Here is a 57,181-nt window from a genome sequence, read left to right as displayed (position 1 = left end):
CTTTCTGGAATGATGCGGAGGGTGCGCCGTATACCTTTATGGATTTTCCGCTTGTGCCGAAGCTAACCTTCTATAGACGGGGACTGGACGAGATTGAGGCGGACACTCCATATGGTGCGTTACTATGCAGCTCACATTATGAGCGGCTGATCGAGGTGTCAGGGGAGGACTGCCCGGAGCTTACCGCCTACTTGAAGAACGAGGAGGACCGCCGGGCACGCATCCATCGTCTCCTGGAGAACAGCAAGCCGCTTGCAGAGGGCGAATTGTATTATGATGCGAGATTGCTGCAATTCTGCGATGACCTCTCTCTGTATCTGGGTCTTAGTGAGCCGGGAACCCCAAAATCGGAGGAGCATCCCTGGTTTCGTGACGGATTCTCGGGAAGTGAGGATTTCAGCTTCACCTCCGGACGCCTGATTACAGCGGAGTGGCAGGACAAGACTACGCTCCTGCTGGATCCTTTTCCATTCACAGAGAACGTCGAGGTGAGTTTCAAGCTGCGCCGGGTCTCCAAAAAGGATGTGGAGCGCAAAGGAATCGCCCTGGCCTTCAGCGGCACCCCCGAAGAAGAATGCCGGATTACTGTGGCCAGCAAGCCGGAATAGGCCGCATTTTTGACATGGAACCGGGAACAGGAGTGTTATGCCCATGGCATGGTGGATGTGGACCCTCAATATAGCTGTAATTGTTATGATCTCATGGTGGTTTTACCGGATGAAGCTGAGCCGGATGGGAAAAGGAGTGCTCTTGATCCCGATTCTGATCTATACGCTGATCTCCGCCGAAGATCTTCTGAACTGGATTGATCTTCGCGCGATTTTGCCCGGGGACCGGGGAATGCGTGCACTGATCCTATTGGTTGCCCTGGCATCCATGCTGTTCTATGTACTGTTTATTTTTCACGAAATCAAGGAATCCAACAGCAAAGAGGTCAGGATGCAGGAGACGCTCGTGCGTATCAGCATTGCAGCATTCACCTGCATTATTTTTTTCACTGTCGTATATACATCCATATATAAGCTGTTTGGACAGTCCTCCTTTGATGGCAATGGACTAGGCGAAGATTTGCTCAGCCAGCTGATTACCTTCCTCTACTTCAGTGTAGCCACTTTCACAACGGTCGGGTACGGAGACGTAGCCCCGGTGGACAATACCTCGCGCCTTGTGGTTGTCATGCAGATCAGCTTCAGCTTCATCACTGTAGCTTATGCGTTATCCATGCTGGGATTGTTCCGCAAGATTCTGGGTCCGGGATCGGAAGAGGAGATTGAGGCCGAGATCGATGTGAATATTGAAACAGAGGTTGAAGAAAAGGTAGAGGAAGCCAAGGAGGAGATTCAGGACGAAGACAGTGAGGAATCTTCCCATTCCAAGCCCTCTCATTAATCTTCGTTCCCGACAACTATCCTGCAAGAAAGGAGAACCTCTCTATGAATAATAAACCGTCTGGGGCTTCTCCGGGCCTTATGACAGCTACTGCAGAAGTCAGTCCCGGGCATAGTGCTCCGCCCCCACAGACAGGCGGTGGCCGCAAAATCACCCGCCGCCAGTTTCTCGCAAGGGGAGCGGCTACCGTAATTGGGGCAGGTCTGCTCACCAGCGGCTACGCCTGGCAGGGAGAGCCTAACTGGCTGGACATTACCCGGCTGGAATTGTCCTTTAAGAATCTTCCGTCCGCTTTTGCCGGCACGCGGCTGGTTCATTTCAGTGATGTACATTTGGGTTTTAACAAGGATGTGCATGATCTGAAGCGGCTGGCTGGACATATTAAGGAGGCCCAGCCCGACATCATCTGCTTCACTGGCGATATTGTGGACAGCTATGCCGAGGATCTGAAGGAGTCCGTACCGATTCTCGCAGAGCTGAGCGCACCGCTTGGCAAATATGCAATCCTGGGCAATCATGATTATAAGAATACAGAGCTGCTTACCCGCCTGCTGAACGACGCCGGATTCCGCGTGCTGCGGAATCAATCGTATCTGGTACAGCAGGGGGGAGCGGCCATCGCGGTTACTGGTATTGACGACATGCTGCATGGCAAGCCTGATCCCCAGGCTGCCCTGAAGGGTGTTCCTGAGGATATGTTCACGCTGCTCATGATGCATGAGCCGGATTATGCAGATACGGCAGAAGCATATCCTTTCCATCTCCAATTGTCCGGTCACAGTCATGGCGGGCAGATCCGCCTGCCCTTTCTGGGTGCGGCATACACGCCATACGGAGGCAACAAGTACATAAGCGGTTTGTATTATACGGAGAAGAAGCGAATGCCCGTGTATGTGAACAGAGGGTTTGGCGAAACCTATATGCCATTCCGGTTCATGTGCAGACCTGAACTCACCATTTTCACTCTGCGGCGCGCGTAGTACAAATAAGGTCCCGGCATAGAAAAGGAGAAGCCCATGAGCACTTTCGATACGGTATTATCCATGGCAAGGCAAGGCGAAAAAGTTGAACTAAGGACGATGCCATCCACCGATGCCGGGGTGCTCAGTTCGCTGCTAATGCATCCGGAAGTGAAGCCTCATATTCTGCTGCGCCATGGGGACGGTTCACCGCATACCTATCTGGAGAAGCTGGTGACCCGGATGCTGTATGCCTTTGACCCTTGCGCACTCCATGCCGGGATTTATGTCAGAGGACAGCAGGAACTGATTGGAACAGTTTCTCTGCAGAACTGGAACCGCCATGAGAGTAAGGCCGTGCTTGGATATATGCTGAATCCGTTATGGTGGGGGCAGGGACTCGCCACTGAAGCAGTCGGGCTGCTGCTGGATTACGCCATTCAGGAGCTGGGACTTCTGAAGATCGAGGGACGCTGCCGTGGCGACAACCTCAGATCGGAGCGTGTCATGATCAAGAACGGGTTAACCCTGGAGCGAATCCTCCCTATGCCGGGCAGCTCGGGGGATGTAATGAAAGTATTCACATTGTTACACAAATGAAATAATGCCGTTATGAAACTCTAACAGTGTCCGGTTAAACTAAGTACATGACCCCCTTTTGAAATATAAATGCTGTTGGGACCCGATGATTCGGGTCCATTTTTTTTGTGCGGATTCTCCTGGGAACCGTTATCGGGAATATAGAGCAGCTTGGCCGAGACTGGCGGCTTCCCGGGAAATTAGGATATGATGGACTTAATACAGCAGTTAATAGACCAGGAGGTTATCATCCTTTGAACGAAGTGATCCGAACATTAATGAATCACCGCTCCTTCCGGCAGTATTATGAGCAGCCCGTGGAGCCGGAGAAGCTAAAAACCATTATCGAAGCCGCCCAGGCAGCCCCGTCCTGGGTTCACGGTCAGCAGGTATCCATTATTGCCGTGCGGAGTGAAGAGCGCCGCAAACAGCTTGCGGTGCTGAGCGGAAATCAGAAGCATGTGGCGGAAGCGCCGGTATTTTTAGTGTTTTGCATGGATTTCTACCGGGCCAAAGTGGCAAGCGAGCTGGAAGGACAACCTTTCGAGGCCGCCAGGGACGTGGATGCGCTGCTTGTCGGCGCTACGGATGTGGGGATTGCCTTATCCAATGCCATTGCTGCAGCGGAGTCGCTGGGGCTGGGCATCATCCCGATTGGCGGAGTCCGCCGTCATACAGCAGAGGTGATAGAGCTTCTGCAATTGCCGGAATATGTATTCCCGATTGTCGGGCTGTGTGTCGGCTACCCTGCCGGGGAGCTGCCGAAGAAGCCAAGACTTCCCAGGGAAGCTGTTCTTCATGAGGAGCGGTACAATCCGGAGGTGAAGGGCCTGATTGAAGAATATAACCTGACCCACCGCATGTCCCTGCAGGCTCAGGGGTTGACGGAGAGGGACTGGAGCAGCACCATTGCCCACTTCTATACCCTTAATCCCCAGTATGGGGATGCGCAGCATACACTGAAGCAGCAGGGCTTCACCTGTGATAACCTGACAAAATAACAAAATGCACCATAGCCACTCACGGTAGACGACAGCAGTCGTCCATCATGTTCAAGGCTGGGTGCATTTTTGTGTAGCTATAGCATAACTGTACGCTGAACTATTGGAGCGGCACAGAGATTTTTGCCGTCTGCTTGAAGTATACCCAATGATCGAACCCGATTTCCTTAAGCCTGGCCACTACAGCTTCATGCTGATCGGCGACGCGGGAAGGCTTATGCGCATCGGAGCCAAAGGTAACTTCAACGCCGTAATGCAGTGCGCGCGCCAGGATATCATCCGAGGGGTACCACCCGCCGCACAGCTTGGTGCTTCCAGAGGTGTTGATCTCAATAGCGATGCCGCATTCCCCGATCACGCGCAGGCATTCATCGATTTCAGCAGTTGCGGGGATATCCGAGAACTGTGGGAAATTACCCTTCATAGCATCAATGTGACCGAGGATCTGGAACATCCCGCTGCGTGCAGAGGCGGTAATCAGCCGGTAATACTCAGCCTTGCTGGCAATCTTCCCTTTCTGGTCCAGCCCTTTCCAGCGGCCTTTATTGAAAATGCTCACCCCGCCCACATTGTGTACCGAGCCGATGATGTAATCAAACGGGTAAGCCGACAAGGTACGGCGGTACAGCTCTGCATGTTCCGGGAAGTAGTCCGATTCGATGCCTAGCAGAACATCAATGGTACCTGCGTATTCTTTTTGCAGGGCCAGTACTTCTTCTACATAATGGGCAAGTTCGGATTTGGCCATGGCAATATGGGGAAAAGCCTGCTCCGACGGACTACCGAAGTAAGGGGTATGGTCAGAAATACCGATCACTTCGAGCCCCGCAGCAATTCCGGCTTCAATATAATCCCTGATCGTTCCGTCAGCGTGGCCGCAGCGGAAATGATGGGTATGCAGGTCGAATTTCATGGTTAGAACATCTCCTTAGGCCAAAATTAGCGGAAGTAAGCTTTAGAAGTATAGTCTTCACTTCGCGGGGGGATTTTATCGGGTGTCCGGTGCCCCCGCTGAGTATTCGGAATACACTTCACTTTATAGGTTCATTCTGACCCGATGAATTGGGCTTCCGGCATCCCCTTGAGGTCGCTTAGAAACTGCCGCATGGCAGAATTGACGTATTTTCCTGATTTTGTAATCACGCCCACAGGATGAGTGACCTCAAGCTCAATAATCGGGACGATCTTAAGGGTGCCATTACGCACCTCAGCCGATACCGACTGCTTGGAAATTACCGCCGCGCCAAGATCCAGCTCCACCATCCGTTTGACTTCCTCACTGCTGGTCAGCTCCATGATAACCTGCGGCTGGATGCCATGCTTGGCGAACACATCATCCGCGAATCTCCGGCCGACTGTGTCCGGCGAGAGCAGGATGAGCGGGGTATTGCGCAGCGCTTCAATACCGGCTGTCTTGACCTGTGCGAGAGGATGACGGGGGGAAACCACTAATTCAAAGGTGTCATAGTAGAGTACAGAGGTAGTCATTCCCGGACTACGACCGATCAAGTAGCCGATACCGACATCGACCAGGCCGTTCTCCACATGCTGATAAATTTGTGATGAGGACATGGACGAAATTGAAGTTTTGATATGCGGGAACTGGTCCTGAAAATAAGAAAGGATTCGCGGCAGAATCTGAATGGCGATTGAGGTGGTCGTACCGAGTATAATATGCCCCTGGGGATTCTCTTCCAAATCTGCAAGGCGCTGCTTAAGCTCATCGACGATACTTACAATCTGTTCCGCGTGTGAGAGAAATACCTGTCCCCTGTCTGTCAGTGTTACCGGCTGGTTCCGGTCTACGAGCTGGGTTTTGAACTCTTCTTCAAGGCTTTTGATCTGCGCCGATACCGCCGGCTGGGTCAAATTGAGTAGTTCCCCCGCCTTACGGAAGCTCATGGTTTTGGAGATGGTAATCAGCGTCTCTAGCTGGCTGATATTCATGGACGTACCCCCTTTTGGCCTGATGATGGATGCCGCCTTTTGTGTATAGGATCATAAAAAAATGCTTTTCACAGGACTCGGGAGTCCTCTTATGGAGTAGGGTTATGAATATAGATGACGCTGCTTTTCTATATCTATCTTACGCCGGATGTCGGCATTTGATTAAATTATAGGAGATAACCTCCGGCAGGGCAATGTTGCCCGGAAAACTAACTTCATAATTCCTTCGACAAGACCATTAATTTTTGGTGAATAATACCGATATATGAAGTATAATAAATCATTATTACTTAGGACTTTTGGTACATGACTAAAGCCTGGTAGAGGGGGGACAGCACTTTCATGAAAGCAGAAGTAATCAATCCGTTTTTAGAATCTGCAAGAATTGTAATTGAACAGGTGATACAGGTCTCGCCATCCACTGGTAATCTGGGCATAAAGGACATTGAACTGATTGATAATCATATATGGATACAGGTGGGAATGACAGGTCAGTTGAGCGGGAATATTATTTTCGGGATCGCTGAACAGGTAGCACTCAAGATTGTGTCTGCCATGATGGGTGGGTATGTGATTACGGAAATGGACGAGATGGGCCAGAGTGCGATTTCGGAACTGGGCAACATGATCAGCGGTAACGCCAGCACCATTTTGTCGAATCAGGGGGTAGCCGTGGATATTACTCCGCCGAAGCTGATGAAGACAGATGGCATGTCGGTAATGCCGCGCAGAGCGCTGAGCATTCCGCTCCTGATGGAAGGCATCGGAGAGCTTGATATTCAGGTAATGATCTCTTAGTCGGACAATTGGAGCTGAACTAAATTCATGGTACTACAAGACAAGGTGGTTGTTATTACAGGAGCTTCGAGCGGGATTGGAGCGCTGACGGCCCAGATGCTTAGCAAGCGTGGGGCTGTACCTATCCTTCTGGCCCGTTCGGAGGACAAGCTGAAAGAAACTGCGGCCGGTATCCCGGGCGTTTTTGGACTGTATATCTGTGACGTGACCGATGAGGAGCAGGTAGTGAAGACCTTTGCGGACATCCTTAGCACATATGGCAGGATTGATGTTCTGCTGAATAATGCCGGCTATGGAAAATTCGCTTCATTTACCGAGATGGAGTCCCGCGAATTTGATGAGATGATGGATGTAAATTACATGGGCATCGTACGGTGTACCAAGGCTGTAGTCCCGCATATGCTGGAACGGGGAAGCGGACAGATTGTCAATGTGGCGTCGATGGCCGGCAAGATCGGCACGGCACGGTCCGTTGCTTATAGCGCAACCAAACACGCTGTGCTGGGCTTCACGAACGCACTGCGCCAGGAGTTGCGCCAGCAGGGGATCATCGTCTCGGCAGTCAATCCGGGACCGATTGCCACGGAGTTCTTCCGTACAGCTGACCCTTCCGGCAGCTATGAGAAAAGTGTCGCCCGGATTATGATGACACCGGAACATGTGGCCAAGAAGATGGTGAAGCTGATCGAGAAGGGAAAGGAAGAAATTGATCTTCCCGGCTTCGCGGCGTTGGGTATCCGCCTCTATGGTCTTTTTCCCCGTCTGGCGGACAAGCTTACCTACAATATGATGAACCGGAAATAATAACAATGGCTTTAGAATGATCAAACGGCCTTCCATTTGGTGGAGAGGCTTTTTTGGCATATAATGAACATATTATCTCAACGAAAAGGATGAATTACAATTATGAATAAAGCTTCTTTTGCGGCCATCGGGATCCAGGAAGACCTCGTTGCCCGATTGTCAGAATTCGGCATTCAAGATCCATCCCCTGTTCAGGAGCAGACCATTCCTCTGCTGCTGGAGGGAAGAGATGTGCTTGCCGCATCCCAGACAGGGACCGGTAAGACGCTGGCGTACCTCCTGCCGCTGCTCCAGGGAATTAATCCCGAGCAGAAAGGGATGCAGAAGCTGGTGCTGGCACCTACTCAGGAGCTGGCGATGCAGATTCTCCGCGAGGCGGAACGTTATGGGGCTCATCGCGGCATCAAGGTGATGGGTCTGATTGGAGGCGCAGCGATCAAGCGCCAGATTGATAAGCTGCGTGAGCATCCGCAACTTGTTGTGGGTACCCCCGGACGTATCCGGGAGCTGATTGGTCTGCGTAAGCTGAAGATGCATGAGGTGACCACGATTGTCATCGATGAAGCGGACCAGATGTTCCAGCTCAGCGGAGCAGGCGAGGTGGCGAAGATCGTCAGCAGCGCGCTGCGTACGCGTCAATTGGTCATGCTGTCAGCGACCATCGGGCCGGAGACGAAGGCGCTTGCAGCACGGGAGATGAAGAACCCGGCTGAAGTCGGTATTGATCCGGGTGTCATGACTGCGCAGAGCCTTGAGCATCACTACGTGGTGACCGAGGAGCGAAATAAGATAGATATGCTGCGCCGTGTGATCCGCCATTACAACCCGGAGCGGGCGATTGTGTTCGTCAATGCCACCGACGATATCGCTGAGGTGACTGCCAAGCTGAATCATCTGGGTCTGACGGCAGCCGCACTCTACGGCGATGCGGATAAGGTGACGCGCAGCAATGTGCTGGCCCGCTTCCGTGACGGCAAATTCCGTGTGCTGGTGGCCAGCGACGTGGCCGCCCGGGGCCTGGATATTGAGAATCTGACGCTGGTCGTCAGCTTCGATCCGGCCTTCGACTCGGAGCACTATGTGCACCGGGCCGGGCGCACGGGCCGCATGGGACGCCGCGGCCTGTCCGTAACGATCGTCACGGAGCAGCAGACGTTCATCATGCGCAAGTTCGCCAAGGAGCTGGACATCCAGCTGGAGGAGAAGGAAATGGTAGGCGGCAAGGTACGCGCCGCCGATGAGGCCCGCAGCGAGTACCGCGGCGGGACGGATTCGGGACGCCGCGAGGGCAGCAGCCCGCGCGCGGACGGATTTGCGGCGCGCAGCAGCAAGCCGCAGGTGCGGACTTCGGCAGCGGGAGGCCCGGCCTCCGCAGCCGGGGCACAAGCACCGCAGCCGGGTACGGCAGCGGGCTTCGAAGAGCGGCGCGATCAGCAGCGCCGCAGCCCGGGTACCGCCGCAGGGGCCCGGAGCGGCGCTCCTGCAAGCAAGGCGCGCAGCAGTGCAGAGCGCGAGAAGAACCGCAAGAATAAGGGAGCGCCAAAATGGCTCAAAGACAAAACCCCGAGAGGTGACGGTCAATGAATACTGCCCCCGTACTGCAAATTACGGGCTTAAGCGGAGGTTACAGCCTGAACAAGCCGGTGCTTCATGATATCGGCCTTCAGGTGCAGCCTGGAGAAATGGTCGGGCTGATTGGATTGAACGGAGCAGGTAAAAGCACGACTATGAAGCATATTCTGGGCCTGATGTCACCGCATAAAGGCGAGATCACCGTCCAGGGCAAGACCCGGAGCAGTGATCCGGAAGCCTATCATGGAGCGCTGTCTTTTGTACCGGAGTCGCCGCTGCTCTATGAGGAAATGACGGTCCGCGAGCATGTGGAATTTACCGCCAGGGCTTACGGTGTGGACCGCAACGATTATGAATCCCGCAGCAGCCAGCTGGCCGCACTCTTTAACATGGAGGACAAGATGGATACTCTGTCCTCGCATTTATCCAAGGGCATGAAGCAGAAGGTCATGATTATGTGCGCTTTCGTGGCGCGTCCGGCGCTGTATGTGATTGACGAGCCTTTTCTGGGACTGGATCCGCTGGGCATCCGTTCCCTGCTCGATTTCATGCTGGATCTGAAGAAATCCGGGGCTTCCATTCTGTTAAGCTCCCATATTCTCTCTACCATCGAGAATTACTGCGACCGCTTCATTGTCCTGCACCGCGGCCAGGTGATCGCGGAGGGCACGCTGGCGGAAATGACCGCGGCTGCCGGGCTGCAGGGATTGAATCTGGAGCAGCTGTTCTACGAATTGGTTCAAGGAGGGAAATGATATGGATTTGAAGGAGCTGCGCCGGCAGCGGCGCAGCCGGTTCACCGGGAGCCTGATTCCTTACATGGGTTATATCATTCAGAGCGGTGTAGCCATGCTGTTCCTGCTGGTGTTAATTATCTTCTCGGCCTGGTACACTTCACTACTCCGTGATATTCCGGCAGGCATTCCGATTCGCTGGATTATGCTGGTTCTCCTTCTTCCTGCGGTAGCACATAGCAGCTTCAGGACGTATCTGCAGAGTCCTGACACCATCTTTCTGCTGCCGCAGGGGCACCGGATGAAGGAATATTTCGCTCCAGCCTGGGTTGCCGGGAATGTCTGGAAGATTCTGCGGCTAGCCTTCGTGCTGATTACACTATGGCCTCTCTACATACGCACGGATGATTCTCATCAAATGCTGCTTGCCACACTTGTTGTCCTGATCCTGGTGAAGCTGCTGGCAAGCTTTGGCCTGTGGCGGGAGCTTACCATGCTGTCCCGTCCGGCTGCTCTTGGGTATAACCTGCTGCGCTGGGCAGTCTCCGGGCTGATGATTGCCGCATGGCTGTGGCAGCCCTCTCTGCGTGCACTGATCTTCATTGTGATTCTGGCCGCAGCCTATCTGGCGGCGCTGGCAGTTCCCGGACGGCACTCCGTTCCCTGGGAACGACTCATTGCCACCGAACGCAATCAGGGGGCGATAGCGCTGATGATTCTGGGCTGGTTCGTGGATGTGCCGGGACGGGAGCAGCGGGTCTATACCCGGCGTTACTTGTCCAAATGGGGCGGGGGCATCTCATGGCGGCGTAATACCGCCTACCGCTTCCTCCTGACCAAAAGCTTCGCCCGGGGCGACATCTTCGGCATTGTGCTGCGAATTGCAGTTCTGTCGCTGCTGCTGGTCTGGTGGAACCGGGGCAGCTACGTGGGCAGCGGCATTTATCTGTTCTTCCTGTTCATCATGGGCGTACAGTTGTCAGCACTGCGTAAGCTGCACAGTGAGTCGTTCTGGCTGACGGTCTATCCTCTGCCGGAGGGCAGCAAGGCAAGCAGTACGATTCAGTTCATTTTCCGCGCGCATTTGCTGCTCGCTGTGCTGACCGGTCTGCCATTCCTGACCGCGGTTGTAGAGCGTCCACTGCCTGTAATCGGCACCTTTCTTGCCGGTGCGCTGCTGGCCTATCTATTCAAGACCCGTGCTTCCCGCAAAACTGCGCAGGAGGACGACGACATCTAGAGAGAGTGAACTTGGGAGCTTGATGAGCGGTTTATTATTCCAAATGGAAAAAGGATCACTACATGAGCTCATTTGGCCCATGGAATATCTTATGTTGGAAAAATGATCACTAATTATGCTGAAAAAGGATATATTGGATGATTATATGTGAATTAGGTGGACGAAATCCCATTAAACCTTCTGAATCCAGGGTTACAGCCGATTTAGGTCTACTTATTCCACGTAACTTTAACTTCAACTTCAGCTCTAGCTTTAATTCTACCTTTAATTCCTAAGGGGCTTCATTGTTTTCGTCATGGCTTTCAAGTCTCCACTTCAAGCAGTATCATTCTATATCTGAAAAAGACGCCTGGGCAGGAGTACTGGCTCCGCTCAAGGCGTCTTTTTCTAAAATCATGAGGGATAAGACTATCTAGACGTACATCTGGAACTGAGAATTCCATCTTTACTTCCGCATGGAGCAGGGAATGGTGTGCAACGCGGGTAGGACGGGAGAGAGCCGGGGCTCCCTCCCGGGATGGTTATTCCCGGTTAGACAAAGAGTGAACGGCTGATGATGACCAGCAGGATAAAGAGAACCAGAATTGCACCAGTGCTTGTAAACCCAGGGTATCCATATCCGCCTCTAACTTCTTCGCTCATGTTCATTCCCCTTTCGCGTGTAAGTTGTTGTACTTGAGTACACCGTATTGTATGTGCGGAGGGAACAACGTGTATAGGCCAATGCCATAACCGCCTGCAAAAAAAGTCAGCCCCGGTACACCGGGGCTGACTTCTATGGTCAAAACTTGTTCAATCAGGCTTTTTCCAGATCGCGGATTCCGGAATAGACCATATCGAACAGATCCTCAAGCTGATCTTCTTCAATACAGGAGAAGGCCACGCGCAGATCGGTCTCACCCAGGGCAATCGTACCCAGGCCGTAGTTATGGATCAGGTGCAGACGCAGGGCGTCAGCGTGAACGGTATGCAGCTTCAGGCACATGAAGTATCCGGAGTTGAAAGGATAGTAGGTCCAGACCTCGTCGCCGTATTTGCCGCTGTCCAGCAGTGCCTTCACCTTGTTGGCACGGCCCTTCATGATCTGGAACTTCTCTTCCTTCTGCTCCGCAAATTCAGGCGACTTGAGCGCATCCAGTACAAAGGTCTGTGAAGGATGCGGCCCGCTAGAGATGGTGGCGCGGATAATCCCCATCGTCTTCTGTTCCAGGGCAGCGAGCACTTCCTTGCTGTCTGAAGCATAGGTGATGAAGCCGACGCGGAAGCCCCAGACAAACTCTTCTTTGGTCGCTCCGTCAATCTTCACAGCGAGTACACGCGGATGCAGATTGGCCAGACGGCCGAAGAGGGACTCCTTCAGTGAATCTTCGAAAAAGAGTCCGAAATAGGCGTCGTCGCTGACCACTACGACATTGATGCCTTCTTCTGCAGCGCGCAGAATAGAAGCCACGATCGCTTCGCCTTCCTTGATTCCCGGAGTATAGCCTGTAGGGTTATTCGGGAAGTTGAGCAGCACAATGGCTTTGCCGCGGTCCTTCTGGGCCAGCAGTGCATCCAGCAGCCCCGCGCTGTTGAAGCTCATATCTTCAGTGAAAAGCGGATAGGTAACGGTATCGCTGAGACGGCGCACGCCGAAGGTCAGCTCGTAATTCTCCCAGTTTTTGTCCGGATAGATGACAGCATCGCCTTGATCGGCGAATAGGTCGGCAACGATGCTGAGCCCGTGAGTCAGGGCATTGGTAACGATAGGGTTACCGAAGGACTTGCCTTCAAGCGACGGCGTCTCGCGAAGCATTTTCTCCCGCCATACGGTGCGCAGCTCCGGTTTGCCTGCTGGCGGAGCATAACCATACAAGTCCTTGGGGCTGTAAGCTGAGAGCTTATCCTGAATAACACCGAGGTGCATAGGTACACCTTTTTCAGTGGCAATACCAATGGTTGCATTGTATTTCTTGGCATGAGCAGCCGCTTCAGCGGATTGGCTCAGAATACCCTCTTTGGGATAATACAGCGCTTTGCCAAGATTGGAGAGCATATCGTATACATGTTCATTGCCTGCCTTGATGTTGTCATTCAATTGTCCAGCCAGTGGATTCATCGGTTTCATCCTTCCGGTATTCTTCTGGGATATACGTTAACATTGCCTAACATTATATCACCGTGATTCACCGCCGTCACTGATGAAAGAGGCAATTCCCATTACTTTTAAAATATTTGTGGCGGATCCTCCCAGACCTGAACCTCGATATAGCGCTCTGGCCCATGGGTTCCCCCGGCATTCCATTCCTGAGGCCAGCCGAATTGCGAAATGACTTCCCGGATCTCCGTAAGCAGGTATACCTGTCCCCGGTAAGGCTTACCGTCCAGAACTCTCATTGTGGGAAACAAATCGCCATACGTGAAGCTGATACAGCCAGGAGAAAAGCAGTCCAACGGAATCCTTAGCTCCATACCGCTAGGATACCATTCCAGCAGCCACGGACAGCTTCCAAAGGTCATATAGTGGGGCTGCTGGCGGACGGGGCGGCCTCCTTTGGCAATAAAAGCCTCCCGTGCCTTGTGCTCCAGGCTGCGCCGGATATCGAGATAATCCGCTGAGCGTTTGCTGGCAAATCCCTTGTTCTTCTGGCGTATGTCCGCAAGAACATGCTCCGCTTCCTCCGGTGCCAGGTCGGATAAATTCCGAAACGGTCCGGCAGATTTATCATAGTAGTGGTACAGATACTCCAAATTCCATCCCGCCAATCTACAGTGAAATATACAAATAGATACAGCTATATTCTACCACTCAGGAGTGGTAGGGGCAGTATTTTTCCATCATGGCGATGGTTTCGGCATCACGTGCCCCGTTTCTGTCCTGAAGCCCCTGAGTAACGGCATTTCGCGCATCTTCCTTCAGATTCTGGCCAAATTTGAATTTGGCGGTTACTTCTTCGGGAACGATCCGCACAACGGCAACACCCTTCAGAGCTGAGCGGTATCTGGGATCTTCGGCATCAATCGGGGCATAGCCTCCTTCCGGCTGGAGCTTTTGCATAAAAAGAGCGAGTACGGCTGCTTTTTCGGCGAGGTCTTCTACAAGCTCCGCTTGTCCATAAGCGGTTACGCTTTTGAAATAGGCGGTGGCAGGGCAGGCAAGCTCGGGATCGCTGAAATAGGAAGGAATGATGGCATATTCGTCGGCAACAGTGAAGCATACCCGCTGATTGTGGCGGATGCTCTTCATTTTGCCTCCGGCGTGACTGCCATGGAAATAGAAGTTTCCCTCCAGATAGACAAAGTTGAGCGGCGTTACGCGCGGCAGCCCCATCTCATCGCTGGTCCCCAGAAAACCAAAGCTCATTCCGTTTAGAAAACCGGCCAGCTCCTCTTCCTGCTCTACCTGAAATTCTTTTCTGCGCATATCGGCACATCCTTTTCTCAATAATGGCGGAGCCCTATGCTCCGAGGTAAACAGTTATCTTAGAATAGAAGAAGAATTGACAATAAAAAAGGACCGGTTTACATTAATTTTATTAGTCCACTTTGATGTGGAGAGGGTGGGAACATGAATTTTACGCTGCCTTATGACCAGTATCTGGCGGTGCACCACTACAAATATTTGGCCTTATACCACGCGCTCCGCGCGGCTATTCTTGGCGGGACTCTGCCGGGCGGAACCCGGCTGCCGTCTACCCGAAAGCTGGCGGAGCTGTACCAGATCTCACGCGGCTCGGCATCACAGGTGTACGACATGCTGCTGGCTGACGGCTACATCCGGACGGAGACCGGCCGGGGCACCTATGTAGCAAATGACAGTTTTAAACCCGTGGAGCGGGAGCGGGTGGAGGCGGATCAGGAAATTGAAGGTGCTGTAGCTGCGGCATCGGCTTTTGCTGGGTCAGAAGGTTCAAGGGATGCGGTTACGCGTGCATTTGCAGATGTGGGAGCAGCTTGTGATAAAACCGGGATACCGCTATCCAGTTGGGGACAACGCCTTATGGAGAGGAATGTTCTCATCTATGAACAGGAGGAAGGGAACTTCGTCAGCTTTCGCAGCCGGGGGATGCTCATGGAGCACTTTCCTTATGAGGAGTGGCGAAGCGCACTGAAATATGCTGGCGGCAAAAGCGGCGGGAGGATGGAAGGCTACTGCCCTCCCCAGGGCGAAGAAAGCCTGCGGCTGGCGATTGCCACCCATCTCCGGGTGACCCGGGGCATCCGGGCAGAGGCGGAGCAAATTGTCCTGTTCAACGGCTCGATGCAGGGTATCGTCCTTCTGACGCAGCTCTTGCTGGAGCCGGGAAGCCCCGCCGTTGCCGAGGACCCTGGATTTCACGGCATCCGCAGAGCAGTGGAAATCTCAGGCGGGAGGCTGCTGCTGGGTAAGGTGGACGGGAGCGGGTTGGTGCCGCAGGATTGGGCGGCCCGGTTGCTGTTCGTTACGCCAAGCCGACAGTTCCCCACCGGCGCTGTGCTGCCGCTCGACCGGCGGCGCCGTCTGCTGGAATGGGCGCGGCGGCAGGAAGCGCTAATTGTGGAAGACGATTACGACAGTGAATTCCGCTGGGGCGGGCGGCCCATAGAACCGCTGAAGGCACTCGACCGTGAAGAACGGGTCATCTACATGGGCTCATTCTCAAACAGCATGTTCTCCAGCCTGCGGTTGGGCTATGCCGTGCTCCCGCCCTTGCTGATCCGGCCAGTGACCGCCGCCAAGGCGCTGTATGAGCCGCTTCCGGGCGGCCAATTAGAGCAGCGTGCCTTGGCGCGCTTCATGCAGACCGGCGGCTACAGCCGCCATCTGCGGCGGATGACGCGCCTCTATGGCGAGCGTGCCCGGCTCCTCCGCTCGCTGCTGTCCGAGCGGCTCGATCTGCTCTTTGAACCGCTGCCCGGCGATGCGGGGCTGCATATCTACGCGCACTGGCGGCGCAGCAGAGCGGAATTCGCCGCCTTCCGGGCGGCGGCGCTTATGCGCGGCACGGACTTCCGGGACGCAGCGTTGTACCAGGCTGCACCGGGCGTTCCGGCGGCCTGCTTTTCTTTTGCCCATTTGGACAGTGCACAGCTCGAGAATGGGGTCAACCGTCTGCTGCTGGCCTGGGAGGATGTGCAAAATCGAAGGTGACAAGGTATTATGGGGAGTATGGAACGGTTAGGATGCTTTCGAAGCGAGTTTTGCTGCAAAGTAATCTCAAAGAAGTAGAATTCCGCAAAACTTAAGATAATGCTTCCGAAGCGAGTTTGTACGAAGCATATTCAGGAAGTAGAGCTCACAAACTTTTAGGAGGGAACATTATGCTGCATGCATCGCCGTCCTCTTTTGTGATCCTGCCGGCCCTGGCGAAGATTGTCTGCGAACCGGGCTGGAAATGGCAAAAAAGAGAGAAGCCGCTGCAAAATTATGATTTGTTCTATGTCTGGAGCGGGGAAGGCACGGTTGTGCGCAGAGGAGTCCCTTATCAGGTGGGGAAGGGGAGCTGCTTCCTGTTCCGTCCGGGGGATCACACCAGCGCGACACATAATCCGCAGAAGCCGCTTGTGCTTACATACATTCATTTTGATGTCGCTGAGAATGTGACAGATATTCCCGAGCCTTACCGTGAACTGTCCGAGACGGTGGAGTTCGAGCATTTGCTGGCGCGGTATGTCCGCCTGTTTCTCGTAAAGACCTTTGCGGCAGAGGAGGAAGGCCAACTGATTCTGAAGCAGCTGATGATCCATCTGCTCCGTGAGGATCAGGTGATGCCTGTGGAGCGTCATGTAAGCAACCAATTGGCGGAAGTCATTCATGAGGTAGCCAACTATGTCAGCCAGCATCCAGGAGCGGTGCACCGTGTGGAGGATCTGGCGGCGCGTGCCGGGCTGTCCCCACGTTATTTTTCGATCAAATTCAAGGAGATTACCGGCTCTTCTGTCCAGTCCTACGTGATCCGCACCCGGATTGAGCGGGCACAGCATCTTCTGCTGTATGCCGGAATGAACGTAACCGAGGTGGCGGATGCGTTGGGCTACCGCGATATTTTCTTTTTCAGCCGCCAGTTCAAGCAGCACACCGGCAAAAGTCCGTCCGAGATCCGCTGACCCTCCGTTTGGTTTCACTTTTTTCGGTCGGGGGAAGCAGAACTGTCCGCAACCGCTGGAGACATTGAAGAACAGCAGTGTGGCAGGTACGGTTCATTGGTTTTGACCATTTGTCCTGAAATGATAGCTTATCCAGATAAACGAAGGGAACCGGGCCGGAACAGGGCTTCCGGTCTTTTTGATTATATAGGAAATTATACTGTGGAAAAAACGGTGGATCACTCCGATTGAAAAGTGAAAGGGATAAACGTGAAGAAACAGGCCGGAGGAAACGAAATGAACTAAACGGGCCTAAGAGGAAATACCTATGATCTCGCCGTAAACGGGCTAGCGGTCAGAATGAGAGGTAGAAATACCTCTGATCTCGCCGTAAACGGGCTAGTGGGCAGAATGAGAAGTAGAAATACCTCTGATCTCACTGTAAACGGGCTAGCGGGCAGAATGAGAGGTAGAAATACCTCTGATTTGGAGCAATGCCGTTATCTGCTGCAATGAGATGCTGGATTCACCCGTTAGGGTGATTTTGTTCTTTTAGGAGGCTTGAAGGTTTGTGTGTATTAGGGCATCTGGGCCGGGGGATAAGGATAGAGAGCATTAGTCTTGAACAACCCGTTCAGGAGGCCTATGATGAGTATAGATAGAACGAGAAAGAAACTACAGGCCGGAGGAGAGAGAATATGTACGAAATCGTGTTGATACGCCATGGCGAGAGCGAGTACAACCGCCAGAATCTGTTCACAGGCTGGAGCGACCCCGATCTGACGGAGAAGGGGATAGAAGAGGCCAAAGCAGCCGGTAAGCTGCTGAAGGAGGCGGGCTATACTTTCGATCTGGCCTTTGCATCTGTGCTGAAACGTTCGATCAAAACACTGGGCTATGTCCTGGATGAGATGGACCTGTTGTGGATTCCCGTGCAGAAGTCCTGGAAGCTGAATGAGCGTCATTACGGCGCGCTGCAGGGACTGAGCAAGAGCGAAACTGCGGTAAAATACGGCGAAGAGCAGCTGCATATCTGGCGGCGCAGCCTGTCTGTCCGTCCTCCGATGCTGGAGCCGGATGATCCGCGTTATGCCCGGAACGATATCCGCTACAAGGAGGTCCGCCCCGGCGATATTCCTCGCGGCGAGAGCCTGGAGGATACCGTGCACCGCGTCGGTGATTTCTGGAGCAATCGTATTGTGCCGCTGGTCCGCAAGAAGGAACGGGTGCTGATCTCGGCGCATGGCAATACGCTGCGGGCCCTGATCAAATTCATGGAGGACATTGACGAGAAAGCATTGCTGGATCTGAATGTTCCGACAGGAGTCCCTCTGGTCTATAAGCTGGATGATGACGTGAAGCCCATTAGCCGCTTCTATCTTGGGGAGCCGGAGGAAGTTCAGCAGAAGGCCCGCGAGGTGGCGAATCAGAGCAAGGTGACGGAATAATCTGTCTGATATAGATGTACAACTAAAAAGGCAGCAGGTCTCTCCGAATATCCCGGAGGTCTGCTGCCTTTGGTTAAAATACACTACTATTTCTCGCAGAAACGGATACCGGCCTATTATGAGGCGTAGCCGTTTCTACTTGTGTTCCCTACACCGGACGCTGCAGCTCGCCCAGCAGTTCGCCCATCTTCACCTTGGTCCCGCTGGCAAGTCCAGATCGGGGGGTGAAGCTGCCGTTCTCGAGGAGCAGTACCACGGTGGAGCCAAATTCGAAATAGGCCAGGTCGTCGCCGATCTCCCAGGCATCAGCCGCCTCATCCGCATAGTGGATGCTGCTGACATTCATCGCGCCGACCTTCACTACTGCGGCTTCACCGTTTGCTCCGGCGATATAAGTAATCAGCCGTTCGTTGCGGCTCAGTACACCCTTCATATGTCTCATGCCGAATTCATTGACAGGGTATGCTCTCCCGCGGATATGTTCACTCTCGACCTTGCGCCCGGTAAGGGGGGCGTGAATCCGGTGATAATCCGTTGGACTTAAGTACAGCACGAAGAAAAAACCTTTTTTGTACAGCTCCAGGTGCGGGGAGTGGTTCAAAAGCTCCTCCAGTTCATAATCCTGACCTTTTACATTCATTATGGTTCCGGAATGAATCTCGCCCATGGCGGTAATCAGCGCATCTACCGGACTGGCTACGGCATTCTCGCCGCTGGCGACCGGACGCATGCCGGATTTGAGATGACGGCTGAAAAATTCATTAAGTGTAAGGTATTCCCCGGAAGGCTTCTCTGCTTCAGAAGCGGGAATATGATAAATCCGAATAAATGCCGGGATCATAAAACGGCTGAGTCTGCTATGGGAAAAAGCCCCCATCAACCGGGAAAGCCATCTGTGCGAGGACAACTCGGTCATCAGCCGCAGCAATTGTTTTACCATGAGTATCTCCCTTCCATCATGCAGCAGCACGGCCCCGTGTCCAGGACCGTTTCCGCTCTGCATTATATTGACATAGAATAAGAGACAAATCAATAACTGATGTACTGTGAAGGATGGTCAAGCAGATATCGTGCATAGGCTATCGGCTTCCGGTAGCTCTCCTTCCAGGCCCAAGTCAGTCCGGCTTTGCGGAAGCCGTAGCGCTGATCACGGCCGTTGCATTCGATGAAATAGACCCGGCCTTTTTCCGTGACGCCCATGTCCAGCCCGATGTCTGCCAGTCCGGGCAGGTTCCGCTCCAGCTCATGTGCAATGCTGAGGCTGTAAGCCAGAACGGACATGCGGATGCCTGCCGCCGCTTGCCCGGAGAATGCCTGCTCCAGTGCATATGAAGAGTCGAGAGCTTCTCCTCCCCGGGCAATGTTGGAGACGAAGCCCCCCGGCGCCGCCCGTTTGGCGAATAGTCCGGTGACCTGCCATTCCCCGCCCCAACCACGCTGCACCGTGACACGCAGATCAAACGGACAGCCCCCAATCTCTGCCAGCGGGATGCGTTCTTGAACCAGGTACGGGGCGGAAGCCAGACGCATCCGCAGTGCTCTAGGCAGTGCATCCTGATTAACCTGGGTGCTGACCCAGGTGCGCGAGCCGAAGGGCAGATAACTCCAGTTCCACAGTCCTGGACTACTCCGCGTCAGGCGCATTACGCCTTGACCGATACTTCCGCGGCAGGGCTTGAGGATAATATCTGAATAGCTGACCATCATCTCCTTCAGTCCGGGTAGGCCGGCTGAGGTGGCGGGCAGAAGCCCGCGTAGTCTGGCATTCTGCTCCAGCAGTCCATGGATCTGATCTTTGCCATAGCGGTTGCATGTATTATATACCAGTACGCCGCTGCCCAGCAGTCTGTCGATCCCGTGGCTGCCCGGGTCGTAGATAGCCCGATTGTGAATGACGTCCGGCGTCGGAATAACCACTCTCCTGTAGCCCCGGGTTTGCTTCATGTAGGCGATGCTGTAGCCGGTTTTCGTATCGATGTCGGACAGTTTCAGGAAGCAGGGGGTCAATCCGTATGCAGCGGCGGCTTCCTCGTAGCTTTTCAGCGACTCCTGTCCCGTTTTTTGCCGGGGAACGCCCCGGTGCATAGCGGCATTTAGCAGTATTCCCACGAGCTTTTGCCCCATGTTCGTTCCTCCCGTTATCTTCTATAGTTCCGGCTGTTCCTCTTTCTGTGTCATTGTATGTGTGTACTTGCCCTTTAGGGTGGACGAATGTGCTGTGGCAGATGCCCTTTTTTGGGGAAGGGGCAGAATTTACAGGCTTGGTGTAAATGGGTGTCATCCGCCTAGTGCGCTGCATATGATGCCTAGGAGAAACAATAGATGGAAGGAGGAGACTGCTTGTGAAGAGCTCCAGAAAAAATCAGCACCGCAGTTCCAAAAAACCGCTCTATATTGTGGATAATCCGAATATGAAGGAACTCAGCATGCTGGGAAGCAGTCCCAAGATACAGGAGGTTACAGACACCTCCGGAAGCGAAGTGCCGGATACCGGGAGTACAACTTTGAAGGTTAGCGGGGTGGATACGCTTGAAGCGGCGGATTCCGTGGAATCTGCCGTACTTGAGCAGCAAGCGCCTCAGGAACAGGTGGTGGAAAATTCGGTTTCGGCTGCTGAGCCTTTGCCGTTGACTCCTGAAGTCGTACTGCCAGTGGTGGAAAAAGAACGCCTGCAGCCTGTATATACGGATGATTTGTCCGACGCTGCCGTTACCGGAAGCAAAATCGCCCCCCGGACCATTGACGGGTCCAAGCTGAAATTCGGTATCATCGGAACGCCCTGGCTGCAGGATTATGCCGTGCAGAGCATCAATATCGCGGACAAGGCAGTAACTTCCTCTAAGCTGGCCCCCGAATCCGTAACGGGTGAGCATTTGGCAGAAGGAAGTATCAGCGGCGGCAAGCTGCTGGATCATTCCATCGGCGGCGAAAAGCTCAAGAATGGCAGCATTGGCCCGGAAAAGCTGGCTGACCGGATCATCGGCGGAGGTCAAATTGCCGATCAGGCCATTACGAGCCGCCATCTTAGCGACTGCATTATTACGGCTGACCTGCTTGAAGATGGAGCGGTGACCGGCGAGAAGGTTCTGAGCAGCACCATCGTCAGCCGGCATCTGGCGAACGGGAGCATTGACCGTTCCAAGCTGGCGGACGAAGCGGTAACGGGGGACAAAATAGCCGACGGAGAGATCAGCGGGGATAAGCTGGGGGACGCCGTTATTGAGAGCCGTCATATCAGCAGCGGCGCCGTTACAGGTCAGCATCTGGCTCCGGGTGCCATCGGGCCGGAACAGCTTGCCAGCCGTCTGATTGGCAAGGAGCAGCTTCAGTCCGGGGTCATTGACAGCAGCCACCTCGCCGATGGCGCGGTTGGTTCACGCCAGATTGGCAAGGAAGCGGTACGGGGGCAGCACTTAAGCCCGGAAAGTGTGAACGGCAGCCATATCGCTGACGGAGAGATCGCCAGCCGCCATTTGGCAGACCGCAGCATTTCTTTTGTGAAGCTGGCGGAAGGGGCGGTAGGAACAGCTCAGCTTGTGGAACAGGCCGTTACCTCCTCCAAAATAGCGGATCAGAGCATCCTCGCCCATAAGCTGGCCGACGAAGCTGTGATGACCCGGCATATCGCCAAATCTGCGGTAAGGGGACCACAGATTGCCATGCAGGCTGTTGCTTCAGCCCATCTGCAGCGCGAGTCTGTGGAGCATTCCCATCTGGCAGCGGAATCCGTCGGGTCTCTGCAACTCCAGGAACAATCGGTACTCACGAGCCATCTGGCAGATGGAGCTGTTACGGGGGAACAGCTGGCTTCTGGATCGGTTGACGGTGAGCATCTGCGTCCGCATAGTATCACCCCGGATAAATTGGCGGATGGGAGTGTCATTGCCGCCAAACTGGCTCCGGGTGCGGTTAACGGCAATGCAATCGCACGGGAAGCCGTCAGCGGGGAACATATTGCTTTTTGCACAGTAGAGGAAAAGAATCTGGCGGATGCGAGTGTCAGCGGTCGTGTATTGCAGCGGGCTGTTGTGGACGCCGAGCACTTGGCACAGGGGGCTGTAGAGCGCAGGCATCTTGGGGACAACAGTGTGACCTCCTCTGCGCTGCAGTCAGGTTCGGTAGTGGGTGAGAAACTGGCAACCGGCGCGGTGAAGGAGATCCATCTCTCTGCCGGTATAGTTCAGCCGCATCATTTAGCTGATCATGCCGTCACTTCATTGAAGCTGTCGCCGGAAAGTGTCTCGACCGATAAACTGGGCGATCTGGCAGTTACAGCAATAAAGCTGGCGGATGGCAGTGTGGAAGCCGCGAAGCTGGCGGCATCAGCCGTTCAGGCAGAGCACTTGAGTGCGGGGGCGGTTGGCTCTGGTGCAGTCGGTGACGCCGCTGTGCAGGGAAGACATCTTGCGCCGGGGAGTGTTAGCGGGGCACATATTCGGCCGATGTCCATCGGCAATGGACATATCGGCCCGAGCTCCATCTCGTCCATTCAAATCCAGGATGGCAGCATCAGCGGAGCTAAGCTGACAGAAGGTGCAGTCGCATCCCGCCACCTCGCACCCGGTAGTGTGGCAGGCAGCCATTTGGCGGAAGCTTCGGTGGAAGGAAAGCACATCGGGCAAGGCGGCATCACCTTAGCGCATCTGGCTGAAGAAGTCCGCAGCGGACAGATTTTGCCGGACGGCAGTATTGGCGGTGAGAAGCTGGCACCGGGAGCTGTGGGGTCCTACCATCTGGCCTCCGGAAGTATAGGGGCCGGGCATCTGGCGCCGGGAGCGGTAGAAGGACAGCATATTCGAGACGGCGAGATCACCCTGGCGCATCTGGCGGAAGAGACACGCAGTGCAGACATCCTGCCGGATGGAAGCATCAGCGGTTCCAAACTGGCCGAGGGCTCGGTAGCGGCGTTCCATCTGGCCACAGGCAGTGTGTATGCAGATCATTTGACAACGGATGCGGTAGACAGCCGCCATATCCGCTCCGGCAGCATCCGGCTTGAACATCTGGCCAAGGAAACACTGACCTCTGAATTGCTGCCGGATGACAGTATTGGAAACGGGAAGCTGGCCGCTGGTGCAGTGAGTTCGCTGAATCTCCAGCAGGAAAGCATTTATGGTGAGCATCTTGTAGACGGAATACTGCAGGAACGGCATTTGCGTCCAGGTCTGATCAAGCTTGAACATCTTGCAGATGAGTCGCGTAGTGCAGCGCTGCTGCCGGACGGCAGCGTTGGAGGAAGCAAGCTGGCGGCAGGCGCAGTAGGTTCTTCTCAGCTGGCTTCCGGCAGCGTATTGGGAGGGCATTTGGCATCGGATGCGGTGGACAGCCGCCATATCCGTGCCGGCAGCATCCAGTTGAGCCATCTGGCTGCGGAGACGCTGAGTGCGGAGCTGCTGCCGGATAGCAGCATTGAAGGCAGCAAGCTGGCAGAAGGTGCTGTAGGTACGCAGCATCTGCAGCCGCAGAGCATTCAAGGCGAACATCTGGCGGATGGAACGCTGGAAGAGCGCCATTTGGGCAGCGGCATCATCAAGCTTGAGCATCTGGCGGATGAAGTCCACAGTGCGGAGCTGTTGCCAGACGGCAGCATTGGAGGGAGCAAGCTGGCGACAGGTGCGGTAGGTACGCAGCATCTGCAGCCGCAGAGTATCCAAGGCGAACATCTGGCGGATGGAACGCTGGAAGAGCGTCATTTGGGCAGCGGCATCATCAAGCTTGAGCATCTGGCGGATGAAGTCCACAGTGCGGAGCTGCTGCCGGACGGCAGCATTGGAGGGAGCAAGCTGGCGATAGGTGCTGTAGGTACGCAGCATCTGCAGCCTCAGAGTATCCAAGGCGAACATCTGGCAGATGGAGCACTGGAGGAGCGTCATTTGGGCAGCGGCATCATCAAGCTTGAGCATCTGGCGAATGAAGTCCATAGTGCGGAGCTGTTTCCGGACGGCAGTATTGGAAGAAGCAAGCTGGCGGCAGGGGCAGTGGGATCGCATCACTTGCAGCCGCAGAGCATCTACGGCAGGCATCTGGCGGATGGAACGCTGGAGGAGCGTCATTTGGGCAGCGGCATCATCAAGCTTGAGCATCTGGCGGAAGAGGTCCGCAGCGCGGAACTGCTGCCGGACAGCAGCATTGGAGGAAGCAAGCTGACGGCTGGCGCAGTGGGTTCGCAGCATCTGCAAGCCAGGAGTATCCAAGGCGAACATCTGGCGGATGGAACGCTGGAAGAGCGTCATTTGGGCAGCGGCATCATCAAGCTTGAGCACTTGGCGGAAGAGGTCCGCAGCGCAGAACTGCTGCCGGACGGCAGCATTGGAGGAAGCAAGCTGACGGCTGGTTCAGTGGGTTCGCAGCATCTGCAAGCCCGGAGTATCCAAGGCGAACATCTGGCGGATGGAACGCTGGAAGAGCGTCATTTGGGCAGCGGCATCATCAAGCTTGAGCACTTGGCGGAAGAGGTCCGCAGCGCAGAACTGCTGCCGGACGGCAGCATTGGAGGAAGCAAGCTGACGGCTGGTTCAGTGGGTTCGCAGCATCTGCAAGCCCGGAGTATCCAAGGCGAACATCTGGCGGATGGAACGCTGGAAGAGCGTCATTTGGGCAGCGGCATCATCAAGCTTGAGCATCTGGCGGAAGAAGTCCGCAGCGCGGAAATGCTGCCGGATGGCAGCATTGGTGGCAATAAGCTGGCGGTAGGCGCGGTGGGATCGCAGCATCTGCAGCCGCAGAGCGTCTACGGCGGGCATCTCGCCGATGAAACGCTGGAGGAGCGCCATTTGGGCAGCGGGATCATCAAGCTTGAGCATTTGGCGGAAGAAGTCCGCAGCGCGGAACTGCTGCCGGATGGCAGCATTGGTGGTAATAAGCTGGCGGCAGGCGCGGTGGGATCGCAGCATCTGCAGCCGCAGAGCATCCAGGGCGGGCATCTGGCGGATGGAACGCTGGAGGAGCGCCATTTGGGCAGCGGGATCATCAAGCTTGAGCATCTGGCGGAAGAAGTCCGCAGCGCAGAGCTGCTGCCGGACGGCGGCATTGGTGGCAATAAGCTGGCGGCAGGCGCGGTGGGGCCCTACCATCTGGCTCCGGCCAGTGTATATGGAGGCCATTTATCCCCGGGTTCAGTGGACAGCCGCCATATTCGTCCTGCCAGTATCCATTTTGAACATTTGGCCGAGAGTGCTCTGAGCTCTGAACTCCTGCTGGACGGCAGCATTAACGAAAGTAAGCTGGCAGCAGGCGCAGTAGGATCGCAGCATCTGCAACTACAGAGTATACAGGGCGGGCATCTCGCCGATGAAACGCTGGAGGAGCGGCATTTAAGCCCTGGCATCGTTAAGCTGGAACATCTCGCAGAGGAAACCCGCAGCGCGGAACTGCTGCCGACTGGCAGCATCACTGGAGAGAAGCTCGCATTTGCCACCATCGGAACGGAGCATCTGGCTGAAGGTGCAGTGGGAAATTCTGAGCTTCAGGACGAAGCAGTAGATGCCTCCAAAATAACCTCATTCGCAATCCAGTCCCGCCATTTGGAAGAAGATAGCGTACAGGGATATCATATTGCTCCTGGTTCCATCACGAGCGATCATCTGACTCCCGGCTTGGTAAATGCCGAACACCTGTCGTTCAGTCCGGTACAGAGTGCCGGCAACCGGGAAGTGCTGCAGCAGTTTGGCATGACAGCCTTCATGTTCAACGGTGATGCGGAGAGTGTAGAGGTGACTGTAGCTTTTGATGAAAGCTTCGGCCATACCGGTTATGTCCTTGTCGCCATGACCAATCAACCGTTCTTTCACGCTTCATTGAAGAACAGAGGAGGCGGGGAAGCTGTTATTGAAGTGGTGCGGCTGCGTGAAACCTCCCATTTCTATGGTGTGTTATCCTGGATTGCCCTCGGCACTCCCTTGGTGAAGCCGGTGGCCGATCATCGGGTATTTGATTAATCGGCTGATGGGCTGAACTTTTAGGAAATGCGGGGTCATCTCAGAGCATAATGAAGTTATTGTAAAAGGGGGCGCAGCCAATGGCTGCGCCCCCTTTTACGCTGCGAAGAACCAGGGGCTGGCACTTACGATGTTATGCGAAAATTTGGTTCGGGTTGCTGCAGCCGAAGGCTCATGACCACTGCCCGGGTTCCCTTCAAACGGTACCTTAGCCGGACTCAGCAACGAGCGGGCATTTGTCCAAATTTCTGTCTGGAGGGAGACACTTGCCGTTACCCGGGACAGCATAATACATAGACTGTGATGTAACCCTCAGCCCGGAGACCATGTCCTGCAAGGAAGGTGGATGAGCTTGAAACATACACGTACATCTGCCCGCCGCACGGGTCGGCGGGCTTTGCGACCAACGCGGAGGATTCCCCGGCCAGTGCGTTCTGCCATGCTGCGCGCTGCGGCCAATCACCCGGAGCCTTATGTGTCGGTAATCATTCCGGCCATGAATGAAGCGGAAACGATTGCCAAGGTGATTGCGGGGGCGAGGGGAGTCCATCCCCGTTGTGAGGTTATTGTTGTCGTTAATGGCTCTGTTGACAATACAGCAGACATTGCGTTGTCACTGGGTGCTCAGGTCATTCACTTCGAGCAGCCGCTCGGACATGATGTGGGCCGAAGTATCGGAGCAGAGGCTGCGAAGGGAGAAGTGCTGCTTTTCACCGACGGTGATCTTGTCATTCCTGCCTCACAGCTGCGCCCCTTTGTGGCCGCAGTCAGTCAAGGTACAGATGTGGCTCTAAATGATTATTCCGGTCCGGTCCGCGGCAAATTCCCGCATCCGGTAGTGCTCTCCAAGCATGCGCTCAACATTATCCTGGGCCGTCCAGACCTGAAAGGCTGCTCAATGACGGCAGTGCCTCATGCGCTCAGCCGCAAAGCGTTTGCTGATCTGGGAAGCAGTCTGTTGTCACGGCCGCCCCTGGCACATGCACAGGCTGTGCTTGACGGCCTGTTTGTGAAGGCGGTGCATAAGATCCCTGTCGGTAAGTTGAATGCAATCCGTCGTAAGCGGGCGGGGGCTGATCCGTTACGCGAAGTCATCCTCAGGGATCATCTTGATGCGGCAGGTTTGGTGATTCAGCGCAGAGGCGAAAGAGCAGGCTTCAGTGACGGGAACCGGCGAAGGGAGATGGTGAGATGATAGCTGAGATGCCTGACGCTATATCCAACTCCCGGCAAAAGGCGACTGTGTCTGCGGCACATTCCACCCGCCGTTCTAGGGCAAAAGCACGGCAGGCTCCGGCTGTGCGGAAGACACGGGCTGGCGCACCTGGTGCATCTGGCCATGGCAGTTCTGCAGCAGCCCATGTTCAAGCGGCGGGAGCTTCACCTTCCCGCCGCAATGGGGAGGGCCGTTCCTCCTCCTGGCGCAAGAACGCCAGATCTGCTGCTGCCGGTAGAGCCGCCGGCCGCCGGAGCACCGCAGGCAGTCCTGCCTCCATCCGTCAGGGGGCAGGCAGCCCCCTTCACCACATTGCGGCGGGAGGTAATGCCCGGGGCTCCGCCGTCTACCGGGGAGCAAAGCCCCAGCTGCCGCAATGGGGCGGCTCCCTGTCGGTGATTATATCGGCCCGCAATGAAATGCGAACCCTGCCAGGGCTGTTGAAGCAGGTGCAACAGCTGCATCCGGCTGAAATCATCGTAGTACTGAATGGATGCACGGATGATAGTTATAAGTGCACCCGGCTATGTAAGCAGGCTACGGTGGTGCACTGCCCGGAATCTGCCGGGCATGACGTAGGCCGGGCACTTGGGGCTAAGCTCAGCCGGGGCGACATCCTGCTGTTCCTCGATGGAGATATGGTCATCTCTGCACCGCAACTGGCTGTTTTTGCAGCGGCAGTGGACGGTGGGGTGGATGTGGCACTGAATGATCTGGATGCGCTGCTGCCCTCATTTGGTTTATGCGATGATGTCACCCGCTGCAAGCTGTATCTGAACAGTGTTCTGGGGCGGAGTGATTTGGGCGTCAGCTCGATGACAGCCGTGCCGCACGCCCTGTCACGGCGGGCCTTGGAGCGGATCGGCTACCGTGAGCTGATGGTCCCGCCCAAAGCGCAGGCGCTCTCGATTATAGAGCAGCTTCGGGTAGAAAAAGCCGGAACGGTGAACGTCATTAAGCATAACCGTCTCCGCCAGGGAAACATAGGAGCCGGCAATGCCATGGAGCAGCTGATTGCCGGTGACCATGCCGAAGCACTGCTCCGGGTGCTGATCCACCGTGACAAAAACGGGGGGCTTACCGGTGAAAGCCTGCTGGAGCAGCGGCGGCAAATGGCAGCCTGGAGGAACAGCATATGACGATGACTAGTATTATTATTCCTACGTACAATAGGGTCGGCCTGCTGCGCTCCTGTGTCGAATCCATTAAGGCTCATACTGAATCTGCTTACGAAATAATCGTGGTCGACAATGCTTCAACGGATGGTACAGACGCATACTGCCGCGAGAATAAACTGACCTTTATTTCACTGCCGGCAAACCGGGGGTTTCCAGTGGCCTGTAATCTGGGGCTGCAGCTGGCCTCGGGCGATGAACTGCTGCTGCTGAACAATGACGTTATTGTGCCGAGGGGCTGGCTTGAGCGCTTAAAACATGCCTTGTACAGTGCACCGGACATTGGCATCGTGGGACCTGTAACGAATTATGCCAGCGGGCGGCAGCGGGTAAGCACAACGTATACGGATATTGCGGAATTCCACGCCGAGGCTGAGCGGGTGAGTCTTCAAGGGCACCACGGGTGGAGTGAAACACGTCGGCTGATCGGTTTATGCTTTTTATTGAAAAGAGAGCTGATGGAAACCATTGGACTCCTGGATGAGCGGTACTCTCCCGGACATTATGAGGACGATGATTACTGCTACCGTGCCCGGCTGCGGGGCTACCGGCTGCTGATAGCCGGGGATTGCCTTGTGCATCATGAGGGAAGCGCCAGCTTCAAGGAGGTCTACTCCTCCGGGCTTCAGGAGCTGGTCGAACGGGGCCGCAGGATGTTCATGGACAAATGGAATATAGATCCTGCGCAGTTCATCTAAAAGGTTGACCCAAAGGCTAAAGCCACAGATAAAAAGGAGGAAAGTAAGTGAAAGGAGTCATACTGGCGGGCGGAACAGGATCAAGACTATATCCGCTGACCCGGCTTATGAACAAACATTTGCTTCCGGTCGGCAAATATCCCATGGTGTGTTACGGTATAGACCGATTGCGCCAGGGGGGCATAACCGATATTCTCCTGGTCATCAGCAAGCAGTCCGCGGGGCAATATACGGATTTTTTAGGCAGCGGCGCAGAGTTTGGCGTCTCTCTGACTTACAAAATTCAGGAGGCTGCCGGAGGCATTGCGGAGGCACTGGAGCTGGCAAAAGGATTCATTCTACCGGGTGAGCGGTTTGTTGTGCTGCTTGGTGATAATCTGTTTATGGATGATTTGACACCTTATCTAAAGCAGTATCTGCAGCAGCCTCAGGGGACGGCCAAGGTCTTGTTGAAACCGGTGGAGGATGCACGGAGATACGGCGTCCCGGTGTTCGACAGTCAGAATACCGGCTTGATTGCATACATCGAAGAGAAGCCGGAGCATCCGAAGACAAAATATTGCGTAACCGGTATATACATGTACGATGAGGCTGTATTTGATATTATCCGGCGCGTGTCTCCTTCCAAAAGAGGGGAGCTTGAGATCACCGACGTGAACAATATTTACGCCGCAGACCGTAGACTCAGTTACGATGTGCTCAAGGAATGGTGGAGTGACGCCGGAACATTCCAGTCTCTGTACGAAGCCGGAGAAAAGCTGAAAAACACGCTGCCGTGAGGCGCGTGTTTTTTGCGTCGGGGCCAGCGGCGCTCCAATAACGGCAAAAATGCCGTTGTTGCCGCCGGAACCGGCTAGCGGCACGCCAACAGCGGCAGAAATACCGTTGTTGCCGCCGAAACCGGCTAGCGGTATGCCAATAGCGGCAAAAATGCCGTTGTTGCCACCGAAACCGGCTAGCAGCACGCCAATAGCGGCAGAAGTGCCGTTGTTGCCGCCGAAACCGTCCAGCGGCGCTCCGATAACGGCAAAAATGCCGTTGTTGCCGCCGGAACCGTCCAGCGGCACGCCAACAGCGGCAGAAGTGCCGTTGTTGCCGCCGAAACCGTCCAGCGGCACGCCAACAGCGGCAGAAGTGCCGTTGTTGCCGCCGAAACCGTCCAGCGGCACGCCAATAGCGGCAGAAGTGCCGTTGTTGCCGCCGGAACCGTCCAGCTGTGTCGGAGCAACGGCTAGCAATCCGCCTTTACTTCTCCCGCAGCTTCACAACCAGCTGCAGCTTAGCGTCCGCGTCAGGCCAGGCTCCCAGCTGGAGCCTGGATGGCAGGCCGTGCGATCCGCCACCAGATCAGCTCATCAGCCTCCCGGTGCTTTTGCGCGCCCAGGTGCTGAAGCACTTTGTGCGAGGCGGCATTGTTTTTTTCGGTATCGGCGATGACCCAGAGTGCCCGGGGATCGCTGAAGATCCAGTCGCAGATACACTGCACTGCCTCCGTTGCGTAGCCTTGTCTGCGGTGGCTCTCATGGATGACATAACCCACAATGACCTCACCAAGATCATTTGGACAGCCTTTGAGAATGATGAAGCCGATCAGGCGTTGCTCTTCCCGCTGAATTACCGCCCAGTTCGTCAGCCACGGGTAGTTGAGCGGGTCCTGCATTACCTTGGAGTGTCTGATCTGCATGGCATACTGCATTTCATCATCCAGTTCAGTTCCGCTGGGGTTCAGGCCCAGAGTCTGCTCCAGTCCAGCATAGTTGATTCCCGCCAAGGATAGCTCCGCCAGGGTTAAAGGCCGTAAATCCAAGCGGGCACTTGTGATTTTCAATAGAAATACCTCCAGTTCCGATCTTGCCATTTTTGAGATTTTTATGTAAAAGGTTCAAATCCAACCTCAGCATAATCTCGCCGTTTAACTTTTGTCAATCCTTCCCATTCACCCGCTACTCCCCGTTAACTTACAGTAAAGCCGCGCACCGCACGGGCTTCTGCCGCATATGCTGTAGCAGGGCGTTTGAGCAAAGGAGACATGAAGGTGCAGAGTAAAATAACGAAGGTCCTGCAGCACATGGCCCATACGCACGAACAGATGGCGCGGATTCTCGACGCCGAACGCCACGTCGCCGTCCGTATGTCGCAAATTGTCCATGATCTGCCGGATGTAGAGCCTGACTTTGGCGGATTCAGCGGGCTGGTGGAGAGCACGGGTCAGGTCAACAAAAATATTATTGCCTACCTGAATGCGATTGCTGATCTCGAAGAGGCGATGGCTGAAGGGGTAGGAAGGGTCATCAAGGAGCTGGGCGGCCAGGAAGAAGAGTAGCGCTTAAGGAGCAGGAGGTGGAAGATGAGCAGAGAAAAAGCTTTTCTGCAAATGCTGGAGTCGTCCGCTACTATCCAGTGGAACATCGCGATGATCCTTGAGGCCAAAGCGGTGGAAGCGGAAAAAGTGAAGCAGTGGACACAGCATCATATCCACGCTAGAGCGTTCGACTCCCATGAAGAACAGTTGAAGGAATCCATCTCCATTCACGAGGTGATCGTGGAAATGGTAGAGGGGCTGACCAAGCTGGAAAACGGATTGTACAGCAATCTAAAAGCAGTGCTGGGCAGCGGTGAAGAAGGCGGCGAAGGATTCGGTGGTATGACCGGTGACGGCTTCGATTTCGGGGAGGACAGCAAATGAGCGGCGGGCTGCGCTCTGAACATGCCGTCAAGCTGGAGATGATCCGCTCCATTGCCCGCAGTCAGGCTGCACTTGCGGCCATCCTGGAGAGTATCGCCGAGGTTACAGGGCAATCGGAGCTGACAGCCCGCAAGCTGAGCGACAATATCCGGATACTAAGCCAATATCAAAGCGCGATGTGCCGGATGATGTCCGGTATTTCGCTGCACCGGCCCAAACGGGGAATTCCTGCTGCGCCATGGCTGAGTACGGCTTGCGCAGGCGGCACCTCTAGAAGTACATGGAGTACAGGAGGAGTAGAAGGATGAAGAAAAAGAAAGTTGGAAAGCTGCGTTCAGGCGGCAGAACCCGCAGACGCATACTGCTGTCGCGCAAAGCCAGAGTCCGCAAGGGGCCTCTACGCAAAGCACGGAGAGGAATGCTCCGCCGGACAGGCAAGACCAAGAGAAGTCTCTTGCTGCGCAGAAAAAGAAGACTCCGCCGCCGGATTGTCCGGAAAGTGCATGTCATTCAGCCGCCGGTACAGGTAGTAGCTGCTATCGAGGCTCCGCCCGTGCCGCAGGTAGTGCCGCTCCCCCCGGATTTGGGCGTCCCGCCGGAAACGCCCCCGGGAGACGCCTTTCAGCAGGGCTACACCGAAGCATACAACGTGGGGTTCGATGCGGGTTTCGCCAAGGGCTTCGAGGACGGGCATAAGCTGGAGCTTGGCTAAACCGCGCGGAGTCACAGAATGAGCTGCTCTGTAGAGGCCGGGAGATGCATACCGCCTCTATAGAGCTTTGCGGGCTTCTCTGCACTATCGATCTTGCTCCCGGATATGATAGACTTCTTAACAGAATCTCTACCAGGTTCAAATGTCGATAGGAAAGCAGGGATGTACATGAGTGGGAATGAGATACGTATTGCACGAAAAGATGAGATCGGAGAGATCATGGAGCTGATTGCCAAATGTGTACAGGTCATGCAGGACGGCGGAAGTGACCAATGGGATGATACTTACCCGAACCGTGAGGTCATTGGGAAGGACATTGCTGACGGCACCTTATATGTCTGTGTGGATCAGGCTGCCATCGCCGGCATCATTGTGCTGGACAACAACCAGGCGGAGCAGTATGAAGCGATTGACTGGTTAGAGGTGAAGGGGCCGAATCTGATTATGCACCGGCTGGCCGTTCATCCGGAGGTTCAGGGCAAGGGTATTGCCCGCAAGCTGAATGCTTTTGCCGAGGAGTACGCGCGCAGCGGCGGCTACAGCAGCATCCGGCTGGATACCTATGCCAAGAACACAAGAGCATTGGCGCTGTATTCTTCTCTAGGCTATGAACGCAGAGGGGAAGTGGATTTTCCCGGGCGTACAGCGAACTTTCCTGTGTTCGAGAAGGTGCTGACATCCGGCGCGGAATAATGGACAAGCCTGTAAAGGGCGACCGGGGAGCATTTAAAAGATAAGCAAAAAAGCATTGGGTAGATATTTAATGTTAGAAAACATAACGTAAAAATAGTGTTAAAATCAAATTTATACCTGCGCGAGCATGGAAATCGTCAAATGTTATTTTATATAACGCGTATTGACAATAAACTTGTCTTTAACTTATGATAGGGTTATTCAGCAAGCAATTGAATAATCCTTTTTTTCGTATATCCTTAATAATTGGTTTAAGGGTCTCTACCGGGAACCGTAAATTTCTGGCTACGAAAATATGCCTTGGCATATTTTTGTGGCCTTTTTGTGTTAGCGGCGGCTAAGGATTGCAGAAGACAAGGGGGACGGCGAAGATGGCAAACATCCTGATCAAAAACGCAGAGATTATCACCATGAACAAACAGGAAGCAATCATATACGGAGATATCCGCATCCAGAACAACCTGATTACGGAGATCGGCAGCGGGCTTGTGGTGCAGGGGGACGAACGGGTGATTGATGCCACGAACCGCACGGTCATTCCGGGTTTTGTGCAGACCCATATTCATCTCTGCCAGACGCTGTTCCGGGGCAAAGGGGATGATCTGGAGCTGATGGACTGGCTGCGCAAGCGGATCTGGCCGCTCGAAGCGGCGCATGATGAGGAGTCGCTTTACTATTCCGCCATGCTGGGGATTGGGGAGCTAATCTCCAGCGGTACGACGACCATTGTAGATATGGAGACGGTGAATCATACAGATTTTGCGTTTCAGGCGATTGCGAAGAGCGGCATCCGCGCCTTGTCGGGCAAGGTGATGATGGATCAGAAGAACGCCGATGTGCCCGCAGCTTTGCAGGAAGAGACGTGGGCTTCGCTGCAGGAGAGCGTAGATCTGCTGGAACAATGGAACGGGTACGGGAATGGACGGATTCAGTATGCATTTTCGCCGCGTTTTGTGATCTCTTGTACCGAGCCGCTGCTGCGGGAGGTGCGTGACCTGTCCGAGCGATATGGGGTTAAGGTGCATACACATGCCTCTGAGAATTTGGGGGAAATCGAGATCGTTCAGGCCATGACCGGGATGCGCAACATCGTCTATCTGGATCATCTGGGACTGGCGAATGAACGCCTGATTCTGGCGCACTGCGTCTGGGTGGATGAGGAGGAGCGGCGTATCTTGCGCGACAGGGGCGTTCATGTCAGCCATTGTCCCGGCTCCAACCTGAAGCTGGCTTCGGGCATCGCTGATACACCGGGCATGTTGCATGATCACATTCATCTCAGCCTTGGCGCAGATGGTGCTCCATGCAACAACAACCTGGATATGTTCAATGAAATGCGCCTGGCCGCCATGATCCAGAAGCCGCAGCATGGACCGACCACGATGGATGCAAGAAGTGTTTTCCGGATGGCTACGATTGGCGGAGCCCGGGCCGTGGGTATGGAGGATCAGATTGGCAGCATTGAAGTCGGCAAAAAAGCGGATCTGGCGATCCTGAACCTCTATAACTTCCACACCTTCCCTTCCTTCGATGTAGATCCGATCTCCCGTATTGTCTATTCCGCAACCCGGGCTGATGTGGAAACGACGATTGTCGACGGCGAAATCCTTATGGATAAAGGTCTGCTGAAAACTGTAGACAAGGATACGGTACTGCATGAAGCCAACCGTTCCATTAAAAGACTGCTGGCGCACACGTCGCTGGTCTAGATATCCGCTAACGCTATAAGAAGCAGAGGGTAGAGGCCCTCTGCTTCTTTTTGACTTTTTTAGTGATTTCGGGAACCTTTCCATTAGAATTGAGGTCATATCAAGTGAGGTGAAGACGTTGGAACTGGGATGGGAATTGGAACAGCAGCAGCTGGCGCATGCAGCAGCCATGAGCGAAGAGCAGCTGAGGCGGATTATGGGTTTTTACGGCGATGATATATGGAATTATATTTATTACCTCACCAAAAGCGCCGATATGGCGGATGATCTGGCACAGGAGGTATTTATTAAATGTTATTACCGGATCGGAACCTATCGGGGGTCCTCTTCCTTGAAGGCGTGGTTGTTCACCATCGCGAGGAACACCGTGTTCTCCTACCGCAAATCGCGGTTCTTCCGGTCGGGGCTCTGGGGCGGTGTACAGACCATCACTAAAGCTGAACCCGCCAAGAACAGCTTCCCTGATGAACTGCTGGGAACGGTCCGCTCTGCGGAGATGGAATACCTCGGCATTCGCCGGATGGATGAGATCTGGAGTGTGATCATGCAGCTTCCCGACAAGTTCCGTGAGGTGCTGGTGCTCGATCTGAAAGCGGAGCTGTCTATTCAGGAAATCGCCGGATTGACGGGACTTTCTACGGGAACCGTCAAATCCAGGCTGCACCGTGCGAGGCATAAAGTCCAGGAGAAATTAAGGGGGATGGAATCATGAAGGAGCGGGAGCCGAAGTGGTATGAAGAAGCGCGGAACGGTCCATTCCGGGAATCGAGGTTCACGGATGCGGCTGCCGATAAGGTCATTATGCATGTGCGAAGCGGTGTGCCGGGACCGGAACGGGCAGGCCAAAAGCTGCGGCGAAGCTTCATAGCGGCTGCGGTCATCCTGCTGTTGGCCGTAGCCGGTGCGATCCTGCAGCAGAAAGGACTTCTGGGGGAAGGCAGACAGGCAGGCTTGTTCTACCAGGAGGTGAAGACCCCCGACCTCACCGATGCCGGACTCCGCAAGACAGCCGAGCGCGTAATGCAGGAGCAGCTTGGTAAGAAGCTGCCTTTTGTGGGGCTGGAGCGGATGGATAGAATCAATGAGGCCAGGCTTACTTTTGGAGAAGCGTCATCTCCCAGCACCTTCAGAATGAATACACAGACTGGCGATGTAAAGGAGTGGAATATGACCGCCTATTACAGCCTTGAGGAAATCGATCCGACACTGATCAGCGATGCCACGGAAAAGCTGCGGGACAGCGGGTATGACGGGGAGTTTACAGTTACCAGGCTTAAGAGGAACGTAGTGTTCTGGCAAGAAACTGATCAGGCCGTCCGGATTCATGAGGTTCTATTCGGGAAGGAGGGACTAATCGATTATGCAAACGGTATTTATGCAGGAGCGAACCTCAACCTGGATGCTGATGAGGTGGGTGATGAGGTGATACAGAAAGCGGACAAGGCCCTTAAGCTGCTTAGAGACGAGGGTGAAGATCACTTGTATCAGATTACACGGGGACTGGGTGCAGAGTGGGATGTCATCAATTTCATCTATGGAGAGGATGAAAATGGGCCTTCCAGAGTGATAATGGATTATGCAACACATGACATTCTGCTGGTTGAGGACAACACCCTCTATATTGAAGGGTCCTATGATTCCGGAATTCGTGGAGAGCAGGATACGAAGCTGCTGGCTATGGATAACGCGAAGCTTCAGAGCTCGGCAGCAGCTATTGCTGATGAGCTATTCGGCATCCGGTTGGAGGATTATACGGTGGTTAACAAAAGAATAGGGAATATTACATTTGAGAGTCCTGGGGGAGAGTCGCGCATCAACGCCTCGTTCAACCATGACGGAATATTCTACAGCATGGGACGGCAGGTGAGCACTCCAGAATGATGAGCTGAGGCGATCTTAAATAGATGTTAGTAAGGGACGTGCGCCTGTAAAGGCGGCGTCTCTTTGTTTGTTTACCGTGTAGAGTATTGCTATACTAGAGAAATGTGATATTTTACAGAAAAAGAGAATTGGATTTACAAAAATCATCTAAAAGTTAAGAGGGGACGTTATGAACGAGAGTAAGCCTGTGCGGGTAGGGGCACATTTCTATATCGTGGCGGCGCTGATCTGGCTGAAGCTGCTGCTGCTGCGGGGGCTGTTTTTTGACCGGATTGCCTGGGAATGGATTGCCGCGGATTTGGCACCGGTGCTGCTGATGATGGGAATCCTGGCCCTGGTCCTTCCGGCCCGGCTGAAGACGGGTGTCTACTGGGTATTCAACGGCCTGTTGTCGCTGCTGCTGTTTGCGGCCAGTGTCTATTTCAATCATTTTGGCTCGGTTCCAACGTACCTGGCTCTGTATGAGCTGAATCAGGTCTTTCAGGTAAAAGAGAGTGTAGAGTCTACGATCCAGATTGTGGATTATCTGTTTTTTGCGGATCTTGTGGTCGTGGTGGTCTATAGGCTATTCCGCCGATGGAAAAGAGGGGCGGCCTTATCGCCGCGCCGCTATGTCTCGCCGGGTGCACGGAGAGCGCAGTGGATCGTGATACTGGTTGCGATTATCGGCGGCGGCTCGTTGTCAGCCTACTCCATTCACGCGGCCCGCGGAATTACCAACGAGCTGGTGCAGGCGGAGAGCGCGGGATTCCTGAATTATGAGGTATTCGCAGCAATGAAATCCCAGGAAGACAACGGCCTTATCGGTACTGGAGATATCAACGAAACCATTACCAAGGTTGATGCACTTGAGGCTTCTTATCTATACAGCGGCAAGCCTGCGGGAACGGTTCCCGATGATTTCGGTTCGCAAAAAGGGAAGAATGTAATTGTTATTCAAATGGAAGCCTTTCAGAACTTTCCGCTGCATCAGTCCCTGGACGGGCAGGAGCTGACGCCGGTGCTGAACGGTTTGGCGGGGGAAGGCTTTTATTTTCCGCATGTCTACCAGCAGATTGGGGCGGGCAACACCTCGGACGCCGAGTTTATGAGCAATACCTCCATTTATCCGATTGCTTCGCTGGCAATGTCCACAGGCTTCGGAGACCGGGTGCTGCCGAGCCTGCCGCGTCTTTTGCGGGATAAAGGTTATGAGGCGTATACGTTTCATGTGAACAAGGTCGGCTTCTGGAACCGCAACGAGCTGTATCCGGCGCTGGGCTTCAATGGTTACTATGACAAGGGAGCCTTCAAAAATGACCATTTCAATGCCTTCGGCGCTTCCGACGAGCAGCTCTATATTACGGCCGTAGAGAAGCTGTCTGCACTGCAGTCCAAGGGAACGCCATTCTATGCCCAGCTGGTGACGGCTTCCAGTCATCATCCCTTCAAAATCCCGGATGCCTTCAAAAAAATCACCCTGCCGGACAAATTGAAGAATACAATGCTGGGTGATTATCTGACCGCCATCAACTATACGGATTATGCTGTAGGAACACTTATCGAAGGACTGAAGCAAAATGGGCTCTGGGACAACACTGTGCTGGTGCTGTACGGTGACCATTTTGGGCTGCAGCCGCAGGATGTTCCTCCGGAGCAGGTGGAGGAGGCACTCGGAATCCCTTACGATTCGCGGATCAGCCGCTTCAATATCCCACTCATTATCCATGCGCCGGGAATGGCAAAGGGCCAGGTTGTAGAACGCACCGGGGGGCAGCTGGATATTATGCCTACCCTTGCGAATCTGCTTGGAGTATCGCTGAAGCAGGAGGGATTCACGGCCTTCGGGCATGACCTGCTTAATATTGACCGCAACGTGGTGGGGATGCGCTATTATTCGCCGACAGGAACTTTTTTCAATGATAAGATTATGTTCGTGCCGGGCAAGGGCTTCGCAGATGGTAAGGCAGTATCGCTGGATACGCTTCAGCCTGTGGCGGATTACAGTCAATATCAAAGTGATTATGATTATATTCTGAAGCTGATGGGCTTATCGGACGAATATGTGAAGCTGCTTCCGCAGCGGTAAGGGAGAAAAGATGAAACGATTATTCAAAGCAGAACATCTCATTGTCCTGGCGGGTTGTGGTCTGATTATTTATTTGCTGTTTGTACAGCCGTTCGTGGGGGTTGCCGATAATGGCGATTTCAAGCGGATGATGAGTACCATAGGACTGGATTATTATCATGCTGCGGAAAGCTATGCCGACCGCTTTTTCAGCTTCAGCCATTCCAGATTCTCCTATGAAAATTTGTTCCAGGGCTTCTATCCGTCCTCGCAGATTGTGCTGGTGCTGGTGCCAAGACTGCTGGCCGGGCTTGTGCACGGCAGTTATTTTGATATCCGCCTGCTGGCGGCGGTGTATGCACTATTGCTGCTGGCAGCCACCTGGCTGACCGTGAAGGTAGGGGCGCGCAGCTCTTATATAACAGGTCTGCTGCTCGGTGCAGGAATGCTTGTTGTATTTTACGATATCGGGTATTTGGCCTACTTCAATTCACTGTTCGGTGAGCCGGTGTCGATGGTGGCCATGCTGCTTACCTTTGCACTGGGACTTAGGCTGGCAGGACAGGAGCGGCCGACAACTAAAGGCCTGACGCTGTTTTTTATCGCTGTCCTGTTTCTGATCTGCTCCAAAATCCAGAATGCGCCGGTCGGCATCGCCTTCTCCCTGATCTTTCTGCGGTTTATGACACTGAACGGGACGGGGAACTGGCGCAAGCTGGCGATGCGGTTCGCGGTGGCGGTGTGTCTTGTCTCAGTGATGATGTATGTGGCCGCACCCAAAGAGCTGAAGCATATCAACCTCTATCAGACTGTATTTTTCGGGATTTTGAACCAGTCGCCGGATGTGAAGGGGGATTTGCGTGAGCTGGGCTTGCCGGAGAAGCTGGAAGTGCTGGCGGGAACCAATTATTTTGAGGCTGGTACGGCTATCAAGCAGGATGATCCGTCGCTTCAGGCGGATTTCTATGACCGGGTGTCCCATAAGGACGTGCTTTTCTTCTATATCGGGCATCCCTCACGGCTGGTGGGCGGTATGAAATATGCGGCCCGGAACAGTATGGACCTCCGTCCTTATTATCTGGGAAACTATGAGAAGTCGGAGGGTCTGCCAAAGATGGCCTTATCCTATAAATACAGCACCTGGAGCCAGTTCAAAAGAGAGGTTCTGCCGCATTCGCTAGGCTTCTTGGCTATTTTCTATCTGCTCTACTATGCCGGAGTTCTCTTTGAGTATTTCCGTAGCCGGGAATTGCGTGGACGGATCGCGGGTGAACTGCTGATGCTCCTGGGTCTGATTGGACTATTTTCATTCCTGGTTCCGATTCTGGGCGATGGCCGGGCCGATATCGGGAAGCACTTGTTTCTGTTCAATGTCTGCTTTGATATGATGGCTGTGGCCATGTTCGGCTGGCTGGTCCACAAGCTTGTTCTACTAGCACAATCCATGCTCGGGAAAGACGGCCGCTATGGGCGATAAACAACATCAGGCACGGATGGAACAAGCCAGAAAAGACCTGCACACCTTGGCCTTGGAGCATGGGATCCGGCACCCCCAGGTGCTCCGCCAATCGGTGAAGCTGGATGCCCTGATCAATGAATATATTGATTGTCAGGCTGCTGATGACGAGAAACACTTGCAGAGGGACCAATAGATTACTATGCGGGAAAATGAATAAGGCACCTGAACAGGTAGGTTCTATCTGTTCAGGTGCCTTATTTTGTGTCTGCACAGATGTCAGTCCTCTGCCAGCAGTTCGCGCAACATCTTCTCACGGTCGTTCATGAAGGCTTTGGTTACGCTATAGTGCTCCGTATCCTCCAGTTCAACCTGACGGACTCCACTGCCCTCCAGCAGATAAATATCAGAATTAGGATAGGACATCAGAATAGGGGAGTGAGTGGCGATGATAAACTGCGAATGCCGCTCCACCAGCTCATGCATGCGCACCAGCAGCGACATTTGCCGCAGCGGTGAGAGAGCCGCTTCCGGCTCGTCGAGAATATAGAGGCCTTGTCCCCCAAAGCGGTGGACAAAGGCAGCGAAAAACGATTCTCCATGCGACTGCTCATGCAGTGACTTGCCGCCGTAGGAATTTGAGATCTTGTTGCTCCGTACCCCCGGCACCTCAGGACCACCATCCAAGTCGTCAATATAGGAGGCTACATTGTAGTAGCTTTCCGCACGCAGAAAGAAACCGTCCCGCGGGCGTCTCCCCCCTTTGGCAAGCCGCAGGTACTCGTACAGGCTGGAGTGTGAGGAACGGGTGTTGAAGGAAAAATTCAGTGTTCCTCCTTCCGGATTAAACCCCCAAGCCGCAGCAATACCCTCCAGCAGCGTGGATTTCCCCGTCCCGTTCTCTCCGACAAGAAAAGTAACCTGTTTCTGAAAAGCAAGTTTGCTGAAGCTGCGGATCACCGGCAGATCAAATGGGTAGGCCTGAAAGGAAGGGACCCGTTCACGCAGCAGCTCCGCATGGCGGATATAGAGCATGGTGTTATCCATCGCAACCATTGTCCCACTCTCCCAATCTTATTTTCTCTCACTTGCTTTCATAATTGTAGCCCGAGTGGAACCATTCTGCAAAGGTTCGGGCATCCCGGGCGAAAGACAGGGGGCATATGCCAATTTCGGCCGGATACAGACAGATGTCCATGAGGCGGATGCTGACTCCGCATATAGTTATATTGTCTTGAGAATATGACGGGGCAGGGTGAAAGCCGTGAAATCAAAAAAGAGAAGAGTGCCTCCACGGGATTACCGCGAAGGTTATCAGGAAGGCTACCGTCTCGGCCTGTGTGAAGCCGTGAAGCGCCTGAATTCTCCAGAGGCAGGAGCATGCCGGCCTTTCAAGCTGATGTATGTTCCTCAGGGATTTCAAGCGATTGATACGGGGGTAACGGAAGCACTGGGACAGCTCGTTAGTGAACTGATCATCAGCTCACCGGAAACGATGCTGGAAATAGCCGCCCGTGAGTCGCCTGGAGCCGTGCTGGTCATGAATGGTCTGCATGTGTTTCCCGAGAATCATCTGGAACAGATCACGGAGATACGTAAACTGGGTATTCCTACGGCAATCTGGTTTGTGGATGATCCTTATTTTACGGAGGATACATCGGTCATTTGCCAGCATTACGACCATGTCTTTACACATGAATTGGGATGTGTAGAGTTCTACCATGACCTGGGAGTGGGCTCTGTACATTACCTGCCGCTCTGCGTCAATCCGCAGATGTTCTATCCTCGCCGCACAGGTCCGCAGTATCAGTATGATATTGTGTTCATCGGCAATGCCTTCCGCAACCGGACGGAGCTGTTCGATGAGCTGGCCCCGTTTCTCCGGGGCAAGAAAGTGTTGATTGCCGGAGGCTTCTGGGAGCGCCTGAACACCTTTGAGGAGTTGTCGCCTTTTATTAAAGACGGTTTTATCCCTCCGGAGGAAACCGCAAATTATTACAGTGGTGCGAAGCTGGTTATTAACATTCACCGTCCATGGGAAGGCGGGCACGATAACCGGAACACCTTCCAGCTTCCTTCACGTTCAATTAATCCCCGGACCTATGAAATTAATGCCTGCGGGACGATGCAGCTAACCGATGTCCGTGAGGATCTGGGCAGCCATTACCGTCCGGGCAAGGATCTGGAGACCTTTGCAGGTGCCGACGAGCTGAAGCACAAAATCGAATACTATCTGAAGCACGAGAAGGAGCGCCGGCAGTTCGCTCTACAGGGGCTTCAGACCACGCTCCGCCATCATACTTTCCTTGCGCGTCTGCCATATCTGCTAAATGTGCTTACCTCATAAGTCTGAAATCCAAAATAAGGAGCGAATACCATGAACAATAATTTTATCATGCCGGCACCACCACTGCCACGGACGCCAGCGGAAGAAGAGAAGCTGCGTGGCCGTCTGACCGGCTTCAAGGTTGGATTCGATGAAGGCTATCTGCGGGGAAGACTTGCCATCCTGGATGGCCGCCCGGAGGAGCCGCTTCCGGTCCGCAACATCCATGTGATGTACGTGGCATCGGGAAAAGGTTATCCGTATTCGCCGCTTGACGATGCGGTACTCTATGCCCTGCAAAAATTGACGGCTAAGGTCACGATTACCGATGTGCGGCAGAATCTGGTGGAGCTTGCGGATGCGGAACGCCCCGATCTTGTGCTTGTTCTGGATGGAATGGATCTGCCGCTCGATCAGGTTGCGATTCTGCGCAGCAAAGGCATCAAGACAGCGATCTGGCTTACAGATGATCCGTATTATACGGATTTCACTATAAAAATCGTAGCCCACTACGATTATGTGTTCACCTTGGAGCAGAATTGTGTGGAATTCTACCGCGGTCTGGGATGCACTGAGGTGCATTATCTGCCCTTTGCCGCCCACCGGGAACATTACCGTCCAACGACAGGCCGGTCACCGGTCAGCCGGGATATCAGCTTCATTGGCTCGGCCTACTGGAACAGAGTTCATTTCTTCCGCGAGATTATGCCGGAGCTGATGAGCTACAACACCATTATCAACGGTATTTGGTGGGACCGTCTGCCGGAGGCACCCCTGTATGGGGAACGCATTGAGATCGGCAAATGGATGACACCGCAGGAGACGGCGGTCACCTACAGCGGCTCCAAAATCGTCATTAACCTCCACCGTTCCCATATTGATGAGGCTGTGAATAACAACACGTTATCGATCACTGCCGCTTCACCTAACCCGCGCACCTTTGAAATTGCAGCCAGCGGAACACTGCAGCTCAGTGATGCGAGAGATGATATGGGCTCATTTTATAAAGTAGGGGAAGAAATCGACACGTTCACAAGCCCGCAGGAAATGATGGAAAAAATCCGCTTTTACCTGACTCATGAAGAGGAGCGCCGCGCCATGGCTCTGCGCGCTTTTGAACGGACGCTTAAGGATCACACGTATACCAAACGCCTGAATCAGTTGTTGACTGTGATTTACGGATAGGCTGTACGAGTACAGGAAGAAATGTGCGTATATCCGGGGGACAGGTGTCGTGCCGGCATTTGTTCCTCCTCAATATACTACTGGAGTACCGGGCTTTGGTGCCCTGCCGCAGAGCTCTGCGGCATCCGCAGCGGGCCCCTCCGCTTACGGTGAAACGGATGCTCCGAAGTGAGTTTTACTGCGAAGAAGTACCGTGTAGCATTGGCTCCGTAAAACTAAGCGGATGCTTCCGAAGCGAGTTTTACTGCGGAGGTATGAACTGTAAGTAATGCTCCGTAAAACTAAGCGGATGCTTCCGAAGCGAGTTTTACTGCGAAGGTATGAACTGTAAGTAATGCTCCGTAAAACTTTTAGGAGGTGAATGGCTGCTCTATAGCCTTGCAGGGAGCGCCGACACACCATGGCCGACAAAGCGACAATCGTGCTTTTTTCCCATGTATCCAATACACGCAGCATTACTGGTGCGGAGAAGCTGCTGCTGTTCTTCAGCCGGGAGCTGTTACCGTATTTCAACTGCATTCTTGTGGCACCCCAGGAGGGCAAGCTGACCCGGCAGGCGCGTAAGAATGGACTGAATGTGCAGCTGCTGCCGATTCCGCTGGTCTACGGGATATATACTCCTTATGCCGGCCTGGAGGCGGATATCCGTAAATTTCAGGAAAGCCGTGAATACGGCGAGCTGCTAGACTGGCTTACCGCGCTGCGTCCGGCTTTTATTATTTCCAGCACCTGTGTTCATGCTTTGCCGGCGATGGCGGCGAAATCACTGGGTATTCCGGTGGTGTGGAAGATTTCGGAGACGATCACGGACAACGAGTTCACTCCCATTAGCACGGGGTTGATCCACAAGAACAGTGATGAAATTCTGGCCATCTCTCACACGGCTGCGGCCTGTTTTCCTGAAGATATCCGCGAGGGGAAGGTGACGCAGCTTCCTCCGTCCTGGAATGAAGCAGAAATGATGTTCGAAGCCTGGAGCAAGCTGCGGGGCGAGCGCCGCCGTGACTTGCGGATTGCGCCAGCAGAGCCGCTGCTCGGCTATATTTCTTCCTTCATTAATAAAGAAAAGGGACTGGAGCATTTCATCAAAATGGCTGTTCTTGTATCGGGACAACATCCTGAAGCGAAATTCATCGTGGTCGGCACACCCGGAGATAAAAGCTACTATGAGCGCTGTGTACGCAAGGTCAAGCTGGAAGGCCTCACCTCCCGCTTCAAATTCATCGGTTATGAAGAGAGTCTTCCCGACATCTATTGTGCTATGGATATACTGGTCGTCCCCAGCCTGATCCGCGAGGGCTTCGGGATGACAGCCCTGGAAGGAATGGCCTTCGGCAAACCGGTGGTGGCCTATGCCTCCGGCGGCTTGTATGAAATTCTTCATGCTGCCGGATGTGAAGGACTGCTGGCGCCGGTGGGGGACATTGACGTCCTCGCACAGCGGGTGAACCTTCTGCTGGCGGAGCCGGGCCTGGCAGCTGCGATCGGTAGCCAGGTCCGGGAGCGCATCGACGCGGTCTACGGACCGGCGGCCTACCGCGCCCGGCTGCTGGGCCTTGCGGAGAGGTGGCATCTCCGCTACTGCCTCGCGCCGCCAGATCCTGCCGGCGCACCGGAGCCCCCCGCTGCCGATGCTTCGGGCAGCGGCGAGCCCGCCCCGCCGCCGCAGCCGGAGCCGCGGCGGCGGGGCCCTGGGAGCCGCGCTGCACGGCTGCGGCGCGGCAAGCTCCGGCGCGGCAGGCTCCGCCGCGCCACAACCCGGGCGCGCAGCCGCAAGCGCCCGGGCCGGAAGCGACGCGCAGCCGCAAGCGCGCGCCGGAGGGGCAGCGGCGGCAAGCACCGCCGCGCGGGCCATGCACGCCGCCGGGCGAAGCGGCGGCGCAAGGCGGCCTAGGCCTGCGGGGGGCAACGCAGGCCTCTGGTCTAGGCACGCCGCCGAAGAAGGCGTGCCCCTGAAGCCGCTGCGCACCGCATGTGCGCAGCAGCCTGCAGACGCACCGTGCACGCAGTAACGGCAAAAATGCCGGTACATCCGCCACCCATGCACACATGCGCCTAACAACGGCAGAAATACCGTTACACCCGCCACCCATGCGCCACATGGACTCAACAACAGCAAAAATGCCGTTAATTCAGCGCCCACAGATGAATAAGTGGAAAAAGTGAACTTATTTCTCACCGAAATCACCAATTATAGGATTTAAGTGGAAAAAGTAAACTAAATTGGGTGGTATGTTCTAGAAAAGAAGTAAAAGGAATGAACTAGTGATACTTTTTCCACTTTGATTGCGGAGCGCATGATATTCGAGCAACTTAGTGATACCTTTTCCACTTAATCAGTCACCGGGGCTCCAAAGAGATACGTAACGTTTTACACAAACTTCTTGATACTACCGCCCGCGCGCCACACTTACCCAACAACAGCAAAAATGCCGTTAATCCCGCCACCCGCGCGCCACACGCACCCAACAACAGCAAAAATGCCGTTAATCCCGCCGCCTGCGCGCCACACGTACCCAACAACAGCAAAAATGCCGTTAATCCCGCCACCCGCGCGCCACACGTACCCAACAACAGCAAAAATGCCGTTAATCCCGCCACCCTGGCGATATAAGCACCGCCACTCTACACCAGTCCGCCGCTTTCCTGCGGCTGGCTAACCTCAAAGGGGAGTGAACCCATGAAGATCATGACGATTTTGGGCACACGGCCCGAGATCATCCGCCTAAGTGTCATTATTCCGCTGCTTGATGAGCACGCGGAGCAGCATGTGCTGGTGCATACAGGACAGAACTTCACTGCGAGCCTCAGCGGTATTTTCTTTGCCGAGCTGGGGCTGCGGGCACCGGATTATGTGCTGCAGGATAAACAGGCGGGACTTGGCGGGCAGCTTGCCGCCATGTTCGGAAGCCTGGAAAACATCCTGCTCAAAGAGCAGCCGGACCGGATTCTGCTCCTGGGGGATACGAACAGCGCGCTGTGCGCCATCCTTGCCGAGCGGATGGGGATTCCTGTAGTGCATATGGAAGCGGGCAACCGCTGCTACGACCTGAAAGTGCCGGAGGAGAAAAACCGCCGTCTCATAGATGCTGTTTCTACCATAAATATGCCCTATACCCAGCAGAGCAAACGGCATCTGCTCAGCGAAGGTTTTCCCGGCCAGCGCATTGTATTAACCGGAAATCCGATTCACGAAGTGATTACCCGTTATGAGCAGCAGATCGGGTCCAGCGATATTCTGGCCCGGCTGAACCTGACAGCAGGCCACTATTTTCTGGTTACCGCGCACCGGGCAGAAAATGTGGATGATCCCGAATCACTCCTGCAGATCATGTCCGGACTGAACCTGGTGGCAGAGCATTTTGGCATCCGCCTGATCTGCAGCATCCACCCCCGTACCCGCTCGAAGCTTACGGAGCAGTTCAAACTTGTGATGAACCCGCTGGTAGAATTCCATGAGCCTTTCGGATTTTTTGATTTTGTCCATCTGGAACGGTACGCCCTGTGTGCAATCACCGACAGCGGAACCGTACAGGAGGAATGCTGCCTGATGGGAGTGCCAACTGTAACCATCCGCCGGACCACTGAACGTCCCGAAACAGTGGACTGCGGCAGCAACGTTGTGTCAGGAGTGGAGCAGGACAGTATTTTGCGCTGTACCCGGCTAATGACGTCACTGAGCCCTGAATGGGAGGCGCCGGAAGGTTATTTGACCCCGGATGTCTCGGTTAAGGTAGTCAAATTTTTGCTTGGAGGGAACCTGCATGTTCAATAATAAAAGAATTTTGGTTACAGGCGGAACCGGTTCCTGGGGGCATGAACTCATCCGGCAGCTTTTGCCGCAGAACCCGAAAGAGATCATTATTTTCTCCCGCAGTGAGTCTGCGCAAGTGGCGATGAGCCGCGAATATGAAGATTCCCGCCTCAGCTTCATTATCGGGGATATCCGTGACAAGGAGGCTCTGGTAGCGGCCTGCCGTGGTGTGGATTATGTCTTTCATCTGGCTGCGCTCAAGCATGTTCCAGTCTGCGAAGACCAGCCGTATGAAGCGCTCAAGACCAATGTGGTCGGCACCCAAAATGTCATTGAAGCGGCTGTCGCATGCAATGTGGAAAAAGCCATTTACATCTCTACCGATAAGGCTGCCAATCCCTCCAATTTCTACGGTATGACCAAAGCCATCGGAGAGAAGCTGTTCGTTTATGCCAACCTGCTGGGCTCGGAAACCCGATTCGTGACGGTGCGCGGCGGTAATGTGCTGGGTACCAACGGCAGTGTGGTCCATCTGTTCATGAAACAGATCAAGGATAAGGGTCAGGTACGGATTACCGATATGAAAATGACCCGTTTCTTCTTTACCCTGCGCGATGCCATCACCTTGCTGTTCAAGGCCTCCGAGGTCAGCCTCGGCGGAGAAATCTTCGTTATGACCATGCCGACCTGCCGGATCGTAGATCTGGCCGAAGTACTGATTGAAGCATCTGGTAAACCGGATGTAAGCATTATCGAAGCGGGTATCCGCCCGGGAGAGAAGATCCACGAAATTCTGATGAGTGATTTCGAGAGCCAGACAACAGTCGTCTACGATGAACAGTATCTGGTCATCCTGCCTACGCTGGATATGCCTGAACTGAGGGCGTATTACAGCAGATACCCCCATGTTTCCTTCAACAGCTTCAGTTCCGAGAACAACCTTATGAATCAGGAGGAGATCAAGGAAATCCTGATCCGGGGAGGGTTCCTAGAGTGAAGCTGCTTATCCTCGGCGGAAACGGTATGGCGGGTCATATGCTGGCGGATTATTTCCGCCGCCAGGGCAAACATCACGTCTTCCATACAACCCGGGATAAGAGTGATCTTGGCGGGCTGTATATAGATGCCGATGATATTGCCGGAGTTGAAAAGCTGGTCGAAATTGTCTCTCCGCATTGCATAATCAATGCGCTGGGGGTGCTCAATCAATTTGCCGAACGGGACAGAATCGGCGCTTACCATGTGAACGGGTTTCTGCCCCACCGGCTGCGCCGCTCTGCGGACAGCATTCATGCCCGGCTCATTCATATCAGTACCGACTGCGTGTTCGAAGGAACACGCGGCGGTTACGCAGAAGATGATACGCCTGACGGCACATCCGTATATGCGATCACCAAAAGTCTTGGAGAGGTGCGTGAACCCGGACACCTGACCATCCGGACCTCCATCATTGGTCCGGAAATCCGCTCCTCTGGCATCGGGTTGATGGAATGGTTCCTGGCCCAGAAGGGACCGGTATCCGGCTACCAGCGGGTAATGTGGAATGGGGTCACCACCCTGGAGCTGGCAAAAGCTATAGATTCCCTGCTGGACTCTGAGATTTCAGGCCTGATCCATCTGGCCCACCCGCAGCCGGTCAGCAAATATGAGCTGTTGCGGCATATGCAGGCAGCATTCGGCAAGGAGGATGCCGAGATTATTCCCGAGTCGGGGCATATTCAGGACCGAACCTTGATCAGCACGAGAACGGATGTTCAGGTGCAGTTGCCTTCGTATCCTGAAATGCTGGCAGAGCTGGCCGCATGGATGAAGCGGCCGGCGATGACGACATGAAGGAGCGGAGGCTGCTGATTACCGGAGCGTCCGGATTTACCGGAAGGCATGCGGTGGCTTACTTTCATGCAGCGGGTGCTGAAGTGACAGCCGTGGTACGAAGCACCCCAGCTGCCGGCATCTTCCCGGCGGGGGTGAAGCAGCAGGTCTGCGATTTAAGCGACCGCAGGGCCGTCAAGACGATGATTGATGAGGTCGAGCCGGATGAAGTGCTGCACCTCGCCGGCAAAAACTCGGTGCCGGAGTCCTGGCGGGACCCGCTGCTCTATATGGAAATGAACGTGATGTCTACACTCTATTTGCTTGAGGGATTGCGTACCCGGCCGGCCCGCCGTATTCTGGTGGCCGGCTCCCGGCTTAAGTTCAAGCCGGGCCATTCGGAAGGTCCGCCACACCCCTACAGTCTGAGCAAAACCCTGGAGGAGCTGGTGTCTCTTGCCTGGTGTACCCTATTCCAGCAGCCTGTGCTGCTTGCGGAGCCCTGCAACCTGATCGGTCCTGGCCCATCAACTGGTTTTTGTTCCTTGCTGGCGCAGCATATGGTGCGGAGTGAGGCTGCTGAAGGCACTTCTGAAACACCCCCGCCGTTCAAGCTTTCCTCACGGTATGCCCTCCGTGACTTCCTGGATGTACGGGATGCGGTTAAAGCATATGACTTGATCTTGCGCAGCGGAGAGCCGGGAAAGATCTACAGGATTGACTCCGGCATTCAGCGGGAGCTTGGAGCAATTGCAGAGCAGCTGCTGGCTCATGCAAGGGTTCCGGTAGGCATGGATTGGGGGCCGGAGAACACAGGAACGGAACAGGCTGCTGCTCCTGCGGCAGCTGCCGTTCCATCTTCAGGATCTGAAACATTAGCTATTCAAGAAGGAACATCCCCATCTTCAGAAGACGATGCTGTTAGTCTTGGCTGGAGTCCGCAGATTGAGTTGTCCCGCTCACTTGCGGATATTGTGGACTATTACCGGGCAAGCCGAGAAGGAGGCGCTTCATGAAACCGAGAGTATCCGTGGTGATTCCTTTTTTTAATTGCCCTTATATTGAGCAGGCGCTGCAAAGCGCCTTGAACCAATCCTGGCAGCCCTATGAGATCATCGTTGTCGACGATGGCTCCACCATGCACGCAGACCGGATTACGCCTTATCTCCCGCACATTCACTATTTGGGCAAGGCCAACGGGGGAACTGCTTCTGCTCTGAATCACGGGATCCGTCATGCCTCGGGTGACTATGTGGTCTGGCTCAGCTCGGATGATATGTTCTACCGCGATAAAATCAACAACCAGGTGCTGTTCATGGAACAGAACGGTCTGCTGATTACCTACACCAACTTCAATTTAATCAATGAACACTCACAATTGACTGAACTTAACGCGGCAGCGGTATTCCCGAGTCATCTTGACTATTTACGTTGTTTTTTGCAGGGTAACCCGATTAACGGCTGCACAGTGATGTTCAAGCGCGAGCTGTTTGGTGCCATCGGGCTTTTCGATGAGTCGCTGCCCTACACCCATGACTATGACTTGTGGTTCCGCTCGATTCTGAACGGATATCCGCCTGTGATGCTGAATCAGTCGTTGACCGCCTACCGGCGGCATGATGGGATGGGGACGGTTAAGCATTATGATGTCATCATGGCTGAGGCTGCTGCCACCAATGCCCGTTACAGCCCTCTGCTCCGCGGATTAATTGCCTCGATGGGCGGCTGAACACCGATCTGATCGCTATAGGAGGTGTGATCTATGTACCGGGAAATAGAAGTGAAGGATTTTCTTCCGGTTCTTCTGGAGCATCTGAAATTTGCGGAGAGTATCCTGGATGTGGGGAGCGGGACCGGTACGCTCCTTGAACGCTACCAGGCTGCGGTGGTAGTCGGACTTGATATTCACAGGCCTTACCTATTGCACCGCAAATATACCGCGCCACATATTATACCGGTGCATGCCGATGCCGGACATATCGATCAACTGTTTCTGCCCAGCACCTTCTCGGCGGTGACGCTCATCGACTCCCTGGAGCATTTCACCATGAGCGAGGGCAAAGAACTTTTGCGAAAGGCGGAGATCATTGCCGCAAACCGCGTGGTCGTGTTTACCCCACGCGGCTTCTTTCCCCAGGAAGGAACGGATCATTACCATTTGCAGGGGGAGCAGTTTCAAAAACACCGGAGTGGTTGGGAACCGGAGGATTTTCTGGAGCGGGGATATAATGTGACAGTGCTTAAAGGCTACCATCATGCAGAGAATCCTTCATTCCGGGAAGCATTCGGACAGAATCATGCGCCACTGGACGCTTTGCTGGCCTGCAAAACCGTATAAATATCGTCCGGAAAGGGGGTGAGCGCATGAATCATGGAACCAAGGTTTCAGTGGTTATCCCATTTTACAATTGTCCATATATCCACATGGCTATAGAAAGCGTGCTTGCCCAGAGCTATCCGGATATTGAGCTGATCGTTGTGGATGACGGGTCAACCCTCCATACGGAGAAGCTTGTTCCTTACGGAGACCGGATGAAGGTACTACACAAACCTAACGGCGGCACGGCTTCGGCTCTTAATCTGGGGATTCGGGCTGCCAGCGGGGCATATTTTGCCTGGTTAAGTGCTGATGACTGCTTTCATCCCGATAAAATAAGCCGGCAGATGGAGGTTATGCGTAATTCACACACCTCCTTTAATCATACGGCTTATTATTACATCAATGAACTCGGAGAGCGTTTTTCCGGTATTATAAGTGTACCTTTTCATAGCAGGGCCGAGCTTGTCACAACCCTAATGAAGGGCTGTCCGGTCAATGGCAGCTCCGTAATGATGGATATGAACGTTTTCACAAAGGTCGGACTTTTTAATGAGAAACTGCTCTATACCCAGGACTATGATCTCTGGCTCCGTATTCTGCCCCATTATGAATGGTCTTATATCACAGAACCTCTGCTGGATTACCGGGTGCACCAGGAAATGGGCTCCGTCATCCACAGCGAGGCGCAGAATCGGGAGATTAAACAGGTACAGGAAATGCACTACAGTAATCTGTCGAAGCTGCTCAGAAAGGAGAGAAGGAGATGAGAATAACCTTCCCTATTCTGACGCTGTCCAGGGGAGGCGCACAGCGGATGCTCGTGGAGCTGGCCAACCGTCTTGCTGAAATAGGACATGAAGTGACTATTGTGATGCCGTCCCGCGGGATTGTGGAATATCAGATGAAATGTCCGATTCTTTATGCCGGTGCCGACTTGATTTCAGAGGATGATTTTCCCGCAGGTGATGTGATTGTCTCCAATTACTATAAGACGGTATCCGTAGCAAAGCGGGCAAGCGAACAGGGAAAAGGTGTACACATCCGCTTGGCGCTCTGCTATGAGCCGACGTTTCTACCGGATAACAACGAATCCTTTGCCTCGTATCACCTTTCACCGAATCTGCTGGTGCTATCACGCTGGCAACAGGGAATCGTCCGTATGAATCATGGGATCAAAGGCCGGATTGTGCCCATTGGCCTCAGCTCCGACTTTTATAATATGCATATCCGTGAAGCGAGCAACAAGCTTGTGGTGACTGCCATTGTACGCAAGCCGGAGGGAGGCTTCTCGGGGCACCGGGAACAGGATTATCTGCTGCAGCAGCTGGATTTGATCAAAGGACAGCATCCGGAGGTTGAGATTGATCTGATCACACCACCTGGTGAATATGCGGAATCTTCATGGCTGCAGTCTCTGTTTGCAGATGGCCACTACCGTCTGCGTACACCTTCGAATGATGAAGAGCTGTGTTATCACTACAATGAAAGTAATATTTTTGTCAGCTCCAGCACCTATGACAGCGGCTCACTTCCTGGTCTTGAAGCCATGCGCTGCGGTGCGGCACTCGTGACAGTGTATTCCGGAGGCAACCTTGAATACTGCGTTCATGGATCCAACTGTCTGATGTCCTACCGGTATGAGAACCGGCTGGCTGAAGATGTTGTCACACTCATCCGGGATAAGGAACAGCGTGATTGTCTGGCCAGAAAAGGGGAGACAGGTTCATTGCGATTCAACTGGGAGAGAAGCGTGCAAATTTTCCAGTCAGAGCTATTCGAACTTTTATCCAGGCATGGGTGAACCGGGTTTGTATATATACAAAGAACCTTCAACTCCACGTGGCTATGTGGGATTGAGGGTTCTTTGTGTACTAAAAAATGGCGAAGGAATTCATCATCTCGCGAAAGGACTGGGCATATTTCTCGGAACCGAAACGGGAAATCATGTGGAGGCGTCCCTGTTCGCGGATGAAGCTGCGAAGGGGCAGATTATCCATGAGCTCCAGGCCTTCGTTAACGGCAGCTTCCACATTACCAAGCGGATAGAATTTCCCCGTTACATTATGGATGATAAAGGACCGCACCCCGTCAGAATCCGTACTCAGCACTGGACAGGTACAGCAGACGGCCTCGGCAACAGCGTACCCAAAGCCCTCAGTGATGGAAGAGGATAACAGAAACCCGCCGGAAGCGGCTATGGAGGAGTAATATACAGGCATCAGATGATTGGGGATATTGGTGAATACATTCAGCCGGTCATTCAGTTCCAGGGCATGAAGTTCCGTCTGGAACAAATGCTTCTGCTCTGCGGTCGCAAGGTCCGGATCATGGAACATCCAGAGATGCAGATTGGGTTTGGTGCGGCGGATAACATGGGCAACCTTCAGGTATTCACTCCAGTTCTTGTTGGTCTCCAGACGCCCAACCCAGGCAATCACTGGATCACAAGGCGCTTCACCTGGAATGTGCCGGAAGGACTGGACATCCACAATATTGGGAATGACATAACGCTGCAGCCACGGGCAGATCGAAATGAACAGCTCCAGCAGATGGTCAGTGGGCGGAATCAATACAGCATTACAATAATTACGTAAATAAGGAACAGCCTCCGTGACCATGAGTTTTGCTTCAGTTTTTGTTCCCAGGCCTTGGGATTCGTAAATCAGAATATGTCTGTACCCCAGACGGCGCAGACGCTCCAGCAGCAGATAATCCGAAGTTACAATAATTGCGTCATAGTTATGGGTGTCGAGCACACCCTTAATATCTGTATCCGTTGAAGCGATAAATACAGGAAAGTCCGCCATGCTCTGACTGTTGGACCCCGGCATCAGGTACAACACATGACACTCAATGCCGCTGCGCTGAAGACTCTCGCACCGCAGCCTGTTCAGAGTCTCGACACCCCCGCTGGGGACATAAAATGTAAATAAAACCTTCAAGCTCATCCCTCCCTGACTTTACCTTGCGGAGAAACACCGGCGCCCTTCGCAAAAGCAGGGCCTGCTGTTTATAAGATACGCCGGACTTCCCTTACAGGTGACGATCAAAGGGCGCCATGCCAAATCCTTTCAGGATAGCCTGACCTGATGAGGGCTATCCTAATGATTGTTACGCTGCACATATAACAAGAGATGGAGGATGAATTCATGTTGCGATCGAAGATCAGCATGTCGGTTTCCGCTGCGCTGCTGCTGGGCGTGGTGAGCATCACGGGATGCGGTACCAATAACACCGCAAGTGACAATAATGTGCAAACCAAAAGTGTACGCGGAACCCATGACGGACGGCTGGGTGTAAACTCCGTGAAGGCGAATGCCTTCGATAAAATGGAGATGAGCAGAGAACTGGCAGACCGTATTGCGGCCATGCCTGAGGTCCGTTCGGCCAATGTAGTTGTGGCGGGAAAAAGCGCATATGTCGCAGTAACTATGGATGAAGCCTCAGGTGGCGTTCATGCCAAAAGCTACGGCAATACTGTAACGGGTACCGGGGGACCAACGGGAATGGTTGCCGGCAGCGGAAGAACTTTAGGCCGCACAACTACTGGCACCACTGGTATGAACGGTGCCACCGGCATGACTGGCAACAATGGGTTGAGCGGCACCGCTGGCATGAATGGTACAGCCGGTATGAGAGGTTCTAGAAACGGTGTACCTGGAATGACAGGAGTAGGCGGTTCAATCAATGGCATGTCGGGAAGCCTGTCTACAGGCACAGGAACTGTGGGGGGGACAGGAACAGCCAACCCAGGGGTTTATGCAGGGAATGGGGGTAACGGAATTATGTCCCGGAGTAACATGACCGATGGCCGGGTCTTGAGAAATGATATCGACAGAAGCATGGGCACGGCAGCGGGCACCCGGACGATCACTCCTTACAGCACCAATGGCATGACCAATGGAACCAATAACACCGGCACCTTGACTAATGATACGGTAACCCGGGAATTGAAGGACAAGATAGCCGCTGAGGTCAGACAATATGATAAAAATATCGACAATGTCTATGTATCTGCGAACCCTGACTTTGTGGAACGGGCAAACTTCTACGCTCAGGAATTCCGTGCAGGACATCCGCTGAGGGGATTTGCCCGGGAATTCAGTACAATGGTTGAACGCATCTTCCCGACGCGCAGCGGTTATTAACTTAAGTAAAGCCTAAACGGATTTTCCTTAGTATTCCTAGGGAAAGTTGTATTATTCCAGTCGTTATCCCATACGGTTAAAAAAAAACGCAGCCCCTCCGGCTTAAGCTTAACTGCCGGGTTGGGCTGCGTTTCTGAATTCAGGATATATCGTTCACTTTACGGCCCTTTATCCAGACTCCGCGCAGGTTCAGCGCTTCATCCAGCAGTAGGATATCGCCGCGTTTACCGGCTTCAAGCGTTCCGATGGTCCGCTGCATGCCGATGGCCTCTGCTGGTGTAAGACTGGCGGCTCTGGAGGCTTCCTCCAGAGTCAGACCGATCTCCTCCACCAGATAGCGGAACCCGCGGATCATTGTTAATGTACTGCCAGCGAGGGCCTCCGGATTCTCCTTCAATCTGGCAACACCGTCACGGACCAGAACGGGAAGATCCCCAATAGTGTATTCCCCATCACTGAGTCCGGTCGCCGACATGGAATCTGTAATCAGTATCAGATTCCCGGCATTCTTTAGACGGGACAGCACAGCGATCGCTGCCGGATGCACGTGAATACCGTCGGCAATAATCTCTGCGCGAATCCGCGCGTCAAACATAATGGCGCCTGCTGCACCCGGCTTGCGGTGATGAAGCGGGGTCATCGCATTGAACATATGCACCGCCTGATTTAGTCCGGCATCGGCGGCAGCGATCACCTCTTCATAGGATGCATTCGTATGGCCCAGTGCGGCAGTTATCCCATGTTTGCGCAGCCATGTAATTGCCGCAAGTGCACCTTCTCCTTCAGGTGCGAGTGTCACCTGCCGGATTAATCCCGGATACAAGGCTTCCCATTGCTCCATCCATTCAATATTGGCGGGAACGATGTGGTCCGGGTTCTGCGCACCAGACCACTTGGGGCTAATAAACGG

Annotated in this window: 57 protein-coding genes and 1 riboswitch (2 of these 58 running past the window's edge); of the genes, 42 read left to right on the top strand and 15 right to left on the bottom strand. The window is 54.1% G+C overall.

All coding sequences use genetic code 11. The features are described 5' to 3' along the window. The 5 genes from ACTJKB_RS18580 to ACTJKB_RS18560 all read left to right on the top strand — a co-directional run. Window positions 1–608, top strand: partial view of a DUF3891 family protein gene (locus tag ACTJKB_RS18580; protein ID WP_440835895.1) — the 3' portion only. Its footprint begins 181 nt before the window's first position; only the last 608 of its 789 coding nucleotides appear in the window; its start codon lies off the left edge, out of view; its stop codon occupies window positions 606–608. Between the two features lie 43 nt (window positions 609–651). Further along, window positions 652–1,389: an ion channel gene (locus ACTJKB_RS18575; protein WP_440835894.1), complete on the top strand. Its 738-nt coding sequence runs from the start codon at window positions 652–654 to the stop codon at window positions 1,387–1,389. Window positions 1,390–1,433: 44 nt separating this feature from the next. Further along, a complete protein-coding gene (locus tag ACTJKB_RS18570; protein WP_440835893.1) occupies window positions 1,434–2,369 on the top strand; it encodes a metallophosphoesterase in 936 nt (311 codons plus the stop codon). Between the two features lie 36 nt (window positions 2,370–2,405). Next, a complete protein-coding gene (locus ACTJKB_RS18565) occupies window positions 2,406–2,948 on the top strand; it encodes a GNAT family N-acetyltransferase (protein WP_440835892.1) in 543 nt (180 codons plus the stop codon). A 233-nt stretch (window positions 2,949–3,181) separates the two neighbouring features. Continuing rightward, complete coding sequence (locus ACTJKB_RS18560; protein WP_440835891.1) at window positions 3,182–3,928, top strand: NADPH-dependent oxidoreductase; 747 nt, start codon at window positions 3,182–3,184, stop codon at window positions 3,926–3,928. A gap of 100 nt (window positions 3,929–4,028) precedes the next feature. On the opposite strand, the gene ACTJKB_RS18555 is transcribed toward ACTJKB_RS18560, so the two are convergent. Next, window positions 4,029–4,841 carry a histidinol-phosphatase gene (locus ACTJKB_RS18555; RefSeq protein WP_440835890.1) on the bottom strand — a complete coding sequence of 271 codons (813 nt, stop codon included), beginning with the start codon at window positions 4,839–4,841 and terminating at the stop codon, window positions 4,029–4,031. 131 nt (window positions 4,842–4,972) lie between these two features. Further along, complete coding sequence (locus ACTJKB_RS18550) at window positions 4,973–5,875, bottom strand: LysR family transcriptional regulator (protein ID WP_440835889.1); 903 nt, start codon at window positions 5,873–5,875, stop codon at window positions 4,973–4,975. 342 nt (window positions 5,876–6,217) lie between these two features. Here ACTJKB_RS18550 and ACTJKB_RS18545 point away from each other — a divergent pair, with 342 nt between their 5' ends. The 5 genes from ACTJKB_RS18545 (at window position 6,218) to ACTJKB_RS18525 (ending at window position 11,023) form a co-directional block, all read left to right on the top strand. Further along, window positions 6,218–6,673, top strand: a complete 456-nt coding sequence (locus ACTJKB_RS18545; protein ID WP_440835888.1) for a chemotaxis protein CheX — start codon at window positions 6,218–6,220, stop codon at window positions 6,671–6,673. A gap of 27 nt (window positions 6,674–6,700) precedes the next feature. Next, window positions 6,701–7,477 carry an SDR family NAD(P)-dependent oxidoreductase gene (locus tag ACTJKB_RS18540; protein ID WP_440835887.1) on the top strand — a complete coding sequence of 259 codons (777 nt, stop codon included), beginning with the start codon at window positions 6,701–6,703 and terminating at the stop codon, window positions 7,475–7,477. Window positions 7,478–7,579: 102 nt separating this feature from the next. Then, the gene (locus tag ACTJKB_RS18535) at window positions 7,580–9,061 is read left to right on the top strand and encodes a DEAD/DEAH box helicase (RefSeq protein ID WP_440835886.1); all 1,482 of its coding nucleotides are present in this window, start codon (window positions 7,580–7,582) and stop codon (window positions 9,059–9,061) included. Continuing rightward, window positions 9,058–9,804 carry an ABC transporter ATP-binding protein gene (locus ACTJKB_RS18530; protein WP_440835885.1) on the top strand — a complete coding sequence of 249 codons (747 nt, stop codon included), beginning with the start codon at window positions 9,058–9,060 and terminating at the stop codon, window positions 9,802–9,804. Before ACTJKB_RS18535 ends, ACTJKB_RS18530 begins: the two co-directional genes overlap by 4 nt. 1 nt (window position 9,805) lies before the next feature. Beyond that, on the top strand, window positions 9,806–11,023 hold the full coding sequence (locus tag ACTJKB_RS18525; protein ID WP_440835884.1) for an ABC transporter permease: 1,218 nt from the start codon (window positions 9,806–9,808) through the stop codon (window positions 11,021–11,023). A 531-nt stretch (window positions 11,024–11,554) separates the two neighbouring features. On the opposite strand, the gene ACTJKB_RS18520 is transcribed toward ACTJKB_RS18525, so the two are convergent. From ACTJKB_RS18520 to ACTJKB_RS18505, 4 genes are all read right to left on the bottom strand, one after another. After that, on the bottom strand, window positions 11,555–11,665 hold the full coding sequence (locus tag ACTJKB_RS18520) for a hypothetical protein (RefSeq protein WP_020429695.1): 111 nt from the start codon (window positions 11,663–11,665) through the stop codon (window positions 11,555–11,557). Between the two features lie 154 nt (window positions 11,666–11,819). After that, window positions 11,820–13,121: an aminotransferase class I/II-fold pyridoxal phosphate-dependent enzyme gene (locus tag ACTJKB_RS18515; protein ID WP_440835883.1), complete on the bottom strand. Its 1,302-nt coding sequence runs from the start codon at window positions 13,119–13,121 to the stop codon at window positions 11,820–11,822. Window positions 13,122–13,228: 107 nt separating this feature from the next. Beyond that, window positions 13,229–13,768: a hypothetical protein gene (locus ACTJKB_RS18510; RefSeq protein WP_440835882.1), complete on the bottom strand. Its 540-nt coding sequence runs from the start codon at window positions 13,766–13,768 to the stop codon at window positions 13,229–13,231. 43 nt (window positions 13,769–13,811) lie between these two features. Continuing rightward, entirely contained in the window at window positions 13,812–14,426 is a 615-nt protein-coding gene (locus ACTJKB_RS18505; RefSeq protein ID WP_074103009.1) for a pyridoxamine 5'-phosphate oxidase family protein, read from the bottom strand. A gap of 144 nt (window positions 14,427–14,570) precedes the next feature. On the opposite strand from ACTJKB_RS18505, the gene pdxR reads away from it, so the two are divergent. The 3 genes from pdxR (at window position 14,571) to gpmA (ending at window position 18,516) form a co-directional block, all read left to right on the top strand. Next, a complete protein-coding gene (gene pdxR / locus ACTJKB_RS18500) occupies window positions 14,571–16,133 on the top strand; it encodes a MocR-like pyridoxine biosynthesis transcription factor PdxR (RefSeq protein ID WP_440835881.1) in 1,563 nt (520 codons plus the stop codon). 170 nt (window positions 16,134–16,303) lie between these two features. After that, a complete protein-coding gene (locus ACTJKB_RS18495) occupies window positions 16,304–17,089 on the top strand; it encodes a helix-turn-helix domain-containing protein (protein WP_440835880.1) in 786 nt (261 codons plus the stop codon). Between the two features lie 677 nt (window positions 17,090–17,766). Next, complete coding sequence (gpmA, locus tag ACTJKB_RS18490; RefSeq protein ID WP_440835879.1) at window positions 17,767–18,516, top strand: 2,3-diphosphoglycerate-dependent phosphoglycerate mutase; 750 nt, start codon at window positions 17,767–17,769, stop codon at window positions 18,514–18,516. 148 nt (window positions 18,517–18,664) lie between these two features. Here the strand turns inward: gpmA and asd are convergent, their stop codons facing one another. Both asd and ACTJKB_RS18480 read right to left on the bottom strand, forming a co-directional pair. Beyond that, window positions 18,665–19,456, bottom strand: coding sequence for an archaetidylserine decarboxylase (gene asd / locus ACTJKB_RS18485; protein WP_440835878.1), 792 nt, complete (start codon window positions 19,454–19,456; stop codon window positions 18,665–18,667). An 89-nt stretch (window positions 19,457–19,545) separates the two neighbouring features. Further along, the gene (locus ACTJKB_RS18480) at window positions 19,546–20,640 is read right to left on the bottom strand and encodes a YheC/YheD family endospore coat-associated protein (protein ID WP_440835877.1); all 1,095 of its coding nucleotides are present in this window, start codon (window positions 20,638–20,640) and stop codon (window positions 19,546–19,548) included. Window positions 20,641–20,858: 218 nt separating this feature from the next. On the opposite strand from ACTJKB_RS18480, the gene ACTJKB_RS18475 reads away from it, so the two are divergent. Next, a complete protein-coding gene (locus ACTJKB_RS18475) occupies window positions 20,859–26,453 on the top strand; it encodes a WIAG-tail domain (protein ID WP_440835876.1) in 5,595 nt (1,864 codons plus the stop codon). 96 nt (window positions 26,454–26,549) lie between these two features. On the opposite strand, the gene ACTJKB_RS18470 is transcribed toward ACTJKB_RS18475, so the two are convergent. Beyond that, window positions 26,550–26,741, bottom strand: coding sequence for a hypothetical protein (locus ACTJKB_RS18470; RefSeq protein WP_440835875.1), 192 nt, complete (start codon window positions 26,739–26,741; stop codon window positions 26,550–26,552). A 58-nt stretch (window positions 26,742–26,799) separates the two neighbouring features. Here ACTJKB_RS18470 and ACTJKB_RS18465 point away from each other — a divergent pair, with 58 nt between their 5' ends. The 4 genes from ACTJKB_RS18465 to ACTJKB_RS18450 are packed head-to-tail and all read left to right on the top strand — an operon-like array spanning window position 26,800 to window position 30,321. Beyond that, on the top strand, window positions 26,800–27,648 hold the full coding sequence (locus ACTJKB_RS18465) for a glycosyltransferase family 2 protein (RefSeq protein ID WP_440835874.1): 849 nt from the start codon (window positions 26,800–26,802) through the stop codon (window positions 27,646–27,648). Then, window positions 27,645–28,808, top strand: coding sequence for a glycosyltransferase family 2 protein (locus ACTJKB_RS18460; protein ID WP_440835873.1), 1,164 nt, complete (start codon window positions 27,645–27,647; stop codon window positions 28,806–28,808). The genes ACTJKB_RS18465 and ACTJKB_RS18460 overlap by 4 nt, the downstream gene beginning before the upstream one ends. Further along, entirely contained in the window at window positions 28,805–29,542 is a 738-nt protein-coding gene (locus tag ACTJKB_RS18455; RefSeq protein ID WP_440835872.1) for a glycosyltransferase family 2 protein, read from the top strand. Before ACTJKB_RS18460 ends, ACTJKB_RS18455 begins: the two co-directional genes overlap by 4 nt. A 47-nt stretch (window positions 29,543–29,589) precedes the next feature. Further along, entirely contained in the window at window positions 29,590–30,321 is a 732-nt protein-coding gene (locus tag ACTJKB_RS18450; protein WP_440835871.1) for a sugar phosphate nucleotidyltransferase, read from the top strand. Between the two features lie 176 nt (window positions 30,322–30,497). Here ACTJKB_RS18450 and ACTJKB_RS18445 read toward each other — a convergent pair whose 3' ends face one another. Both ACTJKB_RS18445 and ACTJKB_RS18440 read right to left on the bottom strand, forming a co-directional pair. Beyond that, window positions 30,498–30,770 carry a hypothetical protein gene (locus ACTJKB_RS18445; RefSeq protein ID WP_440835870.1) on the bottom strand — a complete coding sequence of 91 codons (273 nt, stop codon included), beginning with the start codon at window positions 30,768–30,770 and terminating at the stop codon, window positions 30,498–30,500. Between the two features lie 63 nt (window positions 30,771–30,833). After that, the gene (locus tag ACTJKB_RS18440) at window positions 30,834–31,370 is read right to left on the bottom strand and encodes a GNAT family N-acetyltransferase (RefSeq protein ID WP_440835869.1); all 537 of its coding nucleotides are present in this window, start codon (window positions 31,368–31,370) and stop codon (window positions 30,834–30,836) included. A gap of 201 nt (window positions 31,371–31,571) precedes the next feature. Here ACTJKB_RS18440 and ACTJKB_RS18435 point away from each other — a divergent pair, with 201 nt between their 5' ends. From ACTJKB_RS18435 to ACTJKB_RS18385, 11 genes are all read left to right on the top strand, one after another. Continuing rightward, window positions 31,572–31,865: a nucleoside-diphosphate sugar epimerase gene (locus ACTJKB_RS18435; RefSeq protein WP_083606978.1), complete on the top strand. Its 294-nt coding sequence runs from the start codon at window positions 31,572–31,574 to the stop codon at window positions 31,863–31,865. 24 nt (window positions 31,866–31,889) lie between these two features. Next, on the top strand, window positions 31,890–32,228 hold the full coding sequence (locus tag ACTJKB_RS18430) for a restriction endonuclease subunit S (RefSeq protein ID WP_440835868.1): 339 nt from the start codon (window positions 31,890–31,892) through the stop codon (window positions 32,226–32,228). Beyond that, on the top strand, window positions 32,225–32,536 hold the full coding sequence (locus tag ACTJKB_RS18425) for a hypothetical protein (RefSeq protein ID WP_440835867.1): 312 nt from the start codon (window positions 32,225–32,227) through the stop codon (window positions 32,534–32,536). Before ACTJKB_RS18430 ends, ACTJKB_RS18425 begins: the two co-directional genes overlap by 4 nt. Beyond that, window positions 32,533–32,940: a hypothetical protein gene (locus ACTJKB_RS18420; RefSeq protein ID WP_440835866.1), complete on the top strand. Its 408-nt coding sequence runs from the start codon at window positions 32,533–32,535 to the stop codon at window positions 32,938–32,940. Before ACTJKB_RS18425 ends, ACTJKB_RS18420 begins: the two co-directional genes overlap by 4 nt. A gap of 168 nt (window positions 32,941–33,108) precedes the next feature. After that, window positions 33,109–33,633: a GNAT family N-acetyltransferase gene (locus ACTJKB_RS18415; RefSeq protein ID WP_440835865.1), complete on the top strand. Its 525-nt coding sequence runs from the start codon at window positions 33,109–33,111 to the stop codon at window positions 33,631–33,633. 209 nt (window positions 33,634–33,842) lie between these two features. Continuing rightward, window positions 33,843–33,941: riboswitch (purine riboswitch) on the top strand. Window positions 33,942–34,004: 63 nt separating this feature from the next. Further along, complete coding sequence (locus ACTJKB_RS18410) at window positions 34,005–35,342, top strand: 5'-deoxyadenosine deaminase (RefSeq protein ID WP_440835864.1); 1,338 nt, start codon at window positions 34,005–34,007, stop codon at window positions 35,340–35,342. A 109-nt stretch (window positions 35,343–35,451) separates the two neighbouring features. Next, a complete protein-coding gene (locus ACTJKB_RS18405) occupies window positions 35,452–36,054 on the top strand; it encodes an RNA polymerase sigma factor (protein ID WP_440835863.1) in 603 nt (200 codons plus the stop codon). Further along, window positions 36,051–37,223 carry a hypothetical protein gene (locus ACTJKB_RS18400; protein ID WP_440835862.1) on the top strand — a complete coding sequence of 391 codons (1,173 nt, stop codon included), beginning with the start codon at window positions 36,051–36,053 and terminating at the stop codon, window positions 37,221–37,223. Before ACTJKB_RS18405 ends, ACTJKB_RS18400 begins: the two co-directional genes overlap by 4 nt. Before the next feature lie 169 nt (window positions 37,224–37,392). Continuing rightward, on the top strand, window positions 37,393–39,291 hold the full coding sequence (locus ACTJKB_RS18395; protein ID WP_440835861.1) for an LTA synthase family protein: 1,899 nt from the start codon (window positions 37,393–37,395) through the stop codon (window positions 39,289–39,291). A gap of 10 nt (window positions 39,292–39,301) precedes the next feature. Continuing rightward, on the top strand, window positions 39,302–40,747 hold the full coding sequence (wsfD, locus tag ACTJKB_RS18390) for a glycan biosynthesis hexose transferase WsfD (protein ID WP_440835860.1): 1,446 nt from the start codon (window positions 39,302–39,304) through the stop codon (window positions 40,745–40,747). Then, on the top strand, window positions 40,737–40,922 hold the full coding sequence (locus ACTJKB_RS18385) for an aspartyl-phosphate phosphatase Spo0E family protein (RefSeq protein WP_440835859.1): 186 nt from the start codon (window positions 40,737–40,739) through the stop codon (window positions 40,920–40,922). Before wsfD ends, ACTJKB_RS18385 begins: the two co-directional genes overlap by 11 nt. 83 nt (window positions 40,923–41,005) lie before the next feature. Here the strand turns inward: ACTJKB_RS18385 and ACTJKB_RS18380 are convergent, their stop codons facing one another. After that, a complete protein-coding gene (locus ACTJKB_RS18380) occupies window positions 41,006–41,782 on the bottom strand; it encodes an AAA family ATPase (RefSeq protein WP_440835858.1) in 777 nt (258 codons plus the stop codon). Between the two features lie 199 nt (window positions 41,783–41,981). Between ACTJKB_RS18380 and ACTJKB_RS18375 the strand changes: the two genes are divergently transcribed. The 4 genes from ACTJKB_RS18375 to ACTJKB_RS18360 all read left to right on the top strand — a co-directional run bounded on the left by ACTJKB_RS18375 (window position 41,982) and on the right by ACTJKB_RS18360 (window position 46,131). Beyond that, window positions 41,982–43,073 carry a CgeB family protein gene (locus ACTJKB_RS18375; protein WP_440835857.1) on the top strand — a complete coding sequence of 364 codons (1,092 nt, stop codon included), beginning with the start codon at window positions 41,982–41,984 and terminating at the stop codon, window positions 43,071–43,073. 30 nt (window positions 43,074–43,103) lie between these two features. After that, entirely contained in the window at window positions 43,104–44,237 is a 1,134-nt protein-coding gene (locus ACTJKB_RS18370; protein ID WP_440835856.1) for a CgeB family protein, read from the top strand. Window positions 44,238–44,286: 49 nt separating this feature from the next. Next, window positions 44,287–44,409 carry a hypothetical protein gene (locus ACTJKB_RS18365; RefSeq protein ID WP_440835855.1) on the top strand — a complete coding sequence of 41 codons (123 nt, stop codon included), beginning with the start codon at window positions 44,287–44,289 and terminating at the stop codon, window positions 44,407–44,409. 228 nt (window positions 44,410–44,637) lie between these two features. Next, window positions 44,638–46,131, top strand: a complete 1,494-nt coding sequence (locus tag ACTJKB_RS18360; RefSeq protein ID WP_440835854.1) for a glycosyltransferase family 4 protein — start codon at window positions 44,638–44,640, stop codon at window positions 46,129–46,131. 516 nt (window positions 46,132–46,647) lie between these two features. On the opposite strand, the gene ACTJKB_RS18355 is transcribed toward ACTJKB_RS18360, so the two are convergent. Further along, complete coding sequence (locus ACTJKB_RS18355; protein WP_440835853.1) at window positions 46,648–46,800, bottom strand: hypothetical protein; 153 nt, start codon at window positions 46,798–46,800, stop codon at window positions 46,648–46,650. Between the two features lie 117 nt (window positions 46,801–46,917). On the opposite strand from ACTJKB_RS18355, the gene wecB reads away from it, so the two are divergent. Genes wecB through ACTJKB_RS18315 form a run of 8 tightly spaced genes read left to right on the top strand, consistent with a single transcriptional unit; the run spans window position 46,918 to window position 53,924 of the window. Next, window positions 46,918–48,012 carry a non-hydrolyzing UDP-N-acetylglucosamine 2-epimerase gene (gene wecB / locus ACTJKB_RS18350; RefSeq protein ID WP_440835852.1) on the top strand — a complete coding sequence of 365 codons (1,095 nt, stop codon included), beginning with the start codon at window positions 46,918–46,920 and terminating at the stop codon, window positions 48,010–48,012. Then, window positions 48,002–48,988, top strand: coding sequence for a polysaccharide biosynthesis protein (locus tag ACTJKB_RS18345; protein ID WP_440835851.1), 987 nt, complete (start codon window positions 48,002–48,004; stop codon window positions 48,986–48,988). Before wecB ends, ACTJKB_RS18345 begins: the two co-directional genes overlap by 11 nt. Next, window positions 48,985–49,824, top strand: a complete 840-nt coding sequence (locus ACTJKB_RS18340) for a dTDP-4-dehydrorhamnose reductase family protein (RefSeq protein ID WP_440835850.1) — start codon at window positions 48,985–48,987, stop codon at window positions 49,822–49,824. The genes ACTJKB_RS18345 and ACTJKB_RS18340 overlap by 4 nt, the downstream gene beginning before the upstream one ends. After that, window positions 49,794–50,819: an NAD-dependent epimerase/dehydratase family protein gene (locus ACTJKB_RS18335; protein WP_440835849.1), complete on the top strand. Its 1,026-nt coding sequence runs from the start codon at window positions 49,794–49,796 to the stop codon at window positions 50,817–50,819. Before ACTJKB_RS18340 ends, ACTJKB_RS18335 begins: the two co-directional genes overlap by 31 nt. Then, a complete protein-coding gene (locus ACTJKB_RS18330) occupies window positions 50,816–51,532 on the top strand; it encodes a glycosyltransferase (RefSeq protein ID WP_440835848.1) in 717 nt (238 codons plus the stop codon). The genes ACTJKB_RS18335 and ACTJKB_RS18330 overlap by 4 nt, the downstream gene beginning before the upstream one ends. Before the next feature lie 33 nt (window positions 51,533–51,565). Then, window positions 51,566–52,141: a class I SAM-dependent methyltransferase gene (locus tag ACTJKB_RS18325; protein WP_440835847.1), complete on the top strand. Its 576-nt coding sequence runs from the start codon at window positions 51,566–51,568 to the stop codon at window positions 52,139–52,141. A 26-nt stretch (window positions 52,142–52,167) separates the two neighbouring features. Continuing rightward, complete coding sequence (locus ACTJKB_RS18320) at window positions 52,168–52,890, top strand: glycosyltransferase family 2 protein (protein WP_440835846.1); 723 nt, start codon at window positions 52,168–52,170, stop codon at window positions 52,888–52,890. Further along, a complete protein-coding gene (locus ACTJKB_RS18315; RefSeq protein ID WP_440835845.1) occupies window positions 52,887–53,924 on the top strand; it encodes a glycosyltransferase family 4 protein in 1,038 nt (345 codons plus the stop codon). The genes ACTJKB_RS18320 and ACTJKB_RS18315 overlap by 4 nt, the downstream gene beginning before the upstream one ends. 70 nt (window positions 53,925–53,994) lie before the next feature. Here ACTJKB_RS18315 and ACTJKB_RS18310 read toward each other — a convergent pair whose 3' ends face one another. Next, entirely contained in the window at window positions 53,995–55,071 is a 1,077-nt protein-coding gene (locus ACTJKB_RS18310; RefSeq protein WP_440835844.1) for a glycosyltransferase family 4 protein, read from the bottom strand. Between the two features lie 201 nt (window positions 55,072–55,272). Here ACTJKB_RS18310 and ACTJKB_RS18305 point away from each other — a divergent pair, with 201 nt between their 5' ends. Then, entirely contained in the window at window positions 55,273–56,271 is a 999-nt protein-coding gene (locus ACTJKB_RS18305) for a YhcN/YlaJ family sporulation lipoprotein (RefSeq protein WP_440835843.1), read from the top strand. Between the two features lie 139 nt (window positions 56,272–56,410). On the opposite strand, the gene nagA is transcribed toward ACTJKB_RS18305, so the two are convergent. Then, window positions 56,411–57,181 carry the 3' portion of an N-acetylglucosamine-6-phosphate deacetylase gene (nagA, locus tag ACTJKB_RS18300; protein WP_440835842.1) on the bottom strand. Its footprint extends 426 nt past the window's final position, so only the last 771 of its 1,197 coding nucleotides appear in the window; its start codon lies off the right edge, out of view; the stop codon is at window positions 56,411–56,413.

Origin of the sequence: Paenibacillus sp. 22594 (assembly GCF_052044425.1) — a bacterium.
GTDB lineage: Bacteria > Bacillota > Bacilli > Paenibacillales > Paenibacillaceae > Paenibacillus_AQ.
Note: the sequence above shows the minus strand (reverse complement) of the source record. Positions and strands in the feature narration are given on the sequence as shown.

Coding starts and splice junctions, on each gene's coding strand:
- ACTJKB_RS18530 (WP_440835885.1), top strand. CDS start 9,058: ATGAATACTGCCCCCGTACTGCAAATTACGGGCTTAAGCGGAGGTTAC.
- ACTJKB_RS18555 (WP_440835890.1), bottom strand. CDS start 4,841: ATGAAATTCGACCTGCATACCCATCATTTCCGCTGCGGCCACGCTGAC.
- pdxR (WP_440835881.1), top strand. CDS start 14,571: ATGAATTTTACGCTGCCTTATGACCAGTATCTGGCGGTGCACCACTAC.
- ACTJKB_RS18465 (WP_440835874.1), top strand. CDS start 26,800: ATGAGCTTGAAACATACACGTACATCTGCCCGCCGCACGGGTCGGCGG.
- ACTJKB_RS18310 (WP_440835844.1), bottom strand. CDS start 55,071: ATGAGCTTGAAGGTTTTATTTACATTTTATGTCCCCAGCGGGGGTGTC.
- ACTJKB_RS18470 (WP_440835875.1), bottom strand. CDS start 26,741: ATGCTGTCCCGGGTAACGGCAAGTGTCTCCCTCCAGACAGAAATTTGG.
- ACTJKB_RS18425 (WP_440835867.1), top strand. CDS start 32,225: ATGAGCGGCGGGCTGCGCTCTGAACATGCCGTCAAGCTGGAGATGATC.
- wsfD (WP_440835860.1), top strand. CDS start 39,302: ATGAAACGATTATTCAAAGCAGAACATCTCATTGTCCTGGCGGGTTGT.
- ACTJKB_RS18460 (WP_440835873.1), top strand. CDS start 27,645: ATGATAGCTGAGATGCCTGACGCTATATCCAACTCCCGGCAAAAGGCG.
- ACTJKB_RS18385 (WP_440835859.1), top strand. CDS start 40,737: ATGGGCGATAAACAACATCAGGCACGGATGGAACAAGCCAGAAAAGAC.
- ACTJKB_RS18575 (WP_440835894.1), top strand. CDS start 652: ATGGCATGGTGGATGTGGACCCTCAATATAGCTGTAATTGTTATGATC.
- ACTJKB_RS18330 (WP_440835848.1), top strand. CDS start 50,816: ATGAAACCGAGAGTATCCGTGGTGATTCCTTTTTTTAATTGCCCTTAT.
- ACTJKB_RS18540 (WP_440835887.1), top strand. CDS start 6,701: ATGGTACTACAAGACAAGGTGGTTGTTATTACAGGAGCTTCGAGCGGG.
- ACTJKB_RS18420 (WP_440835866.1), top strand. CDS start 32,533: ATGAAGAAAAAGAAAGTTGGAAAGCTGCGTTCAGGCGGCAGAACCCGC.
- ACTJKB_RS18335 (WP_440835849.1), top strand. CDS start 49,794: ATGGATGAAGCGGCCGGCGATGACGACATGAAGGAGCGGAGGCTGCTG.
- ACTJKB_RS18315 (WP_440835845.1), top strand. CDS start 52,887: ATGAGAATAACCTTCCCTATTCTGACGCTGTCCAGGGGAGGCGCACAG.
- ACTJKB_RS18345 (WP_440835851.1), top strand. CDS start 48,002: ATGTTCAATAATAAAAGAATTTTGGTTACAGGCGGAACCGGTTCCTGG.
- ACTJKB_RS18415 (WP_440835865.1), top strand. CDS start 33,109: ATGAGTGGGAATGAGATACGTATTGCACGAAAAGATGAGATCGGAGAG.
- ACTJKB_RS18545 (WP_440835888.1), top strand. CDS start 6,218: ATGAAAGCAGAAGTAATCAATCCGTTTTTAGAATCTGCAAGAATTGTA.
- ACTJKB_RS18535 (WP_440835886.1), top strand. CDS start 7,580: ATGAATAAAGCTTCTTTTGCGGCCATCGGGATCCAGGAAGACCTCGTT.
- ACTJKB_RS18565 (WP_440835892.1), top strand. CDS start 2,406: ATGAGCACTTTCGATACGGTATTATCCATGGCAAGGCAAGGCGAAAAA.
- ACTJKB_RS18550 (WP_440835889.1), bottom strand. CDS start 5,875: ATGAATATCAGCCAGCTAGAGACGCTGATTACCATCTCCAAAACCATG.
- ACTJKB_RS18400 (WP_440835862.1), top strand. CDS start 36,051: ATGAAGGAGCGGGAGCCGAAGTGGTATGAAGAAGCGCGGAACGGTCCA.
- ACTJKB_RS18480 (WP_440835877.1), bottom strand. CDS start 20,640: ATGGGGCAAAAGCTCGTGGGAATACTGCTAAATGCCGCTATGCACCGG.
- gpmA (WP_440835879.1), top strand. CDS start 17,767: ATGTACGAAATCGTGTTGATACGCCATGGCGAGAGCGAGTACAACCGC.
- ACTJKB_RS18305 (WP_440835843.1), top strand. CDS start 55,273: ATGTTGCGATCGAAGATCAGCATGTCGGTTTCCGCTGCGCTGCTGCTG.
- ACTJKB_RS18395 (WP_440835861.1), top strand. CDS start 37,393: ATGAACGAGAGTAAGCCTGTGCGGGTAGGGGCACATTTCTATATCGTG.
- asd (WP_440835878.1), bottom strand. CDS start 19,456: ATGGTAAAACAATTGCTGCGGCTGATGACCGAGTTGTCCTCGCACAGA.
- ACTJKB_RS18325 (WP_440835847.1), top strand. CDS start 51,566: ATGTACCGGGAAATAGAAGTGAAGGATTTTCTTCCGGTTCTTCTGGAG.
- ACTJKB_RS18495 (WP_440835880.1), top strand. CDS start 16,304: ATGCTGCATGCATCGCCGTCCTCTTTTGTGATCCTGCCGGCCCTGGCG.
- ACTJKB_RS18360 (WP_440835854.1), top strand. CDS start 44,638: ATGGCCGACAAAGCGACAATCGTGCTTTTTTCCCATGTATCCAATACA.
- ACTJKB_RS18525 (WP_440835884.1), top strand. CDS start 9,806: ATGGATTTGAAGGAGCTGCGCCGGCAGCGGCGCAGCCGGTTCACCGGG.
- ACTJKB_RS18505 (WP_074103009.1), bottom strand. CDS start 14,426: ATGCGCAGAAAAGAATTTCAGGTAGAGCAGGAAGAGGAGCTGGCCGGT.
- ACTJKB_RS18435 (WP_083606978.1), top strand. CDS start 31,572: ATGAAGGTGCAGAGTAAAATAACGAAGGTCCTGCAGCACATGGCCCAT.
- ACTJKB_RS18515 (WP_440835883.1), bottom strand. CDS start 13,121: ATGAATCCACTGGCTGGACAATTGAATGACAACATCAAGGCAGGCAAT.
- ACTJKB_RS18410 (WP_440835864.1), top strand. CDS start 34,005: ATGGCAAACATCCTGATCAAAAACGCAGAGATTATCACCATGAACAAA.
- wecB (WP_440835852.1), top strand. CDS start 46,918: ATGAAGATCATGACGATTTTGGGCACACGGCCCGAGATCATCCGCCTA.
- ACTJKB_RS18520 (WP_020429695.1), bottom strand. CDS start 11,665: ATGAGCGAAGAAGTTAGAGGCGGATATGGATACCCTGGGTTTACAAGC.
- ACTJKB_RS18370 (WP_440835856.1), top strand. CDS start 43,104: ATGAACAATAATTTTATCATGCCGGCACCACCACTGCCACGGACGCCA.
- ACTJKB_RS18320 (WP_440835846.1), top strand. CDS start 52,168: ATGAATCATGGAACCAAGGTTTCAGTGGTTATCCCATTTTACAATTGT.
- ACTJKB_RS18570 (WP_440835893.1), top strand. CDS start 1,434: ATGAATAATAAACCGTCTGGGGCTTCTCCGGGCCTTATGACAGCTACT.
- ACTJKB_RS18430 (WP_440835868.1), top strand. CDS start 31,890: ATGAGCAGAGAAAAAGCTTTTCTGCAAATGCTGGAGTCGTCCGCTACT.
- ACTJKB_RS18455 (WP_440835872.1), top strand. CDS start 28,805: ATGACGATGACTAGTATTATTATTCCTACGTACAATAGGGTCGGCCTG.
- ACTJKB_RS18380 (WP_440835858.1), bottom strand. CDS start 41,782: ATGGTTGCGATGGATAACACCATGCTCTATATCCGCCATGCGGAGCTG.